The organism is Pseudoalteromonas rhizosphaerae, assembly GCF_902498845.1.
Taxonomy (GTDB): Bacteria; Pseudomonadota; Gammaproteobacteria; order Enterobacterales; family Alteromonadaceae; genus Pseudoalteromonas; species Pseudoalteromonas rhizosphaerae.
In genome coordinates, this window is the sequence record NZ_CABVLM010000009.1 from 115,344 (window position 1) to 173,014 (window position 57,671).

General features: G+C 40.0%; 46 protein-coding genes and 1 riboswitch (2 of these 47 cut by a window edge). Of the genes, 18 read left to right on the forward strand and 28 right to left on the reverse strand.

Annotated elements, in window-relative coordinates:
• Nucleotides 1–1,201: the 5' portion of a D-tagatose-bisphosphate aldolase, class II, non-catalytic subunit gene (locus PSR9079_RS14805; protein ID WP_149982228.1), read on the reverse strand. 83 nt of this gene lie to the left of the window's left edge; 1,201 of the gene's 1,284 nt are visible here — the first part of the coding sequence; the start codon lies at nt 1,199–1,201; its stop codon lies beyond the left edge, outside the window.
• Between the two features lie 42 nt (nt 1,202–1,243).
• Nucleotides 1,244–2,014: a transcriptional repressor AgaR gene (gene agaR, locus PSR9079_RS14810; protein WP_145240083.1), complete on the reverse strand. Its 771-nt coding sequence runs from the start codon at nt 2,012–2,014 to the stop codon at nt 1,244–1,246.
• A 263-nt stretch (nt 2,015–2,277) separates the two neighbouring features.
• On the opposite strand from agaR, the gene PSR9079_RS14815 reads away from it, so the two are divergent.
• From PSR9079_RS14815 to PSR9079_RS14825, 3 genes are all read left to right on the forward strand, one after another.
• Nucleotides 2,278–3,651: a Gfo/Idh/MocA family protein gene (locus tag PSR9079_RS14815; RefSeq protein ID WP_149982229.1), complete on the forward strand. Its 1,374-nt coding sequence runs from the start codon at nt 2,278–2,280 to the stop codon at nt 3,649–3,651.
• A 96-nt stretch (nt 3,652–3,747) separates the two neighbouring features.
• A complete protein-coding gene (locus PSR9079_RS14820) occupies nt 3,748–6,585 on the forward strand; it encodes a TonB-dependent receptor (RefSeq protein ID WP_145240087.1) in 2,838 nt (945 codons plus the stop codon).
• Between the two features lie 105 nt (nt 6,586–6,690).
• A complete protein-coding gene (locus PSR9079_RS14825) occupies nt 6,691–7,983 on the forward strand; it encodes a DUF3472 domain-containing protein (RefSeq protein ID WP_179959195.1) in 1,293 nt (430 codons plus the stop codon).
• On the opposite strand, the gene PSR9079_RS14830 is transcribed toward PSR9079_RS14825, so the two are convergent.
• The 7 genes from PSR9079_RS14830 to PSR9079_RS14860 form a co-directional block, all read right to left on the reverse strand.
• Nucleotides 7,980–8,702, reverse strand: a complete 723-nt coding sequence (locus PSR9079_RS14830) for a response regulator (RefSeq protein ID WP_149982231.1) — start codon at nt 8,700–8,702, stop codon at nt 7,980–7,982. The two genes, PSR9079_RS14825 and PSR9079_RS14830, sit on opposite strands and share 4 nt — an antisense overlap.
• Nucleotides 8,703–8,795: 93 nt before the next feature.
• The gene (locus PSR9079_RS14835) at nt 8,796–10,418 is read right to left on the reverse strand and encodes an ATP-binding protein (protein WP_145240093.1); all 1,623 of its coding nucleotides are present in this window, start codon (nt 10,416–10,418) and stop codon (nt 8,796–8,798) included.
• A gap of 12 nt (nt 10,419–10,430) precedes the next feature.
• Nucleotides 10,431–11,972, reverse strand: a complete 1,542-nt coding sequence (locus tag PSR9079_RS14840; RefSeq protein ID WP_145240095.1) for a tripartite tricarboxylate transporter permease — start codon at nt 11,970–11,972, stop codon at nt 10,431–10,433.
• Nucleotides 11,973–11,975: 3 nt separating this feature from the next.
• Entirely contained in the window at nt 11,976–12,443 is a 468-nt protein-coding gene (locus PSR9079_RS14845) for a tripartite tricarboxylate transporter TctB family protein (protein ID WP_145240097.1), read from the reverse strand.
• Nucleotides 12,444–12,454: 11 nt separating this feature from the next.
• Nucleotides 12,455–13,438, reverse strand: a complete 984-nt coding sequence (locus PSR9079_RS14850) for a Bug family tripartite tricarboxylate transporter substrate binding protein (RefSeq protein WP_145240099.1) — start codon at nt 13,436–13,438, stop codon at nt 12,455–12,457.
• Nucleotides 13,439–13,450: 12 nt separating this feature from the next.
• A complete protein-coding gene (locus PSR9079_RS14855; protein WP_145240101.1) occupies nt 13,451–14,692 on the reverse strand; it encodes an OprO/OprP family phosphate-selective porin in 1,242 nt (413 codons plus the stop codon).
• Nucleotides 14,693–14,971: 279 nt separating this feature from the next.
• Nucleotides 14,972–16,618, reverse strand: coding sequence for a methyl-accepting chemotaxis protein (locus PSR9079_RS14860; RefSeq protein ID WP_149982232.1), 1,647 nt, complete (start codon nt 16,616–16,618; stop codon nt 14,972–14,974).
• 327 nt (nt 16,619–16,945) lie between these two features.
• Here PSR9079_RS14860 and PSR9079_RS14865 point away from each other — a divergent pair, with 327 nt between their 5' ends.
• From PSR9079_RS14865 to PSR9079_RS14895, 7 genes are all read left to right on the forward strand, one after another.
• Nucleotides 16,946–18,430, forward strand: a complete 1,485-nt coding sequence (locus PSR9079_RS14865) for a serine hydrolase domain-containing protein (protein ID WP_179959196.1) — start codon at nt 16,946–16,948, stop codon at nt 18,428–18,430.
• A 158-nt stretch (nt 18,431–18,588) separates the two neighbouring features.
• Nucleotides 18,589–19,866 (forward strand): efflux RND transporter periplasmic adaptor subunit, encoded by a 1,278-nt coding sequence (locus PSR9079_RS14870; RefSeq protein ID WP_145240305.1) that lies wholly within the window; start codon nt 18,589–18,591, stop codon nt 19,864–19,866.
• Nucleotides 19,863–20,618: an ABC transporter ATP-binding protein gene (locus PSR9079_RS14875; protein ID WP_149982234.1), complete on the forward strand. Its 756-nt coding sequence runs from the start codon at nt 19,863–19,865 to the stop codon at nt 20,616–20,618. Before PSR9079_RS14870 ends, PSR9079_RS14875 begins: the two co-directional genes overlap by 4 nt.
• A gap of 1 nt (nt 20,619) precedes the next feature.
• Complete coding sequence (locus PSR9079_RS14880; protein ID WP_149982235.1) at nt 20,620–23,073, forward strand: ABC transporter permease; 2,454 nt, start codon at nt 20,620–20,622, stop codon at nt 23,071–23,073.
• Between the two features lie 66 nt (nt 23,074–23,139).
• A complete protein-coding gene (locus tag PSR9079_RS14885) occupies nt 23,140–24,525 on the forward strand; it encodes a sigma-54-dependent transcriptional regulator (RefSeq protein WP_145240299.1) in 1,386 nt (461 codons plus the stop codon).
• Entirely contained in the window at nt 24,526–25,809 is a 1,284-nt protein-coding gene (locus PSR9079_RS14890; protein ID WP_149982236.1) for a sensor histidine kinase, read from the forward strand.
• Nucleotides 25,810–25,897: 88 nt separating this feature from the next.
• The gene (locus PSR9079_RS14895; protein ID WP_149982237.1) at nt 25,898–28,846 is read left to right on the forward strand and encodes a DUF3857 domain-containing transglutaminase family protein; all 2,949 of its coding nucleotides are present in this window, start codon (nt 25,898–25,900) and stop codon (nt 28,844–28,846) included.
• Nucleotides 28,847–29,264: 418 nt separating this feature from the next.
• Here the strand turns inward: PSR9079_RS14895 and ylqF are convergent, their stop codons facing one another.
• From ylqF to PSR9079_RS14910, 3 genes are all read right to left on the reverse strand, one after another.
• Nucleotides 29,265–30,218, reverse strand: a complete 954-nt coding sequence (gene ylqF / locus PSR9079_RS14900) for a ribosome biogenesis GTPase YlqF (protein WP_145240293.1) — start codon at nt 30,216–30,218, stop codon at nt 29,265–29,267.
• A 157-nt stretch (nt 30,219–30,375) separates the two neighbouring features.
• The gene (locus PSR9079_RS14905) at nt 30,376–31,314 is read right to left on the reverse strand and encodes a hypothetical protein (protein ID WP_149982238.1); all 939 of its coding nucleotides are present in this window, start codon (nt 31,312–31,314) and stop codon (nt 30,376–30,378) included.
• Nucleotides 31,311–32,006, reverse strand: a complete 696-nt coding sequence (locus PSR9079_RS14910; RefSeq protein WP_149982239.1) for a hypothetical protein — start codon at nt 32,004–32,006, stop codon at nt 31,311–31,313. Before PSR9079_RS14910 ends, PSR9079_RS14905 begins: the two co-directional genes overlap by 4 nt.
• 353 nt (nt 32,007–32,359) lie before the next feature.
• On the opposite strand from PSR9079_RS14910, the gene PSR9079_RS14915 reads away from it, so the two are divergent.
• From PSR9079_RS14915 to PSR9079_RS14925, 3 genes are all read left to right on the forward strand, one after another.
• On the forward strand, nt 32,360–32,713 hold the full coding sequence (locus tag PSR9079_RS14915; RefSeq protein WP_149982240.1) for a hypothetical protein: 354 nt from the start codon (nt 32,360–32,362) through the stop codon (nt 32,711–32,713).
• Nucleotides 32,714–32,826: 113 nt separating this feature from the next.
• The gene (locus tag PSR9079_RS14920; RefSeq protein ID WP_149982241.1) at nt 32,827–35,853 is read left to right on the forward strand and encodes a sensor histidine kinase; all 3,027 of its coding nucleotides are present in this window, start codon (nt 32,827–32,829) and stop codon (nt 35,851–35,853) included.
• Nucleotides 35,850–37,748 carry a response regulator receiver domain gene (locus tag PSR9079_RS14925; protein ID WP_149982242.1) on the forward strand — a complete coding sequence of 633 codons (1,899 nt, stop codon included), beginning with the start codon at nt 35,850–35,852 and terminating at the stop codon, nt 37,746–37,748. Before PSR9079_RS14920 ends, PSR9079_RS14925 begins: the two co-directional genes overlap by 4 nt.
• A gap of 11 nt (nt 37,749–37,759) precedes the next feature.
• Here the strand turns inward: PSR9079_RS14925 and PSR9079_RS14930 are convergent, their stop codons facing one another.
• The 5 genes from PSR9079_RS14930 to PSR9079_RS14950 form a co-directional block, all read right to left on the reverse strand.
• Complete coding sequence (locus PSR9079_RS14930) at nt 37,760–38,911, reverse strand: DNA cytosine methyltransferase (RefSeq protein WP_246175580.1); 1,152 nt, start codon at nt 38,909–38,911, stop codon at nt 37,760–37,762.
• A gap of 223 nt (nt 38,912–39,134) precedes the next feature.
• Nucleotides 39,135–39,902, reverse strand: coding sequence for a hypothetical protein (locus tag PSR9079_RS14935; RefSeq protein WP_149982244.1), 768 nt, complete (start codon nt 39,900–39,902; stop codon nt 39,135–39,137).
• Complete coding sequence (locus PSR9079_RS14940; protein WP_149982245.1) at nt 39,895–40,404, reverse strand: hypothetical protein; 510 nt, start codon at nt 40,402–40,404, stop codon at nt 39,895–39,897. Before PSR9079_RS14940 ends, PSR9079_RS14935 begins: the two co-directional genes overlap by 8 nt.
• Nucleotides 40,394–41,002 carry a GTPase domain-containing protein gene (locus PSR9079_RS14945; protein ID WP_149982246.1) on the reverse strand — a complete coding sequence of 203 codons (609 nt, stop codon included), beginning with the start codon at nt 41,000–41,002 and terminating at the stop codon, nt 40,394–40,396. The genes PSR9079_RS14940 and PSR9079_RS14945 overlap by 11 nt, the downstream gene beginning before the upstream one ends.
• 131 nt (nt 41,003–41,133) lie before the next feature.
• Nucleotides 41,134–41,316, reverse strand: coding sequence for an AlpA family transcriptional regulator (locus PSR9079_RS14950; RefSeq protein ID WP_149982247.1), 183 nt, complete (start codon nt 41,314–41,316; stop codon nt 41,134–41,136).
• A 374-nt stretch (nt 41,317–41,690) separates the two neighbouring features.
• On the opposite strand from PSR9079_RS14950, the gene PSR9079_RS14955 reads away from it, so the two are divergent.
• Together PSR9079_RS14955 and PSR9079_RS14960 are read left to right on the forward strand one after the other, a co-directional pair.
• Entirely contained in the window at nt 41,691–42,227 is a 537-nt protein-coding gene (locus tag PSR9079_RS14955) for a YaeQ family protein (protein ID WP_145240254.1), read from the forward strand.
• Between the two features lie 28 nt (nt 42,228–42,255).
• Entirely contained in the window at nt 42,256–42,852 is a 597-nt protein-coding gene (locus PSR9079_RS14960) for a PGAP1-like alpha/beta domain-containing protein (protein WP_145240252.1), read from the forward strand.
• Here PSR9079_RS14960 and PSR9079_RS14965 read toward each other — a convergent pair.
• Entirely contained in the window at nt 42,849–43,058 is a 210-nt protein-coding gene (locus tag PSR9079_RS14965; protein WP_149982248.1) for a hypothetical protein, read from the reverse strand. The two genes, PSR9079_RS14960 and PSR9079_RS14965, sit on opposite strands and share 4 nt — an antisense overlap.
• Nucleotides 43,059–43,407: 349 nt before the next feature.
• Here PSR9079_RS14965 and PSR9079_RS14970 point away from each other — a divergent pair, with 349 nt between their 5' ends.
• On the forward strand, nt 43,408–43,881 hold the full coding sequence (locus tag PSR9079_RS14970) for a Dps family protein (protein WP_145240248.1): 474 nt from the start codon (nt 43,408–43,410) through the stop codon (nt 43,879–43,881).
• On the opposite strand, the gene PSR9079_RS14975 is transcribed toward PSR9079_RS14970, so the two are convergent.
• The 5 genes from PSR9079_RS14975 to PSR9079_RS14995 form a co-directional block, all read right to left on the reverse strand.
• The gene (locus tag PSR9079_RS14975; protein ID WP_149982249.1) at nt 43,882–44,280 is read right to left on the reverse strand and encodes a hypothetical protein; all 399 of its coding nucleotides are present in this window, start codon (nt 44,278–44,280) and stop codon (nt 43,882–43,884) included.
• Between the two features lie 48 nt (nt 44,281–44,328).
• The gene (locus tag PSR9079_RS14980) at nt 44,329–46,404 is read right to left on the reverse strand and encodes a S9 family peptidase (RefSeq protein WP_149982250.1); all 2,076 of its coding nucleotides are present in this window, start codon (nt 46,402–46,404) and stop codon (nt 44,329–44,331) included.
• 102 nt (nt 46,405–46,506) lie between these two features.
• On the reverse strand, nt 46,507–47,073 hold the full coding sequence (locus PSR9079_RS14985; RefSeq protein WP_149982251.1) for a chitin-binding protein: 567 nt from the start codon (nt 47,071–47,073) through the stop codon (nt 46,507–46,509).
• A 119-nt stretch (nt 47,074–47,192) separates the two neighbouring features.
• A riboswitch (cyclic di-GMP riboswitch) is annotated at nt 47,193–47,285 on the reverse strand.
• A 135-nt stretch (nt 47,286–47,420) separates the two neighbouring features.
• Nucleotides 47,421–50,591: an efflux RND transporter permease subunit gene (locus tag PSR9079_RS14990; protein WP_149982252.1), complete on the reverse strand. Its 3,171-nt coding sequence runs from the start codon at nt 50,589–50,591 to the stop codon at nt 47,421–47,423.
• A 15-nt stretch (nt 50,592–50,606) separates the two neighbouring features.
• Entirely contained in the window at nt 50,607–51,785 is a 1,179-nt protein-coding gene (locus PSR9079_RS14995; protein ID WP_149982253.1) for an efflux RND transporter periplasmic adaptor subunit, read from the reverse strand.
• A gap of 317 nt (nt 51,786–52,102) precedes the next feature.
• Here PSR9079_RS14995 and PSR9079_RS15000 point away from each other — a divergent pair, with 317 nt between their 5' ends.
• Nucleotides 52,103–52,345, forward strand: coding sequence for a hypothetical protein (locus PSR9079_RS15000; protein ID WP_149982254.1), 243 nt, complete (start codon nt 52,103–52,105; stop codon nt 52,343–52,345).
• A 59-nt stretch (nt 52,346–52,404) separates the two neighbouring features.
• Here PSR9079_RS15000 and PSR9079_RS15005 read toward each other — a convergent pair whose 3' ends face one another.
• The 4 genes from PSR9079_RS15005 to PSR9079_RS15020 form a co-directional block, all read right to left on the reverse strand.
• Entirely contained in the window at nt 52,405–53,193 is a 789-nt protein-coding gene (locus PSR9079_RS15005) for a PhzF family phenazine biosynthesis protein (protein ID WP_149982255.1), read from the reverse strand.
• An 18-nt stretch (nt 53,194–53,211) separates the two neighbouring features.
• The gene (locus PSR9079_RS15010) at nt 53,212–53,697 is read right to left on the reverse strand and encodes a pilin (protein WP_149982256.1); all 486 of its coding nucleotides are present in this window, start codon (nt 53,695–53,697) and stop codon (nt 53,212–53,214) included.
• Complete coding sequence (locus PSR9079_RS15015; protein ID WP_149982257.1) at nt 53,694–54,521, reverse strand: hypothetical protein; 828 nt, start codon at nt 54,519–54,521, stop codon at nt 53,694–53,696. The genes PSR9079_RS15010 and PSR9079_RS15015 overlap by 4 nt, the downstream gene beginning before the upstream one ends.
• Before the next feature lie 81 nt (nt 54,522–54,602).
• Nucleotides 54,603–55,217: a PQ-loop repeat-containing protein gene (locus tag PSR9079_RS15020; protein WP_149982258.1), complete on the reverse strand. Its 615-nt coding sequence runs from the start codon at nt 55,215–55,217 to the stop codon at nt 54,603–54,605.
• Nucleotides 55,218–55,517: 300 nt separating this feature from the next.
• Here PSR9079_RS15020 and PSR9079_RS15025 point away from each other — a divergent pair, with 300 nt between their 5' ends.
• The gene (locus tag PSR9079_RS15025; RefSeq protein ID WP_149982259.1) at nt 55,518–56,657 is read left to right on the forward strand and encodes a PepSY-associated TM helix domain-containing protein; all 1,140 of its coding nucleotides are present in this window, start codon (nt 55,518–55,520) and stop codon (nt 56,655–56,657) included.
• 44 nt (nt 56,658–56,701) lie between these two features.
• On the opposite strand, the gene PSR9079_RS15030 is transcribed toward PSR9079_RS15025, so the two are convergent.
• Nucleotides 56,702–57,671, reverse strand: the 3' end of a protein-coding gene (locus tag PSR9079_RS15030; RefSeq protein WP_149982320.1) for a TolB family protein. 1,871 nt of this gene lie beyond the right edge of the window; 970 of the gene's 2,841 nt are visible here — the last part of the coding sequence; the start codon falls outside the window, past its right edge; its stop codon occupies nt 56,702–56,704.

Consider the following 57,671-nt stretch of genomic DNA (forward strand, 5'->3'; position numbering starts at 1 on the left):
GCAGGGTGTTATTTCGCACTGCAAGATACTGCAATGGCATATATTGGCTTAGTAACGGCAGTGGTATCGGTTGTTTTTGTAAATTACAAAATAGCTTATCAACGGCAGCTTGATTGCCTTGTTGTCCCCAGTAATAACGGATTCGATCACTAAAACTAAAGCGACGATAAAGCTGCTGCACTGATTTATCAACTTGATAAAAACGCTGCCAATTTTTCGGAAACTGCTGCATATCGGCATCAATAACAGTGCGTATATGTGAACATTGCTCGGTGTCTATTAGCGCATCTTCAATATGGCTTAATGCAAATAATGCCTCACGCAAAGCAAAGGTAAGCTCTGGGCCCACTTTTAAAATCGCAAAATGATCATTTACTAATTGTTGATACGCAATGGGCGTTTGATAATCAGTTGAATGTGCTTCAAAGGCAATGCCATCAACGGCCTTTATATATTGCTTTAGCCGTTGCGCTTTAGCGCTATCATAATCAAATACTTGCGTGTTATCGAATTCCACACCTGGCTGTACAACCAAGCCAACCACTCGCTGCCATGCCGATGATAACCCCTGCTGTAAAAATGCATCGTGATGCAATGCCAATGTACTAGCAACATGGTCAGTTTCTGTGACTGCAAGCGTATCTATTTGCTCATCGGCACCACCGGGCGGCGGCACCTCAGTACCAATAACATAGACTAAGTCACTGCGGCCAAAGGTATCTAATGCTGTTTGTTCAGCCACTGCACACAACTGCGCCGCACGTGTTGCAACTGTTTCATCAGCTAAAATTAATTCATCATCGGCGCAGCGCATACTGGTGTCTAAGTGAATTTTTTTGAATCCTGCACCAACATAACTGGCGATCAACTGCTCAGCTTTTTGCATCGCCGATTCAGCGCTTTCATCACACCAACACACAGGGCCTAAATGGTCACCGCCAAGGATCAGCTTATCAATTGCAAACTCTTGCTTTGTCGCAAGCTGCTCAATAAATGCCATAAAATCAGCAGGTAACATACCCGTATAACCACCAAACTGATTGACCTGATTAGCGGTTGCTTCGATTAATAAATAACTATTATCTTGTTTGGCTTGCAATATGGCAGCTTCTAGCACCAATGGATGAGCGGAACAAACGGCATAAATACCCTGTTTTTCGCCGCGTTTATTCGCTGCGATTAATTGCTGTAATATCGTCATTGCAAGCCTCTTCGTTAGATAATCTTTGTTTAGTTATGAAAGTTAAAGATCGAGAATATGTAACCGCACACCTGCATCTTCGAGCGCGGTTTTTATCTCTGCTGGAATTCCACTGTCTGTAACCAGTACGTTTATTTCACTGGCGGCAATAATTTTATGCACGCCTTTACGATTAAATTTACTAGAATCTGTTACTACTATGATCTCTCGCGATACTTCACACATCACCCGATTTAGCAGAGCTTCAAGCTCAAAGTGCGTTGTAATACCAATATCTTTTTCAAAGCCATCAACACCCAAAATTAACTTATCAAAGTGATATTGTTGTAAGTGCTGTTCAGCTTGGCGGCCATAAAATGACAGTGATTTTTTACGTAGCGTGCCACCAGTCATTAACACTTCAACCGATGGCGCATTAAGTAGTGAGTGCGCCACATTTAAGCCATTGGTCATCACAACTACGCCGTGGTGGCTGGTTAGATTTTTAGCGACTTCTTCAGTTGTTGTCCCTGAGTCTAAAATAATCGATTCACCATCCTTAATTAGACTCGCCGCAAATTTACCTAAGCGCTCTTTAATACCGCGATTTGCATCGTGTTTTTCTTTTAATGATAATTCTTGAGTTAAGCGATTACTGGCAACTGCACCACCACGGGACCGTACCAACAATCCTTTTTCATCCAACTCATTTAAGTCGTTACGGATAGTTACCGTTGAAACACCAAACAACTGAGCCAACTCAGGAACCTGCACCCGCTCTTGTTTGTAGACCAATTGCACAATCTCATGACGCCTTTCGATAGTGTTAAGCATGTCCGCTCTCTTTCATTGTTAACTTTCATTCATTGTACGCAGCTTTCGTTTACTTTCAATTCAATTTTTTTACATTTATCTTTAAACATTAAAAAACGCAATTAAGCCACTGTAAATAAAGACTTTAAAATAAAAAATAAAAACAACACCCTTAAAAATGAAAGTAAACGAAAGATTTTTATCTTGCATTGACATTTTGTTGTGTGTACAAATAAAAGCCTGCGAAAACAAATTTACAAATAATAAACAATAAGGGCAATGTTATGGGCGATCTCAACCGTAGACGATTTTTACAATCAATGGCCGCAATTGCAGCAACCAGCGCGGCTTTGGGTTGTGCTTCTACCACCAATTCCAAATCGATATTAAGAACCGCACAACAAGGACGTTCAACCCTTGGCTTAACTGTGCCAAAAATGGACGTAGTAAGGGTTGGTTTTATTGGCGTGGGTGAACGTGGTGTTGGTGCTGTTAAGCATTTTTGTCATCTTGATGGCGTTGAAATTAAAGCAATTTGTGATACCCATCAGGCCGTTGTAGATAGGGCCGTGAAGATTGTTGTTGATAAAGGTTTTAAAAAACCAGACACCTATGGCAAAAACGATCACGATTACCGCCGTATGCTAGAACGCCAAGATATTGATATTGTTATTATTTCAACACCATGGCAGTGGCATACGCCGATGGCTGTCGATACCATGGAAAGCGGCAAGCATGCTTTTGTTGAAGTACCAGCAGCAGTGACTGTAGAAGAGGCATGGCAACTAGTAAACACCTCTGAGCGAACTCAGAAAAACTGCATGATGTTGGAAAATGTTTGCTACGGACGCGACGAATTAATGGTTCTTAATATGGTTCGCCAAGGCGTTTTTGGTGAATTGTTGCATGGTGAAGCAGCATATATCCATGAGCTACGCTGGCAAATGAAAGAAATTGACCATAAAACAGGTTCTTGGCGTACACCATGGCATGCAGCGGTTAATGGTAATTTATACCCAACTCATGGCTTAGGCCCTGTTTCACAATACATGAATATCAATCGTGGCGATCGTTTTGACTATATAAGCTCGATGAGCTCGCCATCATTAGGCCGTGCAGCCTACGCTAAAAAAGAATTCCCCGCAGATCATAGCCGCAACAAACTTAACTATATTGCGGGTGATATGAATACCAGCATTATTAAAACGGTTAAAGGTCGCAGCATTATGGTGCAACACGATACCACCACCCCACGTCCTTATTCTCGTCATAACTTAATTCAAGGCACTAACGGTGTGTTTGCTGGCTTTCCAAATAGGATCGCACTTGAGCAAGGTGGCAGTAAAAGCTATCACGAGTGGGATTATGACATGGCTGATTGGTATAACAAATACGATCATCCGCTCTGGCAAAAAATGGGCGCTGAGGCTGAACGCAACGGCGGCCATGGTGGCATGGACTTCTTGATGTTTTGGCGGATTATTTTTTGCCTACGCAATGGCGAACCACTTGATCAAGATGTGTATGACGCAGCCGCATGGTCAGCTGTTTTCCCGCTATCTGTTGATTCTGTAGCCGATAGAAGTAACAGCAAAGACTTCCCAGATTTCACCCGTGGTCTTTGGCAGCAAGCAAAACCACTTGGCATTATTTCGTAATTAACCTCACGCGTGTTGGAGAAAAATACACTCAACACGCGTGGCAATAACTCAATAAAAAAACAACCATCAACAAGTAAAATACAGGTAACTATTATGAAAGCACAACTAAAACTGTCCACACTGTTTTTGTCTATGAGCGCCATCTTCAGTGGCACCTCGCTGGCAGCTGATGAAGACAAAAAAAAAGAAAAAGAAGCCGAAGCAGAGCAAGTCGAAGTAATTGAAGTTAGAGGTGTTCGCTCGAGTATTAAAGAATCCCTGTATTTAAAACAACAAGCTGTAGGGGTTATGGATGCTATCGTTGCTGAAGATATCGGTAAGTTTCCCGACCAAAACATTGCCGAGGCATTGCAACGGATGACGGGGATTGCAATTACCCGTAACGGCGGCGAGGGCCAAAATGTTACCGTGCGAGGTTTAGGTGGTGACTACAACGTTACCACCGTTAATGGCCGACGCATGGCATCAGAGCATTCTAGCCGTAACTTTAATTTTGATTTAATCGCCCCCGAAATAGTCCAATCCCTCGAAGTATACAAATCCCCACAAAGTAAAACACAAGAAGGCGGCATTGGCTCAGTTATCAATATCAAAACCCGCAAACCTTTGGATTTAGATGGTTTCACTTTATCAGGCAGTGCCAAAGGCATTTATGAAGAACGTACTGGCGACACCAATCCACAAGCTTCGTTTTTAATTAGTGATACCTTTTTTGATAATACCTTTGGAGCGCTGTTTACAGCGGTATATTCTGAACGAACACAGCGTGAAGACTCTTATGAAGGTGAAGGTTTTTATGATCCAGACGAGAATGTTGATGTACGTATCCCAATCGATAGTAACGGCAACGGCAAGCTTGAAGATAATGAGCAATCATACCCATCGATTATTCCAGGCTATGTACGTTATTCAAATTGGCAGGATACGCGTGAGCGACTGGGTGCAAGCTTAGCGCTGCAATGGCGCCCGTCAGATAGTATAGATGTTAACTTTGACAGCATGTACTCACAATACGAAACCAATGGTGAGCAATATCAAATTTCATTTGTAACCTATGATGAATCTTGGACACCGGGGATCCCCGCTATCGGTGAAGTAAAGTTCAATGAAGATGGTAATGCTAATTATGTAGAACTAGTTGATGGCGCAATGGCTGAGCTGTTAAATGTGTCTGTGCCACGTAATACAGATACTTGGCAATGGGGTTTTAATACGGTTTGGTATGCCACAGAGAGCTTAACGGTTGATTTAGATATTTCACAGTCACAAGCTAAAAATGTCAGCAATGGTAACAATCGTTTTATTGTTGCACGTGGTTTTGTTGATGGTATCACTATCGACCAAACCGGTAGTAATATGCTGCCAGATGTGACCATGACCCCAGCACTGAGTGCAGAACAACCTTTTGGTGCGCATTACAGCTACAATTCAGGCACCGATGTGAAAGACCAAATAGAAGAGGTGCGCTTAGCAGCAACCTATATTCCCTCTTTTGAACTAGTGAAAGATATTCAATTTGGCGTTCATTACGGCAAACAAACCAAAGAACGCAGTGTTTATAAATCAAAAAATGCATCAATGTTCAGTAATGGTGGCGCTTATTTTAAAAACTCAGAATACGACAGTTTTGACGACTCAAGTGTTGAAGAGCTAGGCGGCTTAAACCTATTTCGTTTACCAGCAGATGTACTCGTGCCAGCTAACTTTGATAACTTCTTAGATGGTGAGCCTGGTAAACATCCGGATCCATGGGCAAGCTTTAATTACGACAAACTGTATGCTTTTTATGAATCAATTAATCCACAAGCGGCGCAAGATAAAATTGTCGCAAAGAACAGCCCAAAGGATTCATTCGCCCTTACTGAGCAGACCTTAGCGGCTTTTGTTGAAGCAAATCTACAAGGCGATATTGCTAAACTGCCTTTTGCACTAAACATGGGCGTCCGTGTAATACAAACCGATGTCACATCAGATGGTTACATCTTTGATGTTGATAATGTTCGTTACAATATAACCGAAAAAGATGGCGCATTAAGCTATCGCGTTGAGGGTGAAATTGAAGATTATTACACCCGCTCCACCACTGAAGAAAGCTACACCGACGTACTACCGAGCTTAAACTTTAAATTGCATCTACGTGATGACTTACTCTATCGTTTTAGTGCGGCTAAAGTAATCACACGGCCAAACTTAGATTATCTATCGCCTTATAGCTACTTAGATTTTAATAATGCCGAATACCATGCCTCAAACCCGGGTATTAAGCCACTAAGAGCCAATCAAATAGATACGACGATTGAATGGTATTTCTCTGACTATGGTGCACTAACCTTTGCAGCCTACTATAAAGACATCGAATCAGTGATTGCCCGCGGCCGAGTAGGCACTGCGCAAGTGGGTAATTATTTTAAAGATGGAGTGGCTGTAGAAGGCCCAGTTTTTACAAAAATCTCACCTACATCGGAAAAAGGCGCAACAATTTTAGGCTTTGAAACAGCTTATCAGCAGTCTTTTGACGAAATACTTCCAGCACCATTCGATGGCCTGGGTGTACAAATAAACTATACTTTCACAGACAGCAGCTATGACGACGAAGAGCTAAATGATCTGCCATTTGTGGGGATGTCTGAGCACTCGTATAACGCGGTTATTTATTATGAAAAAGGTGATTATCAAACCCGTATTGCTTATAACTGGCGCGACGACTACTTAGTCTATCCTGATGCATGGGGCGGACCAGAATGGGCGGCAGACTACGGCCAATACGATTTCAGTGCCAGTTACAATATCACTGAGAAAGTGCGAGTTGATTTAAGCGTAACCAACTTAACCAATGAAAGACAGTGGTCATACGTAAAAACAGAAGAACAAATTCGTCGCTTAGCGCGCTATGGTCGCTCGATTAGCCTTGGCTTTTCAGCATCATTTTAAGCTTATACCCAAACCACCTCAAGATGCAGAATTCACATCTTGAGGAGGCTTGGGTATACCCTCTTATATTAGCGCCGTTTGTCGGCGCTTTTTATGGAGCTCACTATGAGAGTTTTACTATTTATTGGTTCATTATTATGGACTTCATTTTCGCCATTTGCAGTGGCAAACCAAACCACGGATTACTTTATTCCCAGTTATGGCAATAGTGCTACTAGCCATAGTATCGCAGCAAATAAAAAACTGATTAGTGATGTGGGGATCACGCACTGGCAAGACTCTGCAATACCAGTTAATCACTACTTTTACCTGCCAACAAAAGCGGCTTTTAATTTAAAGTTGCGCGTAAAAGTTGCAGGCGATCGCAGCCAGCTTAAAGTCGACTTTAATCAACAGAGTCAGTTAATTACGCTCACTAATCAGCAATTTCAAGATATCGATCTTGGCGAGTTTCTGCCAGATCAAATCGGATACCAACAATTGCAACTTACCGGTATCGCTAAAACAGCTGACACCTTTGTTGATATTCAAGGTCTTATTGTCACGCTAGATAAAGAGTCGGCGGCGCCTTTATATGTAAAAGATGATATTTATTGGGGTCGTCGCGGGCCTTCCGTGCATTTAAACTATCCCACACCTGACAAGACTAAAAACTATCAATGGTTCTATTCAGAGCTGAGCGTACCACAAGGGTATGATCATCAAGGCTCGTATTTTATGGCCAATGGTTTTGCTGAGGGTTACTTTGGTATGCAAGTAAACTCTGACACTGAACGCCGTGTATTATTTTCAGTATGGAGTCCTTTTCAGACCGATGATCCAGCTGCTATTCCTGTGGAAATGCGTATTCAGCAATTAGCTAAAGGGCATGATGTGTATACCGGTAAGTTTGGTAATGAAGGTTCTGGCGGGCAAAGCTATTTAGTATTCCCTTGGCAAGCAGAACAAACCTACCGCTTTTTATTGAAAGTAAATCCGACTGAAAACCTTGCTAATCATACCGACTACAGCGCATATTTTTATGACCCTATCGCCGCAAAGTGGCTGTTCATTGCTTCATTTAGACGCCCTAGTACAGATACATATGTGGCAAGGCCACACAGCTTCTTAGAAAACTTCATCCCTGATGCAGGGCAATTCGAGCGCAAAGCGCTATACAGTAATCAGTGGCTCAGAGATACTCAAGGCCAATGGCACTCGCTTGATAAAGCACAATTTACTTATGATGCAACGGCTGCCAAGCAATCGAGAATGGATTATCAAGGAGGCACTGAAAACGCAGGTTTTTACTTACGCAACACTGGCTTTTTTACAGGCCCAACTAAATTGCACAGTGAATTTGAACGCCCAGTTGGTCAAGCGCCTGAGGTAGACTTAAGCGCTTTGCCAGATAACTAAGCCATTTTATAACAGCGCTCTGGCCGACCTATGCTGCCATAGCTTTGGTCGGCACTGACTTGCTCTGCCTCTAGTAAATACTCTAAGTAACGGCGTGCAGTTGAGCGACTTACTCCTACAAGATCGCCCATTTGCTGTGCTGTAAAAGGCGTTTTTTTGTGCTCTTTAAATGCATCAATAATCTTTTTTAAAGTAAGCTGATCAACCCCTTTCGGCAGTCTAACCGGTGCTTTACTTTGTTCGCTTGAGCCAAATAAAGTGTCGACCATAGATTGGGTCACCTCGTTAGCATCAGACAAACACTGCTGGCGTGACTCAAATCGCGCTAACGCCTGATCAAGTCGATTAAGCATCAAAGGTTTAACCAAAAAATCACACGCCCCTAACTGCATTGCCTTTTCAAGAGTTTCGACTTCTTTGGCGGCAGTCAGTAGCATCACTTCGCTTTTAATTGAGCGCCGACGCAAGTCTGTTAATAACTCAAGGCCATTGCCATCTGGTAGATGGATATCAAGTAAGATCAAATCGGGCTCTATCGCCTGTAATAGCGCGGTAGCTGTACTTAAGTTTGCTGCAATACCAACTACTTGATACTGACCTTGACGCAAGCTTTGTCGGGCAGTTTGATTCCCCGCAACCCCATTCGGTAAAAGCAGGTATTGAGCAAGAAGTTGTGCAACTTCGAGCTCATCTTCGATGATAACTACTGAATATGTCATTTTTTATTACTCATTTTAGCGTTGCAATGTTAGCCCATTTACTTTTATTATTGTTTGCTTGGCCACTGCTTATTAGCCTAAATTACCTTAGGGTTATTTAGGAATATAGACGCTTAATCTCGCGCCTTTTAAATCTGACTCACCAATTTCTAAACTACCACCACACGAATCTAAATTAGTTTTCACTAAATATAAACCAATGCCATGCTCTGCCCCTGCTTTTGAACTGTATTGTGGGGTAAATATCACTTCATGGTCGTTACCCAAGCCAAAACCACTGTCTTCGACATCAAACAATAATGTCTTACTCGTTTCATCAACCGTGACTCGTACATGAGGTTCTCGATCTTTACTGGCTCTGATCGCCGCATCAATGGCGTTATCAATTAAGTTGCCCAAGATTGATACTACTCGTTCTAACATTTCAGTACGTGCGATGGCACCAAGTAAACTTTCTGGGTTTAATTCCAATACTACGTTTAACTCGCGGGCTTTATGGTATTTACCCACCAGCAAACCGGCTAACACAGGATCTTGAATACGTTCTAATAAATGGTGGATCTGTGCTTGTGAACCTTGGCTTTCTTGGCCGATCAATTCGATTGCTTGCTCATTTTTACCCATTTGAATAAGCGCCCCAATTAGATTTAGCTTATTCGAATAGTCATGGGTTTGCACCCTTAACAACTCGGCAAATGCTTGTACTTTAGTAAGTTGCTGGCTCAAGTATTCAAGCTCATCAGCTGGGCGCAGAGTGAGTAAAATACCATCCGCCTGCCCTTGCACTTGCAATGAAAAACGCGACAACACCAAACGTTTATCCGCAGCAAACAACTCAAAGCCAACCATTTTACGACGCTGATTTCGTAATAAAAACTCAGCATGCTCTGGCAGTAAATCTTTCAGAGTTAATGACTGATTAATACAGGCAACTGGTTTATCTAAAATTTCGCAAGCACGCTGGGTCAGTTTGCGTACTCGTCCGTCGGGATCAAGTGCAATAACACCGCTACGCATGGTATTTAAAATAGCGTCCTGCTCTGAAAACAACCTCGCTATTTCATCTGGTTGCAAACCAAAGATGGCATTTCTTACTCGCTGACCAATAAAGATAGCGGCAATAATACTCAAAGCAACTAACAACAAACCCCAAATCATAATTTCAACAATCCGCTCACGGATCAACGGCTCAACCGATTGCACTAAAAAACCGACCGAGACCAAACCAATAATATTTTGTTGCTCATCGTATACCGGCACTTTACCGCGAATGGATTCACCTAAGCTGCCCTGCGCCACTGAAATATAACGCTCGCCGTGTAACGCGTCTTGGCTATCACCGCCAACCATTTTTTTACCGAGTTTATTGCTATCTGGATGGACGATTCGATGCGCATTTTTATCACCAATAACAATAAAATCTGCGCCAGTTAGCTGGCGCAGATTTTCTATTTCTTGGTTGATTGCCACCAAGTTACTAGGGTTCTTTAAAGCTTTAACGACATCATCGCTTGATGCAATACTCGTCGCCACAGCGAGTGCTTTGTCACCAATGTGATCATGCAAACTTTGTGCGGTAATTCGATACACCAAACCGCCAAATAACACCGCTTGTAATACACACAGCCCTGTAACCCAAATTATTAACCGCGTTTCTAAACGCTTAGGCTTTTTAACTATGTTTTGCAGCGGATTTTGCGTCTTGGTGTAGCTCATTTTTTACCTCAATTATGCATGCTCTTGCTTCACTTTAAGCGCCGCTTTATCTGCCCGGCGTTGGGTTATAAAGTCTTTTAATGGAAATAACAACACTAATATTGAGATAATAAAAATGCTCAATGTTAGTGGGCGTTCCCATAAGAAGCTTAATGAACCATCCGAGATCATCATTGAACGACGGAAGTTACGCTCAATCATGTCGCCTAAAATAAAGCCTAGTAGTAATGGTGCCATTGGGAAAGCCAGTAATCGTAATACCAACGCCACCACAGCAAAGCCAACCATCATAAATAAATCAAAGGTATTAAAGGAAACTAAATACACACCAATTAAGCTGAAGAACAAAATCATTATCGTTAATACTGATTTTGGCATCGCTAATACTTTTGCAAAATATGGTATCAAAGGAAGATTCAAAATCAGCAATACGATGTTACCAAAGTACATGCTAACGATAACCGCCCAAAATACACTTGGGTTTTCTTGCATCAGCATTGGACCTGGCTGAATACCGTAAGCAATTAGGGCACCTAACATAATAGCAGTCGTACCCGAACCTGGAATACCTAATGTAAGTAATGGTACAAATGAACCGGTACATGCTGCATTATTTGCAGACTCTGGCGCTGCCAAGCCTCGTAATGAACCTTTACCAAACTTTTCTTTTAAGCCTTTAGGCGCTAAGTTACGTTCCGTCGCATACGCCATAAAGCTAGCGATAGTGGCACCTGCACCCGGCAATACGCCAACAATAAAACCAAGTATAGACGAGCGGCCAATAACTGGCGCAATGTCTTTGATCTCTTCTTTGGTCAATTTAGTTGAACCGATTTGCGGTGTGTCTGAATCATTAATACTTTTAGTTTCTTTTTTCTCTGGACGCACTACATTAATAAGCGCCTCAGCCAGTGCAAAAGTAGCCATTGCCACTAATAAAAAGCTAATGCCATCAAGTAAGTCAGCTTGGCCTAACGTAAAACGCTCAGTACCAGATGATGGATCAATCCCCACAGTCGCGAGCATTAAGCCAAATACTGTCATCATCATGGCTTTTAAAAATTGCCCTTTATTAGAAAACGCCGCGATCGCTGTTAAACCTAAAAACATCAGTACAACGTAATCTGGAGATTGAAAACTCAGCGACACTTTTGCCAACAAGGGGGCTGCAACCATCAATAAAATTGCGCCTATGGTTCCGCCGATAAAGGAGGAGTAAGCGGCTATCGCCAATGCTTTGCCAGCATGACCTTGTTTAGCCAGCGGATAGCCATCAAAGGAGGACGCAACTGTACCCGCCACCCCTGGGGCATTAATTAAAATAGATGATGTTGAACCGCCAAAAATTGCACCGTAATACACCCCCGCCATCAGAATCATCCCTGAATCGGCACCGATGCTATAAGTAATTGGGATCATTAACGCAATAGCAGTAATTGGCCCAAGCCCCGGAAGCATGCCGATAAAGGTACCAACAAAACAACCCACTATGACATACAATAAATTGTTCCAGTCGAGTACGGTCGACAAGCCCAGCATAATTCCATCAAACATAACTTAACTCCACAGGTTGCCAGGAACCAAATAAATACCGAGCACTTGGGTCATTAAAAACCAAAACACTACAGCAACAGGGATAGAGGCCAATAAGAGAATAGCCTTGCGGCGCTCACCCATAACAAAAAAGCCAACTAATAAAAACGCACTGGTTGAGATTAAAAAGCCAATAGGCTCAAGCGCTGCGCTATATATCACCATCAATATAAGCAACCCGATTGTTCGCAATACATGTGACTTTTCGAGCGCATTATCTTCATCAACGGCTGCAGTTGGTTTAAGTAAAGTAGCCCCGATAGAAAGCAGACAAACGATAATACCAAATGCCGCATATACTTTAGGTAAGGTGGCAGAAGTAACCGTTTCATACTCTTCAAATGGGAGTAACGGAATTTGCCATGCAACAATGGCGTAGAGGGTAAATAGCGCCAAGAATAAACTTGGCCCTAGTAGTTCGCGATTCAACATAAAAGCCTCGATTAACGTGACGTACGAATAAAGCCGAGTTCTTCCATAACAACTTTAAGCTGTGCTTCTTGCTGTTCAAGTGACTTTATAAATTGATCTTTTTCTTGGAATAGGTTTAACCAACCGTTACGTGCACGGACTACTTCCCACTCTGGAGTGGTTTGTAATTTACGTAACTTCTCGGTGTATTCTGCAAGTTTATCAGCCGGTAAATTAGGTGCCGCAAAGAAACCACGCCAATTAACAAACTCCATATCATAACCAAGTGATTTTAAGGTTGGAATTTGTGGATAATCTGGTAGTGCCTCACCAGAGGTCACAGCTAGAATGCGTGCTTGACCGCCATTAGCGACTTCTAACGCTTCGCTAAGTCCGGTAGAAAGTAAGTTAACCTCGCCTGATAACAACCCTGCTTTGGCTTTACCACCCGCGTCATAAGGGATATAACGCAAACGACGTCCGTCAAGGCCTGCCGCTTTAACTGCTTGCGCTGCAACTAAGTGATCCATGCTGCCACGTGCAGAGCCACCAGCTACTTTTACAGAGCCTGAATCTTCTTTCATTGCTGCGATCACATCCTGCCAGGTTTTAAATGGCGAATCGTTACGTACTACAAACGCACCGTAGTCGGCAATCATACTGGCAACGGGAGTTAAATCACGGTAGCTGTAAGGAATTTTACCGGTTAGTGCCCGCAACACGATAGGTGTTGAGTTAACCATTAAGATATCGCCTTTTTTAGTACCAGACTCAATCAGATAAGCGATTGCACGGCCACCGCCGCCGCCCGACATATTTTGAAAAGACGCATTATCTTCAATACCCGCTTTCACTAAACCTTCACCCACACCGCGTGCTGTGGTATCCCAGCCGCCACCAGGGCCGCCCGGTACTAAAAAGTGAATGTCAGCCATAGCAAACGGACTGCTTAGTACTAACGATGCCGCAAGTACCGTAGTTTTAAATGATTTAAATGATTTTTTAAGTAAGTTCATCTCAATTTACTCCTAAAATAAATACTGCATGCGCGCACTAAAGCCCATACCTGAGTCTTCATCACCCACTAACGCAGTTGCGCCTGGACCCTCTACATCGCTGTAGATCAAGTTGCCCATAAATTTGATATCGCTGCTGATATAATAGGATGTGCCTAGGGTATAAGTAGTTACTTCAGTACCTTGCGTGCTACTTGTTGCATCCATTTGTGATACTCGGGCGACAAGCTCCCACGCATCTTTAATGCCTTTAGGTTGTACAAATAATGCTGAACCGGCTTTGTACCTGCGTTGCTCACCACCTAAGAAGTAGCTCGCTGATACATGAAAACCGTCATAACGTTCGCCATCAAGCGGGTCGGCGCCATTAACAGCATCAAGTGTGCGGCTTGCGTATTCAGCCTCTAGCGTTAATGCATCAGCTTGATACGCAAACTCAAGACCACTTTGCGACAAACTATCCAATGCCACGGCATTACCACCCACCGCATAATCAACAAGACGTACATTGGCTTCACGTATTTCGCCACGGGCAAAGCGCGCACCTAACTCGTTACCACCCATATCACGGTATGAATGCCACGCACCTAAATGAATCACATCGCCTGGGGCTGCGCTTGACCAAGTAACACGTCCCGTTGCAGCGAGTGTTAGTTGATCATCTTCGTCATGACCCGTCGCACCAAAGGCATCATTTTTATAAACACCAACGGCATAACGAAAACCACTGTCTTTAAAGTATTGAGACGCTGACGCTCCCCAACGGAAGAACGGCGAGAAAGTATTGGCTAGCGTACTGCGCTCTATAGTATTGGTATGCTTAGAGCTCGTTAAGCCATTTAAAGTGATGTCTTCACGGATTTTACCCGCTTTAATTTTTAGACCATTATCGAAATTATAACGAACTCGCGCCATCACGATTTCTGCTGTACCTTCGGCAAACTCAAGCAGTAACTTGTGATCCCAGTTACCATGCTCACTTTCAACATAAGTACGGATACGACGCGCAAAAAAATCACCGCCCGCATCACCGTCATTATTCGCGTTATATGCACCATCAAAATAGTTGTAATCAAGTTGCACTCGACCACCAAATTCCAAATTAAAGCCGCTAGACTTCTTCAGCGCAGCGACTTCTTTTTGTAGTTCGTCTAGTTGCTGCTGTAATTTTTCAGTGTCATTGGCAGCGAATGCTGAGGTACTTGCTAGCGCTGCTGCAATGGCTAAAGCCAATTGTGTGTTACTTGCTTTCATTGGTTGTTCTCTCCACACCTGTTGATGATTTTGTTGTCGTTAGATGAGCGACTACACACTGCTATCTGTCTTCGAGCATAGTGTTAACGTCAGATTAACGAAATGTTTAGAATTTAAGCTGCATTGATCTGCTTAAAATGCATTTAGCGCATAAAAATCACGCACAATATGCACAAAACTACAGTTTAATAACTCGTTGATAGTAATTGATTATTTATTGAGGTTTAGCTAAAAGAGGCATCTTAAGGGGTGATAAATAATTCACCCCCTTGATAATACTTATACTTTAAAGTTGCTTACTAGGTTGTCTAACTGTTGACACTGCTGTGCCAATGCTTGGCATGCACGCTCAGCCTGATCCACTTTGTCTAGCATATTGCCACTTGATGTAGCGATACGTTGCACATTGATATTCACATCTTCACTCACTTGGCTTTGCTGCGTGGCAGCGGTGGCAATTTGCATGTTCATATCGTTAATAATGGTAACTGCGTCATTAATACGCTGCACCGATTGCGCGGCACCGCGAGAGTGCTCAATCGTTTGTTGACCGCTTTTGGTACTGGCTTGCATTGCACCAACCGCTTGATTGGTGCCTTGTTGGAGCTTTTCAATCATGGCGTTGATCTCTCCGGTACTATCTTGCGTGCGACTCGCTAATGAACGCACCTCGTCAGCAACGACCGCAAAGCCTCGCCCCTGCTCACCCGCGCGCGCGGCTTCAATGGCCGCATTTAACGCTAACAAGTTTGTTTGATCAGCAATACCACGGATAACATCAAGCACAGTGGCGATATTCATTACATCTTGCTCTAAGGTGTTTATTACGTCGCTCGATGCCGAAATGTCGGTCACCAGTTGATTAATTAACGAAATGGTTTCTTCAATTGTGGCTTTTGCTACATTGGCATCATTATTAGCAGTACTTGTGGCACTGGCCGCATCATTAGCGTTTTGGCTTACGTTATCACTGGTCGTGCTCATTTCATTTACCGCAGCTGCCACTTGCTCACTTTCTATTTGCTGATTACTGGCTTCACTTAATACACTTGCAGTAATAATGCGCAAACTTTCAGTTTCATTGCGCACCTGTTCAGCCGAGCCGACAACCGCCAATACTGTGTTATGAATTTTACTGATAAAGGTATTAAACGAACGCGCAAGCGCACCCATTTCATCGTTTGACTTACTGTTTAACCGTTGCGTGAGATCGCCTTGGCCACTAGCTATGTTTTCTAATGCTAACTGCATTTTCTTTAACGGCGCCAAAATAACGGTAGACAGCAGCCAAGTTGCAGCTATTGATAAAACAAAGCTCAATACAATACCAAACTGCAAAGCAAAGCTAGCAGACTCTTGATTAGCGGTTACTTCAATTAAAGAATTTGTAAGTTTGGCATCTATTTCATCACGCATGCTAGTAACATTTTTGCGAATACGCGCTAACACTGCTTCCATATCTTGTTTATGCTCAGCTAAGTAACTAGCCGCAAGCTGGTGATCACTAAAAAGTGCTTGGTAGTAACGAGACCAAATAGCGACATCGGCTTTGATATTCGTAACCCGCTGTGCATTGATCGCATCAATGTAGCCAGACTTCACCAGCTTTAATGGGCTAGAAAGGCGCGCGTCGATACGAACTATATTATCTCGGTACTCTGCAAGCTGTACTATATAGTTTTGTTTGTCACCTTGTCCTAGCACCATGCTCAAACCTGCCGTTTTCACCTGAAAGAGATCACGATAGCCGTCTTCAAGATCGTCCAGCACCGTTCGCACCTCTAAGCTTATAAAACTGTTAAGTCGAGCTTGCTCTTTAAACGTATACAACACGTAACCCGACAACACCGAAAAAATAACTAAGGCGACGACGACAGGAATAGCAAATTTAACTCGAAAGCTAAGGTTATTTATAAATTGGCTCATTTTTATCACTTATCAGTTTGCGGGCAATGGGAGGGTCTGTTTAAAAGAAAAATAGCGCTATGTACCTGAAAAAACAAATAAACTAAATGAACAAAAAGAATTAAAAAACCTAATAGCCACGACCATTCCAAGTATATTTATTAAGCCCTATAAGCCACACTCCCACTTTTAATTTGAAATTCCCATAAATGGGAATTTCCCAAGTCCGAAAAAAACAAAACATATAAATTTCAATGCCTTATACTTTGGTATGCTCCTCGCTTTAGTGCTCACATCAAAAACTATCTAAGCAAAAAATAGATACAAATGAACACTAAGGACAACATCGTGTACACAGCTTGCAAAAAATTAGCAAAAAAATTAATCCTACCAGCCATAACCCTTCTATCGGCCGCTTTCTGCGCCTTTTCAGCACATGCAGATGAGCTCGACCAATGGGTTGTTGAGTTAATGCAAAAAAGAAATATTCCGGGGTTACAACTCGCTGTTGTTCGAAATAACAAAATAATTAAAGTTGCCAGCTACGGAGTTGCAAATATTGAAGATAATATTGCCGTTGATGCCAATACTCTATTTGCAATTAATTCTGCAACAAAAGCCTTTGTTGGTGTAGCTCTAATGCAGCTTGTTGAGCAAAAGAAATTAGATCTCGATGCGCCTATTGCTAATTACCTACCAGAGCTGCCAACTCAGTGGCACGCTATAACAACAAGAGAGTTAATGAGCCATACCTCAGGCTTACCTGACATAATAAAAGATGAAATTGCTAATTTAATCTCAGATCAAGGACCCGATGATGCGTGGCAACAAGTACAAATTAAGCCATTAGAATTCGAAACCGGCACTCGCTTTAAATATAACCAAACAAACTACGTCATTATTGGTCAGTTAATTAACAAGCTAGCGGGGATCCCATTTCAGCAATTCATAGCGAAAAATCAGTTACAGAAAACTGAAATGAGCCGAACACTTGAAGCTGGCTTTAGTAATCTCAACAATGTTGTAAAGCACTCGGCTAGACGGTACGAAAGCCAAGCTAATGAACTTATAAATTCCAGAGAAGCCATTTTCTCTGAACTGTTACAAACCGCCGCAGGCATGGCCTCAACAGCAACAGAATTAGCAAATTGGCTAGTGGCATTACAAACAAATCAGTTTATTAGTGCACAAAGTATTCAGCAAATGTGGTCCCCGACCCGCCTAAAAAACGGTCATACTCAAGGCTTTAATCAGCGTTTAAATGGCTATAGTCTTGGCTGGCCAGTTATGGGCCGAGAAGAGCATCCTGCATTAGCTGCGGTAGGTGGTAACAGAGCGGGTATCTTTGTTTACCCTAAAGATAATATGTCGATTGTCATCTTAACTAACTTAATTGGCGCACTGCCATCGCAATTTGTAGATGAAATTGCCGGATTTTATATCCCGCAAATGAAACAAGAGAATGGCTTTGGTTTACCCAAAAATATTAAACGCTTATGGCAAGTTCTTGAAGTACAAGGCTATGGAAATGCAATTACAGCTGCCGCTCAATTAAGTAAAGATGAGCAGATTCAATTTACCGAAAACAATATTAACTTATGGGGTTATTCGCTTATTAACCAAGACAAACTCAATGAAGCGTTAGCGGTTTTTAAGCTTAACACGCACCTTTATCCACATAGTTACAATACCTTTGATAGCTTAGCAGAAGCATACTGGTATCTCGGTGACCACCAACAAGCAATCGCCAATTATAACCATGTACTTAAACTCCAGCCTGATAATACTCATGCGAAAAAGCAGCTGACTAAATTAGCAAAAATTAATCAGTAAACTCGCTTTTAAATTATCCCACTTTTGATTTATACATCCCAGAAGTGGGAAAAACTGCATTAACAAAAAACATAAAAACAATTAGAATCAATAATTTAAATTTTGGCACACTCCTCGCTACCGTGTTTATTAGTTATAAACATAAAGAAATATAACCTATGGATATAGATAGCACCTTAAAACGCAGCACCAAACCGAGTCAGCGTAAAAAACTCATATTTGGTACCTTACTTATTAGCATAGCGCTTATTATTTGGCTGATTTACTCATGGCTAGCACCTACCACATTGGCGGCTAATCAACTGCAAATAGCCACCGTAACTCAAGCTGATTTTGTAATAAAAATACGTGGCTTTGGCCGTTTAAAATCAAAGTATCAGCGTTATTTAACCAATACCGATAGCGCCATGGTCGAAGCTATTCATGTATACCCCGGCACCCGCGTCAATAAAGACACCGTTATTTTAACCCTGGTAAATCCACTACAAGCGCAGCGTTTATCAGTCGCACGGCTCGAATTGGCAAGACAAAAAGCCAGCGCTAACGAACAAATAATCAATCAAAAAAGTCAGCTATTAGAGCGCCAAGCAAGCCTGACTATTTTAAAAAGCGAGCTTGAAAGTGCCCAGCTGCGTGCACAGGCCGAAAGTAAATTAATCGAGCAAGGCATTGTTTCAAGCCTTGATTACAAGCGCAGTTTATTAACCGTGAAGCAGCTAGAGCAACGTGTTGATATTGAAAAGCAACGCTTAGTCCAATTAGCCGATATGCACCATCAGCGCAGTAAAATTCAACAAGAGCTATTAAGCCAATTTGAATTGAACTATCAAGTACAACAGCAAGCCTTTGATGACTTACAGGTCACCGCTGGCATTGACGGCATGCTGCAAGAGCTTAATGTTGAGCTTGGTCAAAATCTTACACCAGGTACACGGCTCGCCATAGTAGGCTCAGATACCGCTCTCAAGGCTGAGCTTAGTGTGCAACAAAGCGATGCAGAAAAAATAGCTTTAAATATGCCAGCAAGAGTAAACACGTTTAGCACGGGTAATAGTGGCGAAGTAATCGCAACTGTCACCCGTATTGACCCTATCGTCAGTGATGGCCGCGTGATGATTGAACTTGATTTAACAGGTTCGTTGCCAGCTAACGCACGCCCAGATTTAAGTATTGAAGGGTATGTAATAAGCCACGTCATACCCAATGCACTCACCGTTAACTTACCCACCAAAGTGCAAGCCGATACTGACGCTACGCTTTTTAAACTTAACCCGACTACCCATTTAGCACACCCCACGCAAATTGAATTTGGTACACTCAGTGATAACAAAATTCAACTGCTGAGCGGCGCTAAAGTGGGTGAACAGCTGATCATTTCAGATCTCTCTAAATGGCAGCATTTGGCAACTATAAAAATAGAACAGGAAAGTTTATGAACACCAATACACTTATCTCATTAAAAAATATCGCCAAGGTTTATCGCAGCCAAAATGTTGAAACCTACGCCCTCAAAAATATCGACCTTGAAATAAATCAAGGCGATTATATTTGCATTAGTGGCCCATCAGGTTGTGGTAAATCAACGCTGTTATCTTTACTTGGCTTGCTAGACAGCCCTACCGAGGGGCAATATTTTATTAAAAACGTCGATACCAACACCCTCGACATGGACCAACAGGCAGAGCTGCGTAATTTACATATTGGCTTTATTTTTCAGTCATTTAATTTAATAGATGAACTTTCGGTGTTTGATAACGTAGCATTGCCGCTGACCTATCGTGAGCCTGCTATGAGCCAAGCTGATATTCAGAGCGCAGTAAAGCATGCTCTTGATGAGGTTGAAATGGGGCACCGCGCCCAACATAAACCTAATCAGCTCTCTGGTGGGCAACAACAACGTATTGCTATTGCCCGCGCCCTTGCCGGTAAACCCAGTATTTTATTGGTTGATGAGCCAACCGGTAACCTTGACTCTAAAAATGGTGATGCAGTGATGGACTTGCTCGACGCACTGAATCAAAAAGGCACTACCATTTGTATGGTAACCCATGATTTACGTTACGCAGGACGCGCAAAAACTCAGCTAAAACTACTCGATGGCGAAATTATCTCGTATTCGCAAGCACGCCAAGATACGCACACTGAAAATACCAGCGCTGTATCCGCTGATACTGCCGAGGTGATTTAACATGAGCCGTTTAACTAAAACACGTAGTCAACTGCGCTTGGCGTGGGCATCACTGATGAACGCACCGGGGTTTGTTACCGCCGTTGTAGCCACCTTGGCGCTCACTCTCGCGACCTTATTTGTAGTGCTAAGCCTAGTAAATAGTTACTTTTTAAAACCCCTTGATGTATTTGACGAAACCCGCATGGTGGTGGTTGAGCAAAGCCTAACCTATGACGACTACGATGCGGTTGGCTTTCAAAGTTATCAATCGATGGTGCACTGGCTTAAAAACAATCAAAGCTTTGAGCAAGCTTTTATGATGAATGCCGCTGAAAATGTTTTTTTATACTTAGACGGCCAACCAAAAAAGGATGTGCTGTATGTCGGTGGTGAATATTTTGAGCTCCTACATACTCCTTTTTTACTCGGACATGGCTTTAAAAAGGGCGGAACTTTAGAAGAAGCTGATAATAGCGCGGTCATTTCAGAGAAGTTCTGGAAAGAACATTTTAATAGTGACCCTGATGTAATTGGTAAGCCCTTAAAAACAGCCAGTGAGATTGAAGGTGATGGGCATATAATAACGGGGGTTGTAGCGGCTAATTTCAGCCCACCTTACATGATTAAAGCGGGCTCTGTTGATGTGTGGTATCCAACCAGTTCTGACCGTCGATTTTTCCATAATGATGACTGGCAAAGCCCGTGGACCAACACGTTTAGAAACTTAAAACTGATTGCAGTATTAAAGCCTGGCGTCACTAACGAGCAAGTAAAAACCGACTTAAAAGCCCAAATTGATAACATTAAATCTGAATGGCTCAATAATGGCGGCATTACTGATGTAAAGCCCGTTGTAACACCGTATCGTGAAGTTGAGCTTGGCAATAACGATCAACTTAGTTTAATGATGCTTGCAGGCGCGGTGGGGCTATTGGTCATCGCTGTACTAAACGTCAGCACCTTGTTTTTTTCACGCGCGTTAGCACAGCATAAAACCTTAGCGCTGCAAGCTGTACTGGGCGCAAAACGTAAAACTTTATTTAGCAGCATTTTACTGCAATCACTCATTTTAATGAGTATATCGGTCAGCATTGCACTGTTTTTATCTATTTGGGGTATTCGGTTATTCAAAGTACTTGCAGAAGGACGCTTGCCACTGGTGAACAGCTTGGCTGTTGACCTTAATTTGGTGCTGATAGCGGTAGTTATGTGTATTGCTTTAGCGTACATATTCTCAGTGATCACTGCACGTTTAGTTAACTACAAAACCTTAAATAGCCAAATGCAAAACAGTGGCAAAGGCGGCGTGTCGCAAGTATCTGGTCGTACTGTGCGTATACTAATTGGCACACAAATGTTTGTGGCAGCCTTATTAGTTAGCTTTTCAATTATGATTGTTAGCAAAGCACTCGACACCATTAATCGCCCACTGGGTAGCGACACTGAAAACCTGTACTTTGCACAGTTATTTCAAACCAATAACAATGCAACACTGGCTGAGCGCTACGAGCAAATTAAGCAGTATCAAAAAGTATTACAAAATAGCGAAGGCATTAAAGATGTTGCTCTTGGGCAAAGCCCAGTATCCGCAAGACAAAATGCCAATACCCTAACCGATGTTGCAGGTAAAAGCTCAATCTTCTTTCCAAGCCAGTGGGTCGGGCCTGATTACTTTGATTTAGTGGGCACAAAAATACTCGCTGGGCGTACTTTTAGTGAGCAAGCAATGCGCGGTGAAACTAACGAGTTATTGGTATCTATCAGTGTCGCTAAATGGCTATTACCCGACCAGGAGTACACAAATGTTATCGGTAAAAGCTACAAAGGCCTTGAAGATAAAATGTTTGAAATTGTCGGTATAACGGAGGACTTTAACCACCCTAAATACTACGACGAATCATTTGGTCGGCACATGTGGTGGCCCGCACAGCCTTGGAGCTATATGTTTGTTATTGAAACAGAGCAAGGTGTTGAGCTGACCAGCAAGCAAGTTTTAAGTTTATTAAGAAAAGCCAATAGTCACTTAACTTTATGGCAATTTAGAGACTTACAACAAGAGTACGATGATTTATTGTATATGAGCCACCTAACAGTAGCACTGTGTAGTACCTTGGCATTATTTACTCTATTATTAGCAGCAATAGGTATCTTTGGCGTGCTGAGCTATAACCTAGGTCTGCGCCGTTATGAGTTTGGTATTCGCATGGCGCTCGGCGCTAAAAAGATACGCTTATTTAAATTAATGAGCAAAGAGGCGGTGATCCCTGTGCTGGTTGGCTTTGCCCTTGCAATAATAACCGTGTTAGCTGGTTATTTTATACTTCAAGAACAGCTAATGTCATGGCTAATCATGGATGTCCGGCTGCAATTAATGGCATGGACAATTACCTTAATTATTGCCATGTTCGCGTGTTTTAGGCCATTATTACTGTTAATTAAAGCAAAACCCATGGCTGCGCTTCGTAACGACTAAGCAATATGATGTGATAACCAAGCAAAAGTAAAGCAATTTGCTTTTGCTTGAAACAAGAAGAACAAAATGGACACAATTTTAGTTATCGACGACCAAGCCGATGTACGCATGGCGGCCATCGTGGCATTAAATCAAATTGGCTATCAGTGCATTGAAGCACAAGGCCCAGAGCAGGCGCTGGAAATAATCAGCAGCACAGCTATAAGCCTTATTTTGCTTGATATGAACTTTAAACTCGACACCACATCCGGCGCTGAAGGACTGCGATTTTTACAGCAACTGCAGACCCTGAGCGCTAATATCCCGGTGGTAGTCATGACCGCATGGGCAAGCGTTGATGTTGCTGTAAAAGCCATGCAGTTGGGTGCGGTCGATTTTGTTGAAAAGCCATGGAACAACCTGCGCTTAACTGCGGTGGTACAACAGCAGCTGAAACAACAAAAAACCAACCACGACAATGCTTGTTTAAAAGCATTGCATAGCACCAGCGATGCTAATTACATTGCCCTGTCAGCCACTATGCAACAGTTATTAGCCCGAGCTAAACGCGCAGCCCAAACCAATGCCAGCATTTTAATTACTGGCGAAAATGGCACTGGCAAGAGCCTCTTAGCACATTACATACATCAACATTCAAACCGCAGTGAGCAACGCTTCGTTAGCGTAAACATTGGTGCTATTGCCCCTTCATTATTTGAAAGTGAATTATTTGGTCATAAAAAAGGCGCTTTTACTGATGCCAAAGAAGACCGCTTAGGCCGCTTTGAAATAGCCAATAGCGGTACCTTATTTTTAGATGAAATAGCCACTTTGCCGCTGGAGTTGCAAAGTAAAATGCTGCGCGTACTCGAAAGCCAAGAATTTGAAGTGCTCGGCTCCAGTCAAACCAAAATTGCCGACGTTCGTATTATTGCTGCAACCAATGCAGAGCTTGCCAAAGCGATTGAAGAGGGCGAATTTCGCCGCGATTTGCTGTTTCGACTCAACACCATTGAATTACACATTCCGCCCCTGCGCGAACGCCCGGAAGATATCGTTGAGCTGGCTAATCACTTGTTGGCAACACACAGTAAAAAATATCAGCGCAGCGGCATGACACTGACTGGCGAAGCGACGCTGGCGCTTACCCAGTACCATTGGCCTGGTAATGTAAGAGAGCTTAGCCATTGTGTTGAGCGAGCCGTGATTATGAGCGACAACGACAATATTGGCGCCTGTGATTTAATTCTTGCACAACCCAGTAGTGAAGCAAGCATCAGCCATAGCGCAGCAGCCAATCAATCATTACCGCTATTACCGCTGGAGGAGCTAGAAAAACAAATGATCCAAAAAGCACTGGCTGAATTTAATGGCAATGTTATTGCTGCTGGGGAATTTTTAGGATTAAGTAAATCAGCTATTTACAGGCGCATCGATAAGCATCAGCTTGATTTAAAAGAAGCAGACAGTTAAATGCCAACCAACCAGTCACTTGAACAGCACCTTAAACGCTACCTTTATTTGATGGTTTTTATCCTGCTGACGTTATGTATTTTGCTTACGATCAGCTGGGATTTAGATTGGTTTGCCAGCATCAGTATATTATTGCCGTTGGTCACTCTAACGGTACTTGCGGCGCTAAAAAGTTATCGGCTAGTTACCGATGTACTCGATCGGTTTGGCTTACAACTTGATGCCCTTGCGAATAACGAAAGCAATAGCTGGCACTTAGCCAAATACCAAGGTGGGCGCATTACAAGCTTAAAAGCCGACTTTAATAAACTCAGTAACAAAATTGCTAAAAATAAACGTCATTACATACAAACCGAAGAGTTTGTATTTGAGTTTGTTGGCATGCTTGATTTACCCATTGTTATTTTAGACCCGCACGGATTAGTCTATTTCACTAATCAAGCATTCTTAAATAGTTTAACCACTCCTGACGTTGCAGGTTTAACAGCAAATAATCTCGGCCTCATATATAACCAAGGCATGTGGCAACAACATGATGATTCATGTTTTGAGCAGCGTTTTCATATCTCATCACAAACATTTTGGCGTGCAGGGCGAAGCTACGAATTACTGACGTTATTTTCGATTGAGCAACAACTACGTAGCAACGAGCAACAAGTATGGCAGCGATTAATACGCGTACTTAATCATGAAGTTAGAAACTCCCTCACACCGATTTACTCAATGAGTCAGTCTCTTCAGATCATGAAGCAGCAAGGACAGATCAGTAATGCACCTGATTTAGCCAGCGACATGCTACAAGTGATTGAAAAACGCGCCCAGCATTTGCTCGACTTTGTAGCCAGTTACAGTGCCTTTTCACAGCTGCCTGCCGCTAATAAGCAAGCCGTAACCACAGAACAAATCAATCTGAGATTACATGCCTTATTTCCACCGTTAGTTATTCAAGCAACTGAACCTCAGCACTTCAATGTAGATTTAGGCCAGTTAGAGCAAGCACTGATCAACCTAATTAAAAATGCCTTTGAAGCCGGAGGTAGAAGCGCACCTACTCTTAGCTGGCAACAACATAAAGATAAAGTTGTTATTAAGCTGCTCGATAGCGGCACTGGTATTACAAATCCTGAAAACCTATTTGTGCCTTTTTATTCAACAAAAGCGCAAGGCGCGGGGATCGGTTTAGTGATCAGCCGCGAACTCATTCGTAATCAAGGTGGTCAGTTACAATTATTAGCCAATCCTGAAGGTCAAGGTACTCGTGTATTAGTTACCTTACCAAGATAATGCCCTGTATTTTATTGGCTTATAAGCCATAGCTTGGTAATCTAACAACAATAGGGACACTTAAAACCAGCCAAAAAGAAGAACAATAATGAAATGGACTCAATTAACGAGCCTCACACTCAGTGTGTGTTTTTTAGTTATAAGTTTTTATAGCACCAGCCAAGAATACCAAATCCAAGCTGCAGATGATTGGGTGAAACAACAGCCACTGATTAAAACGGAAATCCCAGTCAACCAAATCGTCGATGGTACTTATTACCGATTACTTGATACCCAAATAAAAGTATCTGCTCAACATCCTCAGCAGCGCTACACGCGTACTGTGATGCAGGCGGTGAACCAAACTGGCATCGATTACATTAGCCAACTTAATTTAGACTTTGATCCCAGTTATCAAACCCTCACACTCAATAGTCTTGGCCTTATCCGAGATGGGCAATACATAAATAAACTCGCTAGCGCACAATTTAAGGTCTTACAACGAGAAACCGAATTAGCCAATGGAATTTACAACGGCAGCCTAAGTTTAAATATTATTGTTGATGATATGCGCATTAACGACCAGCTCGATTACAGCTTTACGATTACTGGCCGCAACCCTATTTACCAACATTTTAGCGCGTCTCGCACATTAAACTGGTCGGTACCGGTGGCGCAACAATTTATGCGTGTGTTATGGCAAAAACCCACACCACTTTATATCAATACAATTAACGGCGAGGTTGACATAAAAGACACCCCGCTCGCTGTTGGTCATGACTATCAAATCAGCTTACACAATCAAGCAACAATCACATCTTCAAGCCAAACACCATATTGGTATAACCCGTATAAACAGGTTTTTTTCTCTGAATTAAAATCATGGCAGGAAGTTGCTAACTGGGCAGCCCCTTTATATCAATCCGCAATAGAAGTAACAGATCCTGTAACACTCATTGCCGATGAAATAGCCATGCGTAATCCACAAGCCTCCGATCGTATCGCCGCTGCATTAAAGTTCAGTCAAGACGAGGTTCGTTATTTAGGCTTGGAGATGGGTACTAACTCCCACCAACCAACGTCGGCATCTGAAACTCTGGCACTTCGTTATGGTGATTGTAAAGACAAAACCGTACTGCTAATTTCATTACTTAAAGCAATGGGGATCAAAGCCTATCCTGCATTAGTGAACACTGACGAAGGTAAACGGTTAATTGAACTACCAGCCTCAGCACAAATATTTGATCATGTCATTGTCACGCTTGAGCATGCAGGTCAACGTTATTGGCTAGATCCAACAATAAACTATCAAACCGGAACTTTAACGCATTTAGCACAACCAAATTATGGTTATGCCTTGATTGTTAAACCTTTTGAGCAACAGCTTACAAAAATGAGTCCCCCTGTCGATGGTATTACAATTAAAACGCATGATAACTACACCATAGCTCTTAAACCTGAACAGCCAACAACATTTCAAACTAGTTACATATATAGCCAGTTTGATGCTGTAAATAGACGCAGTTCATTAGCCCGCAATGGACTCGATAAAATAGCGAAAGATTACCTAGAATATTACCAAGGCTATTTTCAAGGCATAACCATTGATAAGCCGATGACGGTAACTGAGAATACAAATAACGGCGAGCTGTTAAGTGACGAGTTTTACCTTATTAATGATTTTTGGCAACCTGACGACGAAGGACTCAGAGCTGATTTTTATGCCTCAGAGATACAAAATAGCGTTTACGAACCCGATCAAATTAATCGCACAACGCCGCTGTATTTTAAGTACCCAAATAATATTGAAACAACTATTAAAATAAAATTTGAAGAACCAAATTGGCACTTTGATAATAAGCAAAGTGAAATTGATAATGCGTTCTTTAATTTCAAAAAGAATATCCACTTTACGGACAATATATTAACACTCGATTTTTCATTTAGCGCCAAACAAGATCATATTCCAGCTGATCAGATTAAACTGTACCTGAGCGAACGAGACAAGCTAATCGACAATGCGCAGTTTGGCATTGTTAAATATGTAACTGCAGATACCACTAGCAGTTTTGATTTAAACGATAATTGGATCATTGCAGTATTACTTGCTTACCTGCTCGCACTGATATTTTTTATTGTGGCATGGCGTATCGAGTCAGCAAAGCGCCCAACATTTAGTGATGCGCAGTTTTACCCAGTTACTAATGCAAAGTTTATTCTTTATAGTATTTTTACTTTAGGACTTTTTATTAACTACTGGAGTTATCGCAACTGGAAAGCAATTAAAATACAGCAAAATAGTCATATCATGCCGATTGCTCGCGGGATTTTCGCGATATTTTTTTATTACTCTTTATATTTAGAGCTAGTTGCACACAGCCAAACGCAGCACAATAAAAATAAAATCATGCCAAACGTCTTGGCAATTATTGCGTGGTTACTGGTTATTTTGGCAAGTCTCATGACCCGTATTGACGAAGCAACTACTATAGCTATTTGTATCCTGCCATTTTTATGGCTGCCATTAGTTAATTACATTCAACACCTAAACCAATCATCTGACGCACTTGCATACAATTCTAAATGGCGAGTAAGAAATATAGTTATCGCCATAATCTGGGTACCTATTTTATTTTTAAGCTTACTGGAAGAAGTCTATTTATTACCGAGTACCGCTATCGTAAAAGGCGATAAATTGTGGTCATTTCAAATGCAATTCTTAAAACGCCATCAATTAGTACCTATTGATGAAGATGTTTTATATTTTTACAGCGATGCGTGGGTAGATTTTCGTAACGACGGCAATGGTATAAGCGACAACTACATTTTTAGCTATTGGCAAAATGAACAAGGCCAACTTGAATCAAACTTAAAACACTTTAAGGATGTTACTAGCGTCGAAGTCACTTATGGCAGAACACAACTTGATAATACAGTGATTAAAGTTATCGACAAACAAGGCGAGCACTTTTTACTTATAGTTAATAGCGAAGGAAGCAAAGATAAAGAATTGGTAGAACAAATAAATAACCGCATTGAAAGTAATAAGACGCCATAAGCATTAGCAAGCAAAATAATCTAATATCAGCAAGAAGTCGGGCTGTGTAATATTAATGCCAACAAAGTGCTTTATTTGTTGTTTTTATCAGCAAATAAAATAAATGAGAATTATTTGCAAATGAGTGTTGACAGATCATAAGATCTAACTGATAATCAATATCAACAAGACGCAAAGCACAACGACTTGTACGGAATAAACTGATTTGTTTCTCGACCCTGAAACACGTGTGGCGCACGTAAACAGCTAAGGTTACCTGTTACTAACCGCAACGCCCCTTGATGTTGGTGACAGGTAACCGCCCTACTATTTTACTTGCTACATTGCTCATATCGGTGACGGTAGATATGAAACTAAAAAAGCCCTTACGGGCTTTTTTTATGTCTGTAATTTAGTGAGCTAACCAGTGGAAAAACAATTACCGGCGGTTTTTACGTGCTCGTGCTCGACGTTGTTTTTTCTCTTCTTCTTTAGCGGCTTTTTTAGCCTCAGCCGCAGCACGAAGCCCTGCAACCATCACTTCTTCTTCTTCACGCATAGCTGGAGTTTCCATAGTGATACGACCAATTATGCCATCGCGTAATTCATTAATTAGAATTTCTGACATTTTATAAGTATCAATTTGGTTACCACCACGGATACAACCACGCTTTTTACCCGCCATTTCAACAAATTCCCAATCATTTTCAGGTAATTCATCAATTTTATAACGCGCTTTTAAAAGTTCAGGATACGCCCGCAATAGATATTCAGCGGTGTAACTAGCGACTTCTTCATATTCAAGTGCGGTATCACGTATCGCACCTGTAGCACCTAAACGGTAGCCTGAGTTTTCATTTTCAACTTTTGGCCACAACATACCCGGTGTGTCGTAAAGCATGATGCCGTCTTCTAGCTTAATACGTTGCTGCGCTTTAGTAACCGCCGGTTCGTTGCCTGTTTTCGCAACAATACGACCCGCTAACACATTAATTAACGTAGATTTACCCACGTTAGGAATACCCATGATCATGGCTTTAATTTGCTTATCAGCACCGACTTTGTGTGGTACTAATTTTTTACACAGTTCATTAATACGATGAACTTCAGCCGCTTTATCATTACCAAACGCAATCGCTTTTACGCCATTTTCTTGCTCAAAGTAATCCTTCCACGTTTGCGTCATTTTAGGATCGGCTAAATCAGCTTTATTCAAAATTTTGATGACCGGCTTACCTTCACGCAACGTCGCCACCATCGGGTTTTCACTACTGTAAGGAATGCGCGCATCAAGCACTTCAATGATCACATCCATTTGTGGCATTATTTCTTTAATTTCATTACGGGCTTTATTCATATGCCCAGGGAACCACTGTATTCCTGCTCTACTCATTTGACTTTATGACCTTTAATTTCAGGCCGTAGCCTATGGGTACTAATGTGGGTACTAAAAGTAAAAATATGTTTTTATACTTTTGTAATAAAGCTAAGTTTACTACACTAGCTCAACAAAGTGTAAACTCTACCATTTATCATTTAAGTAAATGAAACTAAGCAGCTATCAACAGTAATTCTTTATTATCCTCAAAGATAACACTTTCTAAATCTGGGCGTGCCAATGATAGTTGCAGCAAATTAGATTGATATTCAAGTACAGGACTTGCTTCAACTCTTAAAGACATGAAGCTTTTCAAATCTCTAAACTCACTGCTTTTAATATAGCCCAACATATTCTGCTCTAATGTTAAATTATAAACATCTTGATTTAATGCATGCCAATCAGTTTTAAGTAACTTCAAATCCTCAACAGCCTCATACCTAAAGCCAGATTTATTTTGCACGTTAGATAAGCATAACCCTAAATTCACAACTCGATCTCTAAGTGCAAATATATACCCCATATCCTCTGGAAATTGGCCATTAAAAGCAGCTTTAATTGTTTTTCTTAAAATATCTCTGCTATATATGTACTGTTGTCTTATAGGCAATATTAAAGGTATTAAATGTTCAACATCACCTCTTTTCATAAATTGCTCAGCAGTTGACATTGTAGCCGTGAACTTCGATAAATCCTCAATCATTATTCTCTCATTTGAGTCACTTATGGCACTAAGTACTTTATCAATTTTAACTGAGTTATCTTTTAAAATATCAGTGATAGTATTCAACTTTTTATTCATAATCACAAATCCTGCGACTGAAACGGCTAAGTTAACCCCTGACAAAATTAAGTTTGCACACTGGAGACTTTTCAATGTTTCCAAGCTTTTATTGATTTTCCCAAATCCTTCGCCCATCATCTCACTCAGATTTTCAAGTGATTGGCTTGGGTCATTAGGAAATTTTAGGTGTCTCACTATCTGACCAGCACCTTCGTATCCTCTTGCAATTCTAATTACACCTCCCTCTAAGGTCATTTTACCAGATGTAAGTCCTTCTATAATTTCTGGGCTTTGATCGATAGTTCTGGCCAAATATTCATAACTCATATGCTACTCCTTAATTCATAGCTATATCTTTGGAAATCAAACGCTATTTGTATTTGCCTCATCAAAGCTATACGCAAAAGTAAAGGGTATGTACCCTCCCTCAAAGTTGGCTCAGGCTTTTTGCTAAATATATTTAAAAGGTTGATTCTATAGACCCCAGTAAATACAGTTGAATAGGTATTTTTATATATTTCTTCAATATTTTTATTTTCAATTAGCCATTGGATAGTAGAAAGAGGATTCATGGTTTCAATTGATGGAAGTTTATATTCAAATGACTTAAACCCAACTATTGGCTCTCCAAAGATCGAAGTTTTTTCAAGCTTTTCCCGCTTAAAAACTGGATGTTCCTCAAGCTTCTCCCCAAAAAATTTAACTAATAGTTTAGTTTCTAAATCAAAAATACACTCTTCTTTTGATGCTTCAACACCAAGTCTTTGCAAGGCGTTTAAAATTATATATGTATAACCAAAACTACCTCCTTCACAGACACCTAGAATAGCCTTAGATAATTCTTCGGCAGGTATAGATGAAGTATACCCGCTTAAACTATTAGTGATAATGGATTCAAGCTTTTTGTCTAATCCCAAATTTACAAGTAACGGCAATAAATACCTAAGTTCTATATGAGAAGAGCTTGAAAAAAGTTCGGAGAGGCTCTTATTCTTATTTATTAATAAATCATGACCCACAAAAATACATCCTTATATCAAGACAAGTAACTAAGATAATTATGGCAGGCTGAATAAAAAAGCACTAGCCAAAAAAGATAATAATGAAAAGTTACAAACATAAGTTTGAGCTTAGATTTAACTTTTATTCATCCTTCCTTACCGAATGGATAAAAGTTGTCACAACAATCATTGAACTTTCCATTGTTTGCTAGGCAGCAAGTAGTAACTAAAAAAGCGCATTTAAAACCTATGAAAAAATAAAACTATCGAGGAAGGTAATTAAAGAGCATTTAAATGCCTTATAACAATAAGTACGGCATAGAGCCAGTGAGTGTAGCACTGGCTAAATTAGTTTTTTAAGAAGGAAACATATGTCACTTTATCAACAAGAGTTTGGTCAAGGTTTTAAGCTAGACTTCAACTTAAAAGATCACCCTTACTTAATAGATAAAAGCTGGCACAATGATCAATGCCCTAGCTTCTATGATAATCCCCCCATTTTTAATGGAGGCGAGCTGTATTATGTACTATGGGTTGATTATGCTGACATTGACCAAAGAGAGGAAGATACGCCTAAATACGTAATTATTGAGGCAAATAATGAAGGAACTAACGAAGAGCCAGAGGTTTATGCTGGTAATGGTGAAATAGTTTTTGAATGTGGGGATTACACTGAGCTGAAACTATTTTTAAAGGTTATGCAAAACAATAAACCACCTCATTAACAAATAGGGCTATACAGGATATACCTAAAGCCTAAATGCTTTAAAAGTATGCTAGCCTAAAACTGTAAAAATTTATAGAATGATTTTATTAACCATGGATGTAAGCATTTGATATGATTTCACAATCAAATAGAAAGTCAGTCTCCTTCAAAGCTCAGGCTAGGACAATTGATCACCTAGGAAAAGGCCAAATAGCCGATGCGCCTACAGCTGTCAGTGAATTATGGAAAAATTCCTACGATGCTTATGCCAGAGATGTAGCCCTTCACTTGTATGACGCTGATATTAAGTGTGGCGCTATTATTGATAACGGCTGTGGCATGACATATGAGCAACTAAGCGACAGCTGGCTAACAATTGGTACAGCATCAAAAACAACTAAAAAGCTGCTTCCAGAAAATGATCGCTTTGGTTTACCTGACCGCTCTACACAGGGTGAAAAAGGGATTGGCCGACTTTCTACAGCTTTCTTGGCTCCCGTAACTCTTATAGTTACTAAAAAAATAGATTCTCGCTTTTCCGCTGCGCTTATTGACTGGCGTCTTTTTGAAAATACCTATCTCAGCCTACATGATATTAAAGTGCCAATGAGTGAGTTTGATTCATTAGAGCAGTTGCCTGCACTTTGTACTGAATTACAAAGAGATATGTTATCCAATTTAGCCCTTGAACCTTCAGAAAGTAATCCTGAGGATTTAATATTAAGGCGAGCTTGGGAACGTTTCACTGATGATGAGAAAGAAGCTTACGCAGTACATCAAAGTAATTCAAATAAAACTATATTCACTTCAACCGAAGACAAAATAAAATACCTCAGTGAAACCCACATTTTTGATGAGCACTACCTAGAACAATGGTTCAAAATTCTAGATAAAGCTGAAAACTTAGATGGAGACAAGCACGGCACAGCTCTTTTTCTATTAGACTTAAACCGTGATTTAGAGCTCCTGACAGATAGAGGACAACTAGGACGGGATTCAAATGAGTTTACAGCAATTGAAAAAGACTTAGTTGATACACTAAGGGCCTTTGTAGATCCCTTTAAAAGAAAAAAACATGATAATAAAGTTGAATTTCATTATGAAATTCAATCTTTTGAAAGACGATTTTGGATAGATGATAAACGAAAGGAAATACTGAATTACAAAGATGTTTTTGATGCTGACGATTTTTCAATACTTGAACACAAAATAGAAGGAATTATTGATGAAAAAGGATGGTTTCGAGGGGATATAACTGCATTTGGTGAAGTATATAAGAATATAGCTATTATGTGTAGGACTCCGGGGATGGGAGCTTATACCGAAACAGGTACATTTAAAATAAAGATCGGAACTTTTGAGCAAGAAAGTGCTAAATCAACTCATGACCTAGACTCACATGATCACCTAATAGCGCTAACTAAAAAATACTCTGGATTTATGATTTTCAGAGATAATTTAAGGGTTCTCCCATATGGAAAATCCAATAACGATTTTTTTCAAATAGAAGAAAGACGAGGTAAAAATGCAGGTCGCTATTATTGGGCTTCTCGAAGACTATTTGGGCATATATCGCTAAAACAACAAGATAATTATAAACTTAAAGACAAAGCTGGTCGAGAAGGTTTTATCATTAACCAAGCAGCTCGAGAACTAAAATCATTGGTAATACAATTATTGACAGAGCTTGCTGATAGGTTCTTTGGTACAAAATCTGACAATCGACAGATAATGCTTGAGGCGCTATCAAAAGCAAGACAAAAGCAGAAAAAAGCGCAAAAAGCATCAGCTAGAATTAACGTGAAAACGTTTACTTCCTCCCTAAAACAAAATGAAGGCATATTAAGCACCCAAGTCGAAGAGACAAAAAACTTACATGCTGAATTGAGTAACGATATTACTATCTCACTTAACCAGCTCGATGTCTTAGTAGAAAAAATTGATCGAATTGAATCACTAAGAACAGATCTCAAGGTGCCAAATAAGCCCGCAAAAATAACTGAACCATTAGAAGAACAATATCGATCTTACCGTGATATGTTTGCCGAGCTAACAGAATTATTACGAACATGTAGAGAAAAGCTAAATAAAATTGAAGCACAAGGTCAGTACTTTTCACCGATACAGAGTGCTGAAAAAAAATACAAAAATAGTGATTCATCGTTAAATAAGCAGCTAACTCGTTATACTACTAATATCGAGAATACTTTTGTTCGGCTTAAAAATGTCTGGTTGAACGAATCCAGAGAAGATAAAAAAGCTTATGAAAAAGAAGCTCTTCCTATTTTAGATGCAGTTACTGAATCTAGCGATGTAGCATCTACGCTCAATAGTTTAGATGCTATTTACATAACTCTCGCTGACGAATTTTCTTATAAATACGATGCCTTTTTACAAGCCTTAGATAAGCTTGAAAGTGGTATAGACCTTGATTCTGCTTTTGTAATAGCAGAGGAAGAGCGCGTAAATGCAGAGAAAGAAATAAATCAAATTCGAAGCCTTGCACAACTCGGAATCAGTTTTGAAGTACTTGCTCACGAGTTAAATGCTCAAGATCAAGCTGTTACCCGCGCTCTGAAATCAATGAGTAGTGACGCACAAAGTCAAATAGGCTTTAAAAATGCCATGGCTGCACACAAACAGTTTACTGACTATCTTCGCTTTCTATCTCCTTTGAAATTATCAGGTTACCAAGCACGTGATGATATTACTGGTGTCGAGATTATAAAAAACATTTATACTTTTTTCAGAGATCGGTTTGAACGGCAAAATGTTGAGCTAGTAATCAGCCCATCCTTTGAAAATATGGTTGTAGTAGATGTGAAATCTCGAATAATCCCAGTATTCATAAATATTTTAAACAATGCATTGTATTGGGTTGGGCTTGCAGAAAATAGAACAATAAAAGTCGATATTGTCGGTGACTTAGTTGTAATCGCAAATAGCGGACCAGCAGTAGACGAGGAAGACATCGATAGACTGTTTGAGCTTTTCTACAGCCGGCGCTCAAACGGTAACGGGGTAGGCCTTTACTTATCTAAACAAAATCTCTCCGTCGCGCACCATAAAATTTGGTACGCAGAAAAGGAAGAAGAAAAGCTCATCAAAGATGGCGCTAACTTTGTAATTCAATTTCGTGGTATGGAAATCAAAAAATGACTGCAATGTATAAAGAAAGAATAGTAAAAGCGTTTCGTGATGATGCCATTAGATCAGTGTTATTAATTGATGATGAGTATATTCCTTATAAAGAACTAGTTACTAACAAGAAAACTATTTCTGAGAAATTAAATGATTTGAGAGATGGTGACTTATCTGATTTGGCTGATTTAAAAAGTAAAATTGATGAGTTAAATAAAATAAATACAGAGGTTCAACGAAGCGATGTTGCTAAAGAGTTTGTTAACTTTTTTCATAACAACAAGCTAATTTGCGACGTTGAAAGTGATACAACGAACTTAGACTATGAGAAAATCAGAAAAAGCGATCTAATTGTTCTGGATTATTATCTAAAACCTCAGTTCGAAAATAACAGAGCTGAGGCCTCTCTAAATTTAGTTTCTCAACTAAGTTCTAGTAAACATATGAATATGGTGGTTATTTATACAAATGAACAACTATCTTCTGTTTGGCTTGAGGTTGCAACTACTCTTAGAGGTTCCCAAAAAGAACTAGATATAGAAGACATAACTAACAATCCATATTTAATAAAGCGATGGAATGAAAATTCACCTGACTGGATTGAGCTGTGGGATAATTTTGTTACAGAAGAAATGAAATCAGCATTCATTTTAGACAATGCTAATTTAAGAGATTTTTGTGAAGATTTTTCTGCGATTTGCGATGAGTCTGATATAGAAAAGCCTACGCAAGATCATCTAAAGATACTACTAGAGAAATCAATCGTGCATTTAAACTTCAATGATACAAAATATACACAGCGTTGCATTCATGGCCAAAGAGGCCTCTGGATACAAGCAGGTGACGTTTTCATTGTTTTATGTTCGAAAACTGACAAAGAATCTCCTACAGAAGTTTGGGATAGCATTAAAACAGCTTTATGTAATTGGAAACCAAGCTTATATCGAGTTGTTACATCGGATCTGCAAAACCGTATTGAAGATGCAAACTTGTCTATGGAAAAAGCAATCTCTTATTTAGAGAAAGATCAAATGGCTTTTCTTTGGGGTATATTACAGTCAGAAGATAAACATAAAGAACGAGTTGCTCGAGAGCTTTTAGGCAACATAGTAAATGAAGCGTTAGACTCGATCTTATATAACTCTAATTTTGCTGCTGACGTCGTCGCATCAGCTCGAGCAATAACGGATCCTGTTATAGATTATGTAGAGCGATCTAAACAAGTCCCTGAACTGCATAAAGAATTTCAAAAAAGTATACTTAATGAGTCAGCTAAAAATGTAAGTAATAGAAAACTTGAACTCAAAGACCTATATTTAATAGCTCATGCTTATAATGAGAAACTTTCTACGACTAAACATTTTCACAAATACATCACTACTGGAAGTGTCCTAATAGACTCAGAAAAAAATTGGTACATATGTGTTACTCCTAGCTGTAATACCATTCCAGGACAAGAGACTGACTTAGGGATCTCAGCCCTTAAACCACACCGAGCATTAACTCTAGTAAAATTAATTAGAGTTACAAACATAACTGAAGCTCTACATAATGCGCATCATTCTTCATATATATTTATTACTTCCCCAGATCGAGAAGAGCTAGCCTTTTCTGTCTTAAATAAAGAATCAAAGCTGCCGGAACTCGTTAAAGTGGTCGTGAAAAATCATGATGATGAGGCTTGGTGCAATGATGGAGCTAATTTTAAAGAAATAATAACTTTTGAAACAAAAGTTGATGAAGCTGGCTTACCAGAAGTAATACAGAGAGATGAAAAAGTTTATCCTGTTTCATTATTAAAACCAGCGTATGCTGCTAGATATCAAAGTATTCAAAGTCATTATGAAGGTCGAATTGGAGTCGACTTTCTGACACTAGATTTATCAGAGGGCAATCTCCTCAACAAAGAATAAGAGAACTAAAACTATTCAAAGCGTCTATCTAAGATGCTTTGAATTTGTAAAATTAAGGCTTCAGCTAGTTTTACTGGAACTGCATTACCGATTTGCTTTGCCATAGACATTATCTTGCCTGAGAAAATATAATCATCAGGAAAGGTTTGTAAACGAGCAGCATGACGAAGAGAGATCCCATGATTTAACCATGGGTGAACAAACCGGCCTTTTGAAGGGTTATTACATCCTGTAGTCATGGTATTTGATGGTATATGAGGATAAACCCTCCCATATACATCTTTATGCCCAGAGTAATTTTTATGGCAATCTAACTCTCGCCCTGACTCATCCCTATCACCTAGTAACGGAGTATTCTTAAACAGATTTCTCATAACCTCAGAATGACACATATTCAAGTTACAAGGGTCCGCTTCATTTAGCACCTTACCCCACTGAAGTTCATCTACAATTTTGTTTGAATCATTGCTTGAGAGGTTAAATTTAGTTTCAAGCCTGCTTTTAAATCCATCTAAAATATCAGAAGGCGGTTTTTCGAATACCATTGAAGATGTCAACCATTTAGAATCCCCAGATTTAAAATGCGTTGGCTTTGGTGGCCACTCAATATCACCTTGGGCAATATCATTGCGGACTGCAAATATAAAAGCTCTTCGTCGGTTTTGTGGAACTCCATAGTCCCTTGCATTTAATATCATAGGCGCACCAGTTACTATTTGGTAGCCATGCTCAGCAGCTAGATCTATAAACTTATTTAGATAGTCTTTATGCCGTTCCCATAAAAGCCCTGGGACATTCTCAACTAAAAACGCTTTTGGTTTTAAATGACGAACAAAATCGAAATAACGAATGAGTAAGGCATTCCTAGGATCGTCTTTGCCGGAGCCTTTTATTCGATGGGAAGAAAAACCCTGACAAGGAGGCCCGCCTAACAGAATATCTAGCTCCCCCTCCTTTATTCCTTGATACCGCATCATAGAGTCTATATCTAAATTTTTTGTAATGTCTTGAGCAAAAACTTGTGTAGGCGCACCGAGACGCTCTACCAAATTATTTTGATAGGTTTCAGCTGCATTTAGATCAAATTCTATTGCTGCAAGGACATCAACCCCTACATTATGGGCTGCGAGTGAGAAACCACCAGCCCCAGAAAACAAATCCACTGCGGTCAAATTCCGTACCATCTTATACTCTTAATAACAAAAACGATGGCAATTATACTGAAGTTACCCTTACATGAGTAGTTATATCCAAGCAACTATTACTTAAATATTTAGTGCTTCAAACAATATCCATTTACGAATCGAACGTGAAATAATTACCTCTAGTCTTCTTCCTGTAATGAAAGAACAGCATTATCAATGCTGCTTATAATTAATTATGCGATTAAAATTTAACATGGAAAGTTAATAAATATTGTTCAGCTCTTTCTACTGAACTTTTATACTCACCAGATATCGAAAATTGTGCAGGAACACTTAGCTTAGCTAATAAATTCAGTGCACTTTTAGCCTCAGCTGACAAACTGATACTAACCCTTTGCTCAAGAATTTTATTTTCTTCCCCACTCACCAATTCGATGAGGCTTTTCATAGCAATATCTCCGAATAGCTGCTTCTGATGCAAAAACTCTTTAGCTTTTTCAATATTAGGTTTCCCACCACTCATTGATGTTGATATTCTAAGCTTCCTAGTTAATCCACTGCTACTATCTTGATTTACTCTTGTTTCTCCTTCGATAACTTCCATTTTACCTTTTAAGATAAAAACAGACTTTTTACCATTGCTTTCGATTTCAACTTGTTCAGTTTCAACAAAGGTTGCACCTAATAATTTGCACAACTCAGAAAAGTGGTGCATTTTTTCAATTGCAAAGCTCTCAGTGGCTTTATGAAGCTCAACATAATGGTCTTTACTAAAAGGGCTCTGTATTAAAATTGAATTAGGTCTAACAATATCTGAATCAATAATATTACGAAGAGCTTTAGAAGGAAGATCTGACTCTAAACAAGCCGGATATTCAATTACAGCTGTTTCATCGCTATAGAGCAGAGCTTTATGAGCATTGTCATTTCTCAAAGCCCTAATGTCATTATTTCTCATCACAAAAACAATGCGACGTTTGAAGTATTCTTGAGATAAGAGACTACTCATTTAAAATATAATCCTTGCACTTTAAATAAAAACTTTTAATAACAGCGAAAGCTTTTTTTATTATTCTCACTATAAAACTCCAACAATGTAGGATTATATTAAGTAAATATTTTTTTTTTAATGTTTCAGCTAAGACATCTTCAATTTCATTTAGATTATCTTCATTTACAGTACGACCAATACTTAATGTAAAATCAATTACCTGCTCATGAATTAAGTATAAAAATTTTTCGTTTTTTAGCTCGAAATAAAAAACGATAGATGCAGTTCGACCAGACTTATCTTGCTCATTACACTCAACCTCGATTACGTAATGATCACCTAATTGATAAATATTTCGCTGATTAAGAACTTTACCATTAGAACTTACCTTTTCAATTCTCTTCATTACTTCACCTTGCTTCGTAGGTTCAGTACTAGCCACTAAAACTCCGTTAGACATTACAATATCTTTAGATGAATTATCTAACGCTTGGGCAAAGGCCGATATCTCATAACTCATTATGGAGCTCCTGAATTATGTCACTAATTAAAGAGCAGGCATTTTCGTGATTGTTTAATGCCCCAATACAAACATTTACATCATTACTTAATGGGTGTAAGAAAGACCCCATATTTTTAACATATTCATCGTAAAATGTTCCTACATCGGAATCACTCAATTTACAATACTCACTATTTAAGTCCATATGTGTGACTACAATAAGTAGCTTAGGCTTGTTTTCTAGTTTATTTTGCCACTCACTAACCTCTTTTAGATCATAAACTATTCCATCACTATTTGGCTCACTAGCATTAATTAAGTAAATCACATAATCAGATTCATTATGTAATTTTTCCCATTGCCTAATTGCTAGCTCCCCCCCAGGTAAATCCTTTGTGTCCTTAAGGTCTAACTGTAAATCACCAAGCCTAAACCTATTTTCAGCTACTGGCTTCGCTAGGGTAGTTTGCCTACTTTCTATTAAAAGCTCATTGTTATGTAGAAAATGAAGTAACGTACTTTTACCGGTCCCTCTAGCCCCAAGGACTGCAAGTTTTTTTCCTTTTAGGGCAATCATAATCGTATCAATAAATTTATCTAACACCTCAAGAACCATATGTCATTTCCTTTTGATAAACGTAATTAAGTATATATCCAGTTAACCAACAAAAAAAATAGAAGATATAAATTAAACAAGATACACTATATTTGTCGCGAATAACTTACTTTTCAAGCCTAAGAATATATCTAAATATCCCTTTCCCCAAGCCTCTCCATTATCCAATCATCAACTTCTGACTCAAGCCAGGCTACAGATTTTGCACCTAGAGAAACTTGCTTTGGAAATGTACCTTTAATCATAAACTCATAAATTGTTGAGCGGCCAAGAGACGTTTTTTGAATAACTTCTTTTAATTTGATTAAACGCATGGAATTTCTCCAGTTGGTTATTAGTACATAACTTTACAGAGTATGTAATTTTTAACTGGCTCAGGTCACACATACCCAAACCACCTTAAGATCTGAGTTTCAGTTGGAATTAAAAGTGATTTAGGCAAGGCATTGATTGCAAGTAATAGTGGTTCTATTGTTAAAATCAATAACGCAGTATCAATCTCTTTTAAACCAATCCTTAGGACGTTTCACAGCAACTTGATCTCTGCGTTATGACCACTTAATAGTAACTACACTTTTGCAAAGTTACGCCTTGGTATTAAGCGCCTGTGAAACGCTGGGCTCTGTATCTTGAGGTGGTTTGGGTATTAATGCGCTATACTGACGCAAATTTTTTTAAATAAACTGTTATGGCTCTTAAATCGACGATTATTAAAGCGCAGTTATCGCTAAGCGATATGGACCGCAACGTATACCAAGACTTTAATTTAACCTTGGCACAACACCCTTCAGAAACCGAGCAACGCTTGATGATCCGCTTACTTGCCTATGCACTTAATGCCTGTGATGGTTTAGAATTTACTAAAGGTTTATCGGCTGATGATGAACCAGAGCTGTGGCATAAAAGCTATAGCGATGAGATCGAGCTGTGGGTTGAGCTTGGTTTACCTGATGAAAAGCGTGTTAAAAAAGCCTGTAATAAAGCTAAAAAAGTGGTGCTATACACTTATGGTGAAAACAACCAAGCAATTTGGTGGCAAAAGCATCAACCTAAATTGTATGAGTTTAAAAATTTAAGTATTTTTAGTTTAGATTTTGCTACAACTCAAGCGCTGGCAGCGCTGGTTGATCGCAATATATCGCTGACTATTACCATTCAAGATGGTGATGTATGGGTGAGCTCTGATTCAGTTAACATTGAAATAAAACCAGTACAATTAATGTAATTGTAGGTTCAATAGATTAAGAGGGTGTATGACTGTTAAACGCGTTGTGGTATTACACGGATTGTATATGTCTGGCTTTGTAATGCGCCCTTTATGCTCGCAGCTCGAAAAGTCTGGGTTGGATATTCTCAACCTCTCTTACAATACATTGTCTCCCGATCGCGCCGCTATTTTTAAACAGATTGATAATTTTATTAATGATAAAAATACGGCCCTTGTTTGTCATTCAATGGGCGGACTGGTGGCGCGCGCATACCTTGCTGCAAATTCAGAGCAAAGCCAAAACGTAACAAAAGTTATTACTTTAGGCACACCGCATAAAGGCAGCCATATAGCCCGCAGAATGCAGCAAAAAGGCTTTGATGTATTTTTAAAAAACAGTGTGGAATTTTTACTGACCGAAAATGGTGATTGGCCATTTAATGCCAAGCTTTATAGTATTGCTGGCGATTTACCCATCGGCCTCATGCCGCTAATTGCCAAAGGTAGTCAATCAGATGGCACGGTATTAATTGATGAAACCAAACTCAAAGGCATGGCAGAACATAAAGTGTTTCATTTAAGTCACACCAGTATGATCTACTCACGCCAAGTGATGAATTATATTGTTGAGTTGCTGGTTTAATCTTCTGCACTAGCAGCCACTTTATAGGCAACAAATGCGATGATTGCTAAGATCAGTGGTGTTGGCGCTGCGATATAACCAAAGGTATCAAAGTTAGCAAAGCTTGCTCCTGCTAAATGGCCGACTAAGCCAACTACAAATGCAATCAACGCTATACCAATAACAACTAATTCCATTTTACTTTCTTTTTGTGTTTTAGCCTGCATGTTATCTCTCCATCAAATTTATCTGTGTTGATTATGCGCCGACTAAAAACGTTAATTTTGACCTAAATCAAATAACCACTCGCCATGTAATAGCTTGCTATAAAAGCTTGTTTTAGATCATCTTATTGTGCTTTTATTAAGCGATTTGCGGTTATTTTGATTTTTAGGGTGGTTTTTTAAAGATTGGAGCCCATCTCTATTGTACGAACAAATTAATTACTACAGCAGGTTGGCTAATAGGTAAAATCTATTAAGGTTATCGGTTTTAACCATTTTACAGATTACTAAAAATGGCTGATACTTGCTTCAGTGTTTAGAAAACATCTTATCAGTTTATTAAGGAGAAGTTATGTCACAGGTAAACGCAATTGGTCTTAACAGCGCGAAAAGTGAAGATATCGTCAAGTCACTCAATACCCTGCTAAGTAGTTATCAAATTCAATATATGAATGCCCGCGGTTTTCATTGGAATATTAAAGGTCGCAACTTTTTTGAACTACACATCAAGTTTGAAGAAATTTATAACCTATTACTTTTAAAAGTAGATGAAGTCGCTGAGCGTATTTTAACGCTTGATGGCGCACCACTGCATGCATTTTCTGATTACTTAGAGATCAGCAAAATTAAAGAAGCAAAAAATATCAGTGATGGTGTCGCAGCAGTCGAAAACTTACTCGCTGGTTACAGCACGCTAATTAAAATGCAGCGCGATATTTTAGAGCAAGCAAGTGATGCACAAGATGAAGGTACGGCTTCATTGATGAGTGATTATATAACTGAGCAAGAGAAGCTAGTGTGGATGCTTAAAGCATATTTAAATTAATCATAACCAGGTTTTAATATATAGATGTTCCGGGTGCTTAGCTAAGTAACCTGGAATATCATCGTAAAATTGTATATCCATATCGCTACCACGCCAGATATGTTCCAGCAAACTTTTGGCTACAGCACTTGCTTGAATATAAACAACACGTTTATAACCGCGCGCTTTAACACCATGAAAGTATTCAGTTGCAACCGCCAAGCTATCTGCGGTCGCTAATTCAAACTCAGCTAAGTTAATCACCGCATATTCAATGGATTGAGGCGGCAACTTTGCTAAATCAGCAAATACATCCTTGGTAAAAGCCTGTATACCTTCTCGATTAAAACATCCAATCACTTTGATATATATTGTTGGTGATTCAATTGAGTATTCCCAGCGCCCATGTACATTAAACATATAAGTACCTCCAAACATAGTGAAACTCAATTGAATAGAAAATCACACTTAATCAGCCAAACTGATAAAGAAAGCCATCTCTAATGCTTTTTCTTCCAAGCTTTTAAAACGCCCTGATGCTCCGCCGTGACCGGCATCCATATCGGTTTTAAACACCAAAATATTATCGTCAGTTTTATATTCACGCATTTTAGCCACCCACTTCATCGGCTCCCAATATTGCACTTGTGAATCATGCAAACCGGTAGTCACTAAAATATGTGGGTATGCCTGTGCGGTAATATTGTCATACGGTGAATACTGAGCAATCACATCATAATAGGCAGGGTCATTTGGATTACCCCATTCATCGTATTCATTGGTAGTTAGAGGTATTGACTCATCCAGCATGGTGGTTAGCACATCTAAAAATGGCACATGGCAGCCAATTCCTAAATAAAGCGCTGGCGCTTGGTTAACAACCGCTCCCATTAGTAAGCCACCGGCACTACCGCCTGAAGCAAACACTTTATCTTGCGCACCATAACCTTGCTCAACCAATGCTTTGGTTACATCAATAAAGTCGTTAAAGCTATTTTGCTTATGTTGTTTTTTGCCTTGCTCGTACCAATCACGGCCCAACATCTCACTACCACGAACATGTGCTATGGCATACACAAAACCACGATCGAGTAAGCTTAATGAGGTACTCGAAAAGCTCGGATCAATGGTTATGCCATACGCCCCATAACCATATTGAAACAGTGGATTAGTGCCATTTTTAGCAAAACTATCTTTACGATAAACCAGCGACACGGGCACTTTAATACCATCACGCGCTGTTACCATTAATCTTTCAGAGGCATAGTTTTGCGGATCAAAACTGCCTAATACTTGCTGTTGTTTTAATAAAGTTTTATCACCATTATTTAAGTCTACTTCAAATAATGAACCTGGCGTGGTGAGGCTTGAGTAATAAATACGAGCTACGTGCGTATCATGCTCAGGATTCATTGCAATGGCAGCATAATAACAAGGATCATCAAATTCTAAGGTCATACGCTGCTGTTGCTTATTAATGACCACAAAGCGTGTTTGTCCTTGCTCGCGCTCAGTAAGCACCAAGAAATCGTCAAACAGCTCTACGCCTTCTAATAAAACGCTATCACGATGAGGGGTATGCTCAAGCCACTGTGTTTTATCTGCAATGGTACTTGTATTAGCCGTCATTAAACGAAAGTTTTTAGCTTGCCAATTGGTCACGATATAAAACGTATCGCCGAGTTTATCAACATCAAACTCATGCCCTTCTTCGCGTGGCAGTAACTGAGTAAACACTCCTTGCGGCTGATCAGCATCTAGCACCCAAGTATCGTTCGTTTCTGTAGTGGCTAAATCAATAATGATCAGCCCCTCATCACGGCTTTTACCAAGCCCCATAAAAAAGCTTCGATCTTGCTCTTCATATACCAATACATCGTGCGCTTGCTTAGTACCTAATACATGGCGATAAACTTGATAACCTAATAACGTTTTAAGGTCTTTCTTTACGTAAAAAACCGTTTTATTGTCGTTTGCCCAAACGATTTGCCCTTCGGTGTTTTCTAATACATCTTCAAGTAAATCATCGTTATCAATAACTTTAAACTTTACGGTATAGATACGACGGCCATCGGTATCTTCAGAGTAAGCCAACAATTGTTCATTAGGACTAATTGCCACCTCGCCTAATTCATAAAATTCAAAACCTTCTGCAAGTATATTTACATCTAACAGTAGCTGCTTATCTGCGGCATCCATCTGACGACTACGGTAATGGCGAGAATATTCATCATCGCCACGTACTTCAGAGTGATACCAATACTGGCCATCTTTAACGGGAAAAGTATTATCGTCTTTAACAATACGCCCTTTTAGTTCTTCGAACAGTTGCTTCTGAAAAGACTGAATAGGCGCTAGTTGCTGTTCACAATAGTCATTTTCAGCGGCTAAATGTGCCAGCATCGCTGGCTCTGTTCGTTCGTCATCACGCATCCAATAATAATCATCAATGCGTATTTTTTGGTGTGTTGTTAACGTGTGCGGCTGTTTACGTGCAACAGGAGCATTAGGAAGTGAAGACAACGATAAGTTTGATAGAGCCACAGAAAAACCAATAAAAAATTTCGATAGCTGGAGTTTAACATAATTTTCAAAAGTGCATAAAAAAGCCCACTCAATGAGTGGGCCGAAAAATGCTAAATAGCATTAAGGGGAAACTTGCTGCCAGGCTAAATCCCAACTTTGTCCCACACCGGGCTCATAAAGAGGATTATTTTCTTCTTTCACATTGCAAAACTGGCTGAAAGGCCAAGGTTTGCATTTATAAATTAAGCCTGTTTTTGGCTGTAACACTTTTACACCCGCATTATAAACACTGCATTTTTCAGGGTAGATATAGTCATATGCAGGCTTAACGGCTTGGTAATCATCACATTTAGCAATACATTGAAAAGTTAATTCCGCACGAGTAATCCCGCAGCCTTCAAGTGCATAAATCTGGTTTGAACGATAAGCTACCACTAAACCTTGCTCAGTCATTCTTCCTGCTTCAACTAGTGGTATATGGGTATTAATATATTCCGCGACAAAACGCGGCCAATTATGTGGCTCACCTTGTTCTTCAGTGATAATTTCATATTTAAATGATAAATCGACTAGCTCTCCTTGCGTGTCATAAAAAGTCACTGTCACCATATCACCAACAAATAATTGGGTATGATGATTTAGACAACCTATTGGCATCCAATTTCCACAGGCCAATGACGTATGCATAAACAAAGCAACACCTTAAGAACATCTAATAGGTACTATCCAGTATTTATTGGATAAAAGAAATACTTTTTAACTATATTGTAGGGCTGATGACACACAGTGAGGCTAAAATTACCCTGTGCAACGGCCCCGCTATCTTAGTTTTAGCACACTAAAACCTTAGACCGGAAACTTTGCGTCCTAACCTTTCGATTAGTTTGCCAAAACAGCGTGAGTATAATGTGACATAGCTCAAAGATCAAACTAAAGAATGTAACCGCCAATAAAAACCAATACTAAGGTATATAAAAATAAAAAAGCCAATACATTACGTATTGGCTTTTAAAGTCCGTAGTAACAAATTGAAACTAACGATCTAACTGCGGCCCTTGTTTACTTTTAAATAAGAGCATAATTTCATTAAATAAAGCTTTAAACACCTTACCTACATCACTCATTATGATGTACAAACACGGCACTAATATTAACGTGATTAAGGTTGCAAACATTACTGCAAATCCAAGCGCTACAGCCATAGGTATTACAAATTTAGCCTGTAAGCTGGTTTCAAACATAATCGGCAATACGCCCGCAAAGGTCGTGATTGATGTCAGCAATATTGGTCTAAAGCGGGCACAACCGGCCTCTATCACCGCATCTTTGATAGCGATACCTTCACGGCGAGCTTGGTTAACAAAGTCGGTCATAACCAGCGAATCATTAATAACTACACCCGCTGCGGCAATGATACCAAAGCCAGACATTAAGGTTAGATCTAAGCCAAACCAATAATGCCCCCATACAGCCCCCGTCAAACTAAACGGGATCACCGACATTACAATCAAAGGTTGCGCATAGCTTTTCAAAGGTACAGCCAACAAGATATATACTAAAATCATGCCACCAAAAAAGAACATTTTTTGCTGATTAGCTTGTGATTGCTGCTCTTCAATAGCACCGCCAAGCTCTGATTTAACGCTTGGGAACTCTTCTTTTAGTTGAGGTAATAGCTTGTCTTTTACTTGTGTAATTACTTCATTTGGCTCGATCACTTCTTCATCGATATTGCCATAAACATACACAGTACGATAACCACCTTCACGGCGAATATAGCTAATGCCCGGTTTTTCAGTCAGCTCGACCACATCACCAAGTAACACTTCTTTACCTTGCGGTGTGGTGATAACTGCATGCTTGAGCGATGAAAACGCTTCACGGGTTAGTTTTGGATAACGTACCATCACCCGCACTTCTTCACCACGGCGAATAACACGCTGTGCTTCACCACCGTAAAAACTTGCGCCAACTTGATTTGCTATTGAGGCTAAGTCTAAACCGAGGTCATAAGCCACAGGTTTTAAACTCATTTGCACTTCTTTGCTGGCAGGGTCAATAGTCGAGCTAATATCAAACAAACCGTCTTGTTGTTGCAATAATTGAATAAAACGACGCCCGGCATCATTTAAAGTGTCGATATCTGAGCCATATAACAAGTAACCAAACTCACCATCACCACCACCTTGAGCATTCACATCGTCATAAATAATAAGCGACTTAACACCAGCAATGGTTGGCATCGCTTCACGCCAACGACGAGAAAGTTCAAACGCGTTATAAGGACGTAAATCCTCTTCAACTAATGGTGCGAGTATTTGCGCTTCAGTACGACCTTGGTTAAACACGAGTACATCTCTAATTAGTTTTTGACCATATTCCCGCTCAGTCTCTTTATCAACGGCAATCACCATAGCTTCGATTTCACGAATTGCTTCAATGGTTTGTATATCAGAGACATTATCATTCATCTCTAAGTTGATCTGCGGATAGTCATGCGGGATCTTCGGCATAAAACCAGTACGCACATTGTTTGATGCAATCAAGGCAAAAGTGACGATCAGTAATGAAATAAACGAGAACAGTACCGCCCAACGCCACTCTACACAACGCACTATAAAACGTCGATATGGTCCATTTACAAAACCAAAAAAGCGTTTATTAAAACGTGCTCGCCAGCTATCTGGTTTAATTGGCGGGAAGTTAGTATGGGCAATATGTGCAGGTAGAATAAGCTTTGATTCTATTAAGCTGAATATTAAACACAACATAACCACGACTGCGATCCCAAAAAAGAATGCACTTTCAGGGCCTGTCGATAACGTAAATGGCGCAAATACCGCAACTGTGGTTAACACCCCAAAGGTTGCAGGAGTTGCGACTTTTTTAGCGCCATTAACGACATTAACAACTCCACCGCCTTTTTTCTCTATTTCGGTGTAGGCGCTTTCTCCTATGACAATGGCGTCATCCACCACAATCCCTAGCACCATAATAAAGGCAAATAATGACAAGATATTAATGGTTACACCAAACAGCGGCATCATCATCATGGCGCCTAAAAAGCATACCGGCAAGCCAATCATTACCCATAGCGCAAGCTTAAAGCGTAAGAACAAAGAAAGCATAATAGCGACTAAAATTGCACCTTGGATCAGGTTATTTACCATCATATCTAAGCGAGCATTTAAGTAATAGGTCATATCCATTAATGGCTCTAAGCGGACACCCGGCGGTAAGTCTTTATTTTTTTGATCAATAAACGCTTTAACTGAATCCGCAACAGGAATAATACTTTGCTCTTCCGTCGCTTTTACTGATAAATAAACGGCATTTTCACCATTGAACTTAAAGTAACGTTCGCCTTCGGTGAATTGGTCCTTAATAATTGCAATATCTTGCAGTAAAACTTTAGCGCCGTTATCACCAATTTTTACTGGTATTTGGCGAAACTCCTCACCTGAATACAGTTGGTTTTCAACTCGTACAGAAATAACCCCAGCATCGGTTTTTAATTGTCCTGCTGAAAAGTTGGCGGAATAACGACGAACAGCATCAGCGACTTCGCTTAAGGTTAAGTTGTAACGACGTAGTGTGTCTGGTTCAATCTCAATGGCAATTTCATCCAGTGGTACATCATTGACCACCAGTGATACATTTGATAGCTGTAATAGCTCATCTTCAATGCGGTTAGCTATCGGTTTGAGCTCATTCAGTGGTAGGTCGGCAACTAATGTCATGCCTATTACATCTTGGCGAAACTCTATTTGACTTATGGTGACCGGCTCCATGCCTGCGGGGAAAGTCGCGATACCATCAACTCGCAACTTAATTTTATCCAATACATCGGTGAGCTCTGCATCAGTATTGATTTCTAACTGGGCGCTGCCGCCGTTACGAAATGCGCGATATACACCTTTTTTAATTTCGGTAATATCTTTTAAAGATTCTTCAATCTTAACTAGGATACTTTCTTCCATCTCTTGCGGTGACGCGCCAGGGTAATTCGCATTAATTGTAATGTAATTAATTTCAATGTTCGGGAACATTTGTCGTTGGATAGTTAAAAAACTAATGATCCCCATTACTATAATGAAAACCATCATTAAATTAGCCGCTACAGAGTTATTAGCAAAGTAGGCAATAATACCGGTCTGCTTTTCAACCGTTGAGTCTGGTGTATTTGGTAGTTCAGTGTTACTCATAACGCAGTCTACCCTTTATAGTTTTTCAGTGGTTGCACTATCGAGTGCATCAACTTTTTTAACATCCTGCACACCAGCGATTTTCACTGCCATGCCTTTTTGCGGATACTCAGGTAAGGTAATAACTAATTGATCATCAGCCTCTAAGCCATCACTAATATAAAAGAACTCGCCCTCTTCGCGGATCACTTTCACTTTACGTGGCTCAAGTTGCTGCTCATCATTAACAATCCATACCATTTGGTTATTCACCAGTTCTTGCGGTAAGCGATAGATATTATTAAGCATAGTGCCAGCAAAATTGACTTGTACATAACTGCCATATTTAATTGCCTGCTGTTTATTAACTAACCCATACGGGTCATCTATACGAACAACTAAGCTACTCATACGAGTAGCACTATCAACAATACCTAAATCACGATCAACCACAGCTTGACGCGTAAACCCATGTAAACCGGTTTTTATTACCGTTGCAGTAATGCCTTTAACTCGCTCAGGTAAAAACACACTGTCAAAGCCAGCGATCGGAATAATCACTTCGGCTGTTTCAATATTATTTAACTCACCGATTTGTGTGCCCATATTTATATACTGGCCTACACCAATATCGCGACTTACAACCAGTGCATCATAAGGAGCTGTTACTTCGCAATTATCTAAATCACGTTGCGCACGCTTTAATCGCGCTTGCGCTGACTTGACCGATGCTTGCGCGCTAAGCACTTGTGGCTCACGTAAAAACAATGCAGTACGCTCTTTACCAGGAAAGCGCTTTACTTCATCCGCCGCAACTTGTGCTTGTGCTTGCTCTTCGATTAACTGTGATTTTGCTTGAGCAAGTTCAGCTTGGGCTTGTAATAGCGCCGCTTCATAGTTATCTTTCTCAATAGTAAATAAGGTTTCGCCACGAGCAACAATACCACCAGCAACAAAGTGAGGATGCCAACTAACAACCTCACCCGACACCTGCGCTGATAAACGCGTGCTTTCAAGTGGCTTAACTTCGCCATAGCTATTAATAATCACTTGATGATCGTTGGCAGCTACAGGCTCAACTTTTACAACCGGCCGAGTGTCGACTATTTCTTTTTTTTCTGGCTCTTGGGCAATCGCATTAATTCCCACAAAGCCAACAATTCCTAAGCCAAGCGCGACAAATGGAAGTGTCCATTTCAATATCGTTGTTCGCATAATCAGTCCCCTAAATATTTTACTAAAGCCATAATAACAGAGCTGAATGAAACATTAACGTGACATTTGTAAGGAACTGTTACAAAACCGTATCAAAAAGATTCAAAGTCCTTATTTAAATAACCTGAGCTTCGGATAATAAATCTATCTCCTGCGGCTGCTTTTATTTTCAAAACCGAACACCTGCGTGTTCGATATCGAACAGCTATCACATTATAATCACCATATAAATACTTAAGCAACTGAAAATAAACAGCATTTATTTCTGGCATCAAACTTTCATTAACTACACTATCAACCACGTAGATTTGTAGATTATGAATATTAATATTGAGAAAACCACAAAACTAAACAAAGTTAAAATAGCCCTCATTGTTGCCGCACTTATACTGCTAGCAAGCATCAGCTATTTTGCGGTGCAACCTGCTGTGCCGCAGCTAAATGCGAGTACGCTCAATGTGGTGACCGTCCAACAAGGTGACATTGATATTATGACGCCTGTGTATGGTCAATATACATCACGCTATGAGCGCCTAATTAGTGCCCCTGCAGTTAGCTAACACAGCGCATGGCGCGCAAATCACCATTAAACTACCGCAAGGTAGCAATTAAATAGTCATTATAAATATATGGTGCCCTGCATATAGCGCACAGCATGGCCAGTTACAGTAATTGTGTGCGCAGCAACTTCACAATGCAGATGTCCGCCACGGCTAGAAGCTTGATAAGCACTTAACGAGGTTTTACCTAACTCTTTAGCCCAATAAGGCGCAAGACCGGTATGAATTGAGCCGGTAACGTAATCTTCATCACCGCCATTAGCAGGCCAAAAATAACGTGAAATAAAGTCGTATTTTGCGCTTGGTGCGGTTGCAACTACATCTAGCGGAAACAATGTTTTAAGCAGCGCAGAGTCTGTTTTAAGATCTAGCACATCTTGCTCACTATCATAAATAGCAAAGTAAGCTTGTTGGTTTTTCAACACCTTAACGGCTTGTATAGACAAGCCAGCAAATAGCTCAGAGGGTATTTCTGTTGTAACAAAAGGAGTTTGTTTTGGAAAAGTCATGGCAAAGCTGCCATCGCTATTTTTATTAATAACTAACTCACCGACTGCAGCAGCTTGAAAACGAATTTGCGATATATTGTGCTGTTCGCACAACACAAATGCCGCAGCGAGTGTAGCATGCCCGCAAAAATCTATTTCCATTAATGGTGAAAACCAACGGATAGCGTAGCTGCCATCAGCTTGACGACAAGTAAACGCGGTTTCGGATACGTTATTTTCTGCGCCAATGTTTAGCATCAGCTCATTATCAAGCCAATTATCTAAATCAATAACCGCTGCATAGTTGCCTTTAAATAATTCGTTAGTAAAAGCGTCTACTTGATGGATAGTCAGTTGCATTCATTGACCTAGAATATTTTAATATTTAAGTTCTTTACACGATGACGGCAAAATATCTTTGGGTACGGTGGTTTTATTTTTACCCATTGCTTGCATACCTGCGACTGGCTGATCGTAGCCACATAACCAAGCTATAGGGCTGCCCGGACTACCCGTGACCACAGCTGGCCGAAATGTTAATATCGTCCCCTGCAAAGGCACTGACGCTTTATTACCAAGGCTAATATGAATAGCCCCAACATCAACGACAATACCAGTTACTCGATTGCCAATTAAAAACTTACTCGCAGGTATACCGGCTTCCTCATTGTTTGATGGAAATCGTCCTTGCTCTAAATAAAAAGTCGTTACATCTTCTCGTATAACGGCAGCCATTGCTAAGGGGTCTACAAGCTCACTGCGCTGTATATATTTACTGTATTGTGGCAATGCCACAGAAGCTAGAATGCCTATGATAGCAATCACAACCATTAGCTCAATTAGGGTAAATCCTTTATTTTTCAAATGATCTCTCCCAATGCGAAGATAGGCCGATAAGCCTCTTTCAAAAATAATGCAATCGCAATAACTAAAGTAATCGTGAAAATAGTAATGAGTTTATTCAAATACCTTTTAGCATCTTGATTAAACACCGCCAGCTTTTGCTTTATTAAAAGCACAAATTCTTTACTAATATCTAAGCCATGTAACTGACAACTTTGTAAATGCTCAACCTCAGGGAAGCTAATACTTTCACTTGCCCCGTTTACAGGAAATTCAAGTATTACAATTAGCTCGCTGTGTTGCTGGCGAATTTTTTTGGGGATAATAAAATCGATAAAGCTTGATGATGGTTCTGCTTTTAGTAGATTGCCTATTTGGCTTAGGCGTATAACACTGAGCAAAATTAATGAAAGAAGCATTCCTTGTAGAGATACAAATATATACCAAAATTGTGCCACATCACTAAGCGAGTTATTTAATTGAGCATGATAGTCACTCAATACAGCTGAAAAGGAAGGTATAACAAAAACCTGATAAATCAGACTAATGATAATAAAAACAGTAAAAATAAATACCAGATAGCTTAATCTGCTCCCGTATTTAAAGCCGTTAGTACTAATTGCATTTGGTAATTGTTCATAACATAACGCAAGTCTTTGCTGCTCGTGTTCACAACGGTTATCAATAAGCTGTGCTGATAATTTTGTAGCTAATTGACTACTGTGCTGCCCAGCTTTATAAACCCGTAAATGCTCGGCACTGCTTAGTTGCTTTTTCTGTGCAGGTGTAAGGTTACTTAATGGCGAAAATAATCGACATAAGTAACCTAGTTGATTCCAATTCATACCTTATCCCTTTTATCTCGATAAGGTAATTTGCCATAAAAACAGTAACTTTGGAATCGCTTGTTTTTAAAACAAACAATTCTATATTATTGCAGGGCGCATTTTATAATATTGAATACAACCAAGTTGCGCAGCATTAGTCAGTAAGATCATCACAAATGTTAAAAGATGCGAAGTACTTGGTGCTGCCATCGCTAATTCTGCAAATAAACCACACACACCAGCAATAAACTGTAAGCTAAAATAACGAGCACTTAAGTTGCTTATATCTCCGCTGCGCAGCGTTTTATAGGTTTGCGGCATGACTCGCACCGAACTCATTATTAAGCCAACAAAAGTAAGCCAAGTAAGTACATTAGCAGTCTCTAGCTGTGGGTTTACTAGCAGTAAAAACGGTAATAGTGAAAAACCTAACATAGCGGCCAACTGAGTTCGCTCTCTAGTTTTGGCGTTATATCGAGCAAAATAATACAAGATTAAGCCACTTAAACACCCGGTCACCACAAACGGTAGTACCATGTAGTAACGTTCAAAAAAGAGATTAAATGCAATAAAATAAATACTTTGCGCCACCCCAAAGGTCATCATTAATAATGACAACCCCGATACACTGCGGTTTTTACGAATTTTATTTAGTAATGGTAAAAAGCTAAACACTAAAATAAATGATGATAAAATAGGCAGGTAATGCGCCAAAGTAGACCTCGTTCGTTAGTAATTGATTAATAAGTTAGCAACTTATAAACAAAACAATAAGTCAGTGTAAACCACTGTTTTTATATGCTTTATGTAAGGCGCGGCATTGTAAAGGTCCTATAAAAACAAGCAACCATTTGTACAAAATAAACTCACTACTCCTGCGGCAAGTTAACCTTACAGTTTCCATGTTTCGACTGACACTTTGCCGTTAGTAAGCAAACATCTCATCGCATAGAATTGAAATAACATTGATAATTGTTATCATGCAACAAATTAATTTTGACGACTCTTTGCCTTATGAGAAAAACACTTTTTAAAATACACAGTTGGATTGCGCTTTGTGCTTTGATTCCACTTATTGTGATCAGTCTAACTGGCAGCGTATTAGTGTTTAAAAGTGAAATTGATGGCTTACTCATGCCAGATAGTCACTTTGTCGTTGATAGTCACGCAGAACGCAAACCCATTGATAAATTAATAGCGGTTGCTGAGCATGAATTTCCTAGCTATGTAGTAGGTAGTTGGGAAATATTTAATGATGATACTGCTGATCGGGTTTATTTAATCGAACGCGGTACCGACACTTGGTATAAATTTCATATCAATCAATATTCTGGCGAAATACTCTCGCAGCCAGTTAGCACTAGTCACTACTTCACAGATTGGTTTTTAGAACTGCATTACACATTTTTGCTAAACGATTTAAAAACTCTACCTGGTCAAACAGGCACCGTCCTTGGGTTCTTTTTTGCAATCTTTCTATTTATCCTCGGCGTTACAGGCTTAATAATTTATCGTAAATTTTGGCAACGTTTATTTTCAGTACGCTTCAAGGCGACGCTGCAAATTGTACTAAGCGATATTCATAAAATGACAGGGGTACTTGGCTCACCCATTATTTTAATTTTGGCGATCACTGGCGGCTACTTTAATTGGGCTGTGTGGTATCACGAAGTAGTCGAACACGCAGAAGAACAGCATTTTATACTCACCAAAAACTTACATAGCGATACCATTAACTTTCAAGCCATTCTGGATGATAGCAAAAAACAAATCCCGACATTTAATGGTACTTTTTTAGTTATGCCACTGGAGCCTGACGAAAACATTACGCTATTTGGTGAAGTTGATAGCAACAATCCACTGGCAAGCGAATACGCCAACACCATTACTTATGATAAAAAAACCGGTGAACATATAGCTAACTGGGATATTCGCGAAGTCGGCATTGGTTGGAAAGTAATTGATAGCTTTAGAAAATTACACTTTGGTTATTTTGCCGGTTTACTCAGTAAAATCTTATGGTGCGTGATTGGCCTAAGCCCAGTATGGCTTGCAGGCACTGGTTTTTACTTGTGGCTTAGCCGCCGTAACCGTAAAAAACAATCACAAAGAAATCGCGAGCAAAGGCGAACAGGGACAGCATTAAATACTTAACTTAGACAAAGCGATAGAAGAGGCTCCTTGGAGCCTCCATTAATTTACAACGAATAATAAAACCCGAGCCAGCCTCTAAGCTCATCATCAAAGCTGTCGCCTTCGACTCTGACTAGGCCAAAATCAAGTTTCACATCATTGAGGCCTGCAGGGCCTAAGCCAAAACTAAAGGGGCCTTGCCATTTCACACCATAGCTTTGCCCGTATACCTGTTGGTCAATCTGATGCTGTTGATAGTAAAACCATGGCATGCCTTCTGACCAGCTAATACCGCCACCATAACCTTGATAGCGTTTGCCAACGGCACTATAAAACGGTAACTCAGGAGCAAATACATAATCACTACGAACATTCTTTGATAATAATGGAGAGCTAAAACCACCTAATACGAGGTCTATATTATCTCGATATTGCTGACTATAATTTGCATACATAGGTATCGCCCACGCTTTACCAAATAGCTGCGCAGCAACATCATAGCCCTGCCAATTCTGTGTGTCGCTATCGCCACTATACCAATGCGCATCAATCGCTTGGCCAATGGCATAATCTTGTCTGTCATAGCTCCAAGATTGCTTCAAGCCGACTCTAAGCCACTGTGAACTCTGCTCTTGCTTGATATTTGCATCATCTATCTCTGAGTAGTTATAAGCCAGTTCTGGCTGTACTTTAAACTCTCCAAAACTCAGTGGCAGGCTGGCAGCAATATAGCCGCCTTGCACTGACTGATCAGCCAACAGGCCATGCTGATATTGCTTGCTAGCATTCAAATCATAAGAAAATAACTGGCTGTCAAACTTGATTGCAAGCGCACTGTAGCGTGCTTGGGCATAAATGCCTTGCAGTGCAGTGTCATGTAAATCAACACTGTAGCCCAGCTGCCAATCTAATTGCTTGAGTAAATCGCTGCCTTTAATACTCGCTGAAAATAATGCCGCGGCGGCTGAATGATATTGTTCACCTAACGCAAAAGTGGCTTTTTGCTGCCAAATATCGTAGTGCGTTTGCTCACCA

What these genes read in the sequence shown, in the direction of transcription:
- agaR (WP_145240083.1), bottom strand. Translation starts at nt 2,014, where the DNA reads ATGCTTAACACTATCGAAAGGCGTCATGAGATTGTGCAATTGGTCTAC.
- PSR9079_RS14815 (WP_149982229.1), top strand. Translation starts at nt 2,278, where the DNA reads ATGGGCGATCTCAACCGTAGACGATTTTTACAATCAATGGCCGCAATT.
- PSR9079_RS14820 (WP_145240087.1), top strand. Translation starts at nt 3,748, where the DNA reads ATGAAAGCACAACTAAAACTGTCCACACTGTTTTTGTCTATGAGCGCC.
- PSR9079_RS14825 (WP_179959195.1), top strand. Translation starts at nt 6,691, where the DNA reads ATGAGAGTTTTACTATTTATTGGTTCATTATTATGGACTTCATTTTCG.
- PSR9079_RS14830 (WP_149982231.1), bottom strand. Translation starts at nt 8,702, where the DNA reads ATGACATATTCAGTAGTTATCATCGAAGATGAGCTCGAAGTTGCACAA.
- PSR9079_RS14835 (WP_145240093.1), bottom strand. Translation starts at nt 10,418, where the DNA reads ATGAGCTACACCAAGACGCAAAATCCGCTGCAAAACATAGTTAAAAAG.
- PSR9079_RS14840 (WP_145240095.1), bottom strand. Translation starts at nt 11,972, where the DNA reads ATGTTTGATGGAATTATGCTGGGCTTGTCGACCGTACTCGACTGGAAC.
- PSR9079_RS14845 (WP_145240097.1), bottom strand. Translation starts at nt 12,443, where the DNA reads ATGTTGAATCGCGAACTACTAGGGCCAAGTTTATTCTTGGCGCTATTT.
- PSR9079_RS14850 (WP_145240099.1), bottom strand. Translation starts at nt 13,438, where the DNA reads ATGAACTTACTTAAAAAATCATTTAAATCATTTAAAACTACGGTACTT.
- PSR9079_RS14855 (WP_145240101.1), bottom strand. Translation starts at nt 14,692, where the DNA reads ATGAAAGCAAGTAACACACAATTGGCTTTAGCCATTGCAGCAGCGCTA.
- PSR9079_RS14860 (WP_149982232.1), bottom strand. Translation starts at nt 16,618, where the DNA reads ATGAGCCAATTTATAAATAACCTTAGCTTTCGAGTTAAATTTGCTATT.
- PSR9079_RS14870 (WP_145240305.1), top strand. Translation starts at nt 18,589, where the DNA reads ATGGATATAGATAGCACCTTAAAACGCAGCACCAAACCGAGTCAGCGT.
- PSR9079_RS14875 (WP_149982234.1), top strand. Translation starts at nt 19,863, where the DNA reads ATGAACACCAATACACTTATCTCATTAAAAAATATCGCCAAGGTTTAT.
- PSR9079_RS14880 (WP_149982235.1), top strand. Translation starts at nt 20,620, where the DNA reads ATGAGCCGTTTAACTAAAACACGTAGTCAACTGCGCTTGGCGTGGGCA.
- PSR9079_RS14885 (WP_145240299.1), top strand. Translation starts at nt 23,140, where the DNA reads ATGGACACAATTTTAGTTATCGACGACCAAGCCGATGTACGCATGGCG.
- PSR9079_RS14890 (WP_149982236.1), top strand. Translation starts at nt 24,526, where the DNA reads ATGCCAACCAACCAGTCACTTGAACAGCACCTTAAACGCTACCTTTAT.
- PSR9079_RS14895 (WP_149982237.1), top strand. Translation starts at nt 25,898, where the DNA reads ATGAAATGGACTCAATTAACGAGCCTCACACTCAGTGTGTGTTTTTTA.
- ylqF (WP_145240293.1), bottom strand. Translation starts at nt 30,218, where the DNA reads ATGAGTAGAGCAGGAATACAGTGGTTCCCTGGGCATATGAATAAAGCC.
- PSR9079_RS14905 (WP_149982238.1), bottom strand. Translation starts at nt 31,314, where the DNA reads ATGAGTTATGAATATTTGGCCAGAACTATCGATCAAAGCCCAGAAATT.
- PSR9079_RS14915 (WP_149982240.1), top strand. Translation starts at nt 32,360, where the DNA reads ATGTCACTTTATCAACAAGAGTTTGGTCAAGGTTTTAAGCTAGACTTC.
- PSR9079_RS14920 (WP_149982241.1), top strand. Translation starts at nt 32,827, where the DNA reads ATGATTTCACAATCAAATAGAAAGTCAGTCTCCTTCAAAGCTCAGGCT.
- PSR9079_RS14925 (WP_149982242.1), top strand. Translation starts at nt 35,850, where the DNA reads ATGACTGCAATGTATAAAGAAAGAATAGTAAAAGCGTTTCGTGATGAT.
- PSR9079_RS14935 (WP_149982244.1), bottom strand. Translation starts at nt 39,902, where the DNA reads ATGAGTAGTCTCTTATCTCAAGAATACTTCAAACGTCGCATTGTTTTT.
- PSR9079_RS14940 (WP_149982245.1), bottom strand. Translation starts at nt 40,404, where the DNA reads ATGAGTTATGAGATATCGGCCTTTGCCCAAGCGTTAGATAATTCATCT.
- PSR9079_RS14945 (WP_149982246.1), bottom strand. Translation starts at nt 41,002, where the DNA reads ATGGTTCTTGAGGTGTTAGATAAATTTATTGATACGATTATGATTGCC.
- PSR9079_RS14950 (WP_149982247.1), bottom strand. Translation starts at nt 41,316, where the DNA reads ATGCGTTTAATCAAATTAAAAGAAGTTATTCAAAAAACGTCTCTTGGC.
- PSR9079_RS14955 (WP_145240254.1), top strand. Translation starts at nt 41,691, where the DNA reads ATGGCTCTTAAATCGACGATTATTAAAGCGCAGTTATCGCTAAGCGAT.
- PSR9079_RS14960 (WP_145240252.1), top strand. Translation starts at nt 42,256, where the DNA reads ATGACTGTTAAACGCGTTGTGGTATTACACGGATTGTATATGTCTGGC.
- PSR9079_RS14965 (WP_149982248.1), bottom strand. Translation starts at nt 43,058, where the DNA reads ATGCAGGCTAAAACACAAAAAGAAAGTAAAATGGAATTAGTTGTTATT.
- PSR9079_RS14970 (WP_145240248.1), top strand. Translation starts at nt 43,408, where the DNA reads ATGTCACAGGTAAACGCAATTGGTCTTAACAGCGCGAAAAGTGAAGAT.
- PSR9079_RS14975 (WP_149982249.1), bottom strand. Translation starts at nt 44,280, where the DNA reads ATGTTTAATGTACATGGGCGCTGGGAATACTCAATTGAATCACCAACA.
- PSR9079_RS14985 (WP_149982251.1), bottom strand. Translation starts at nt 47,073, where the DNA reads ATGCATACGTCATTGGCCTGTGGAAATTGGATGCCAATAGGTTGTCTA.
- PSR9079_RS14990 (WP_149982252.1), bottom strand. Translation starts at nt 50,591, where the DNA reads ATGAGTAACACTGAACTACCAAATACACCAGACTCAACGGTTGAAAAG.
- PSR9079_RS14995 (WP_149982253.1), bottom strand. Translation starts at nt 51,785, where the DNA reads ATGCGAACAACGATATTGAAATGGACACTTCCATTTGTCGCGCTTGGC.
- PSR9079_RS15000 (WP_149982254.1), top strand. Translation starts at nt 52,103, where the DNA reads ATGAATATTAATATTGAGAAAACCACAAAACTAAACAAAGTTAAAATA.
- PSR9079_RS15005 (WP_149982255.1), bottom strand. Translation starts at nt 53,193, where the DNA reads ATGCAACTGACTATCCATCAAGTAGACGCTTTTACTAACGAATTATTT.
- PSR9079_RS15015 (WP_149982257.1), bottom strand. Translation starts at nt 54,521, where the DNA reads ATGAATTGGAATCAACTAGGTTACTTATGTCGATTATTTTCGCCATTA.
- PSR9079_RS15025 (WP_149982259.1), top strand. Translation starts at nt 55,518, where the DNA reads ATGAGAAAAACACTTTTTAAAATACACAGTTGGATTGCGCTTTGTGCT.